This is a genomic window from Tepidiforma sp. (genome assembly GCF_026419595.1).
Classification (GTDB): domain Bacteria; phylum Chloroflexota; class Dehalococcoidia; order Tepidiformales; family Tepidiformaceae; genus Tepidiforma.
Window position 1 is genome coordinate 1 of record NZ_JANZZD010000007.1, and the last position, 55,348, is coordinate 55,348.

At 70.4% G+C, this 55,348-nt stretch carries 54 protein-coding genes, 3 tRNA genes and 1 other RNA gene (1 of these 58 cut by a window edge); 16 read left to right on the forward strand and 42 right to left on the reverse strand.

Translation table 11 applies throughout. The features are described 5' to 3' along the window. A partial coding sequence (gene eis, locus N2041_RS05365) for a sterol carrier protein domain-containing protein (protein ID WP_297676584.1) occupies positions 1 to 762 on the forward strand: 762 nt, incomplete at its 5' end. A gap of 17 nt (positions 763 to 779) precedes the next feature. Here eis and N2041_RS05370 read toward each other — a convergent pair. The 6 genes from N2041_RS05370 to typA form a co-directional block, all read right to left on the reverse strand. Beyond that, the gene (locus N2041_RS05370) at positions 780 to 1,364 is read right to left on the reverse strand and encodes a VOC family protein (protein WP_297676586.1); all 585 of its coding nucleotides are present in this window, start codon (positions 1,362 to 1,364) and stop codon (positions 780 to 782) included. A 73-nt stretch (positions 1,365 to 1,437) separates the two neighbouring features. Further along, entirely contained in the window at positions 1,438 to 2,097 is a 660-nt protein-coding gene (locus N2041_RS05375) for a nitroreductase family protein (RefSeq protein ID WP_297676588.1), read from the reverse strand. Positions 2,098 to 2,110: 13 nt separating this feature from the next. After that, entirely contained in the window at positions 2,111 to 3,277 is a 1,167-nt protein-coding gene (locus N2041_RS05380; protein WP_297676589.1) for an acyl-CoA dehydrogenase family protein, read from the reverse strand. Positions 3,278 to 3,335: 58 nt separating this feature from the next. Then, a complete protein-coding gene (locus N2041_RS05385; protein ID WP_297676591.1) occupies positions 3,336 to 3,485 on the reverse strand; it encodes a hypothetical protein in 150 nt (49 codons plus the stop codon). A gap of 66 nt (positions 3,486 to 3,551) precedes the next feature. After that, positions 3,552 to 4,619, reverse strand: coding sequence for an alanine racemase (locus N2041_RS05390; RefSeq protein ID WP_297676593.1), 1,068 nt, complete (start codon positions 4,617 to 4,619; stop codon positions 3,552 to 3,554). A gap of 42 nt (positions 4,620 to 4,661) precedes the next feature. Beyond that, positions 4,662 to 6,515, reverse strand: a complete 1,854-nt coding sequence (typA, locus tag N2041_RS05395; RefSeq protein ID WP_297676595.1) for a translational GTPase TypA — start codon at positions 6,513 to 6,515, stop codon at positions 4,662 to 4,664. A 198-nt stretch (positions 6,516 to 6,713) separates the two neighbouring features. Between typA and N2041_RS05400 the strand changes: the two genes are divergently transcribed. Beyond that, entirely contained in the window at positions 6,714 to 7,328 is a 615-nt protein-coding gene (locus tag N2041_RS05400) for an ATP-dependent Clp protease proteolytic subunit (RefSeq protein ID WP_367187689.1), read from the forward strand. A gap of 88 nt (positions 7,329 to 7,416) precedes the next feature. Here the strand turns inward: N2041_RS05400 and sucC are convergent, their stop codons facing one another. The 7 genes from sucC to greA form a co-directional block, all read right to left on the reverse strand. After that, positions 7,417 to 8,676 carry an ADP-forming succinate--CoA ligase subunit beta gene (sucC, locus tag N2041_RS05405; protein ID WP_297676600.1) on the reverse strand — a complete coding sequence of 420 codons (1,260 nt, stop codon included), beginning with the start codon at positions 8,674 to 8,676 and terminating at the stop codon, positions 7,417 to 7,419. A gap of 47 nt (positions 8,677 to 8,723) precedes the next feature. Then, positions 8,724 to 9,431, reverse strand: coding sequence for a protein phosphatase 2C domain-containing protein (locus N2041_RS05410; protein ID WP_297676602.1), 708 nt, complete (start codon positions 9,429 to 9,431; stop codon positions 8,724 to 8,726). A gap of 76 nt (positions 9,432 to 9,507) precedes the next feature. Next, positions 9,508 to 10,062: a hypothetical protein gene (locus N2041_RS05415; RefSeq protein WP_297676604.1), complete on the reverse strand. Its 555-nt coding sequence runs from the start codon at positions 10,060 to 10,062 to the stop codon at positions 9,508 to 9,510. A gap of 140 nt (positions 10,063 to 10,202) precedes the next feature. Next, on the reverse strand, positions 10,203 to 11,489 hold the full coding sequence (serS, locus tag N2041_RS05420) for a serine--tRNA ligase (protein WP_297676606.1): 1,287 nt from the start codon (positions 11,487 to 11,489) through the stop codon (positions 10,203 to 10,205). Further along, complete coding sequence (locus N2041_RS05425) at positions 11,483 to 11,998, reverse strand: NUDIX domain-containing protein (RefSeq protein WP_297676608.1); 516 nt, start codon at positions 11,996 to 11,998, stop codon at positions 11,483 to 11,485. Before N2041_RS05425 ends, serS begins: the two co-directional genes overlap by 7 nt. After that, complete coding sequence (gene lysS, locus N2041_RS05430; RefSeq protein WP_297676610.1) at positions 11,999 to 13,468, reverse strand: lysine--tRNA ligase; 1,470 nt, start codon at positions 13,466 to 13,468, stop codon at positions 11,999 to 12,001. A gap of 80 nt (positions 13,469 to 13,548) precedes the next feature. After that, on the reverse strand, positions 13,549 to 14,016 hold the full coding sequence (gene greA, locus N2041_RS05435; protein ID WP_270056440.1) for a transcription elongation factor GreA: 468 nt from the start codon (positions 14,014 to 14,016) through the stop codon (positions 13,549 to 13,551). A gap of 118 nt (positions 14,017 to 14,134) precedes the next feature. Here greA and N2041_RS05440 point away from each other — a divergent pair, with 118 nt between their 5' ends. From N2041_RS05440 to N2041_RS05465, 6 genes are all read left to right on the forward strand, one after another. Beyond that, complete coding sequence (locus tag N2041_RS05440) at positions 14,135 to 15,355, forward strand: trypsin-like peptidase domain-containing protein (protein ID WP_297676615.1); 1,221 nt, start codon at positions 14,135 to 14,137, stop codon at positions 15,353 to 15,355. Positions 15,356 to 15,388: 33 nt separating this feature from the next. Further along, complete coding sequence (locus N2041_RS05445; protein ID WP_297676617.1) at positions 15,389 to 17,092, forward strand: glycosyl hydrolase family 18 protein; 1,704 nt, start codon at positions 15,389 to 15,391, stop codon at positions 17,090 to 17,092. After that, positions 17,092 to 17,652 carry a 16S rRNA (guanine(966)-N(2))-methyltransferase RsmD gene (gene rsmD / locus N2041_RS05450; RefSeq protein WP_297676619.1) on the forward strand — a complete coding sequence of 187 codons (561 nt, stop codon included), beginning with the start codon at positions 17,092 to 17,094 and terminating at the stop codon, positions 17,650 to 17,652. Before N2041_RS05445 ends, rsmD begins: the two co-directional genes overlap by 1 nt. Next, positions 17,649 to 18,131 (forward strand): pantetheine-phosphate adenylyltransferase, encoded by a 483-nt coding sequence (coaD, locus tag N2041_RS05455; RefSeq protein ID WP_297676621.1) that lies wholly within the window; start codon positions 17,649 to 17,651, stop codon positions 18,129 to 18,131. Before rsmD ends, coaD begins: the two co-directional genes overlap by 4 nt. A gap of 3 nt (positions 18,132 to 18,134) precedes the next feature. Continuing rightward, a complete protein-coding gene (locus N2041_RS05460; protein ID WP_297676623.1) occupies positions 18,135 to 18,671 on the forward strand; it encodes a hypothetical protein in 537 nt (178 codons plus the stop codon). A gap of 111 nt (positions 18,672 to 18,782) precedes the next feature. Beyond that, positions 18,783 to 19,037: a hypothetical protein gene (locus tag N2041_RS05465; protein WP_297676625.1), complete on the forward strand. Its 255-nt coding sequence runs from the start codon at positions 18,783 to 18,785 to the stop codon at positions 19,035 to 19,037. Positions 19,038 to 19,141: 104 nt separating this feature from the next. Here N2041_RS05465 and N2041_RS05470 read toward each other — a convergent pair whose 3' ends face one another. The 15 genes from N2041_RS05470 to N2041_RS05540 form a co-directional block, all read right to left on the reverse strand. Then, positions 19,142 to 19,801, reverse strand: coding sequence for a polymer-forming cytoskeletal protein (locus N2041_RS05470; RefSeq protein WP_297676627.1), 660 nt, complete (start codon positions 19,799 to 19,801; stop codon positions 19,142 to 19,144). A 138-nt stretch (positions 19,802 to 19,939) separates the two neighbouring features. Then, the gene (gene leuS / locus N2041_RS05475; RefSeq protein ID WP_297676629.1) at positions 19,940 to 22,384 is read right to left on the reverse strand and encodes a leucine--tRNA ligase; all 2,445 of its coding nucleotides are present in this window, start codon (positions 22,382 to 22,384) and stop codon (positions 19,940 to 19,942) included. 202 nt (positions 22,385 to 22,586) lie between these two features. Continuing rightward, positions 22,587 to 23,144, reverse strand: a complete 558-nt coding sequence (locus N2041_RS05480) for a hydrolase (protein ID WP_297676631.1) — start codon at positions 23,142 to 23,144, stop codon at positions 22,587 to 22,589. A gap of 31 nt (positions 23,145 to 23,175) precedes the next feature. Then, positions 23,176 to 24,813 (reverse strand): alpha-amylase family glycosyl hydrolase, encoded by a 1,638-nt coding sequence (locus N2041_RS05485; RefSeq protein WP_297676633.1) that lies wholly within the window; start codon positions 24,811 to 24,813, stop codon positions 23,176 to 23,178. 1 nt (position 24,814) lies between these two features. Beyond that, positions 24,815 to 25,165 (reverse strand): hypothetical protein, encoded by a 351-nt coding sequence (locus tag N2041_RS05490; RefSeq protein ID WP_297676634.1) that lies wholly within the window; start codon positions 25,163 to 25,165, stop codon positions 24,815 to 24,817. An 18-nt stretch (positions 25,166 to 25,183) separates the two neighbouring features. Beyond that, positions 25,184 to 26,422: an argininosuccinate synthase gene (locus N2041_RS05495; RefSeq protein WP_297676635.1), complete on the reverse strand. Its 1,239-nt coding sequence runs from the start codon at positions 26,420 to 26,422 to the stop codon at positions 25,184 to 25,186. 71 nt (positions 26,423 to 26,493) lie between these two features. Next, positions 26,494 to 26,850 (reverse strand): SdpI family protein, encoded by a 357-nt coding sequence (locus N2041_RS05500; RefSeq protein WP_297676636.1) that lies wholly within the window; start codon positions 26,848 to 26,850, stop codon positions 26,494 to 26,496. Between the two features lie 9 nt (positions 26,851 to 26,859). Continuing rightward, positions 26,860 to 28,062: an acetylornithine transaminase gene (locus N2041_RS05505; RefSeq protein ID WP_297676637.1), complete on the reverse strand. Its 1,203-nt coding sequence runs from the start codon at positions 28,060 to 28,062 to the stop codon at positions 26,860 to 26,862. Between the two features lie 52 nt (positions 28,063 to 28,114). Then, positions 28,115 to 30,223, reverse strand: a complete 2,109-nt coding sequence (gene ppk1, locus N2041_RS05510) for a polyphosphate kinase 1 (RefSeq protein WP_297676638.1) — start codon at positions 30,221 to 30,223, stop codon at positions 28,115 to 28,117. 57 nt (positions 30,224 to 30,280) lie between these two features. Further along, the gene (gene argB / locus N2041_RS05515; RefSeq protein WP_297676639.1) at positions 30,281 to 31,048 is read right to left on the reverse strand and encodes an acetylglutamate kinase; all 768 of its coding nucleotides are present in this window, start codon (positions 31,046 to 31,048) and stop codon (positions 30,281 to 30,283) included. Continuing rightward, positions 31,045 to 32,238: a bifunctional glutamate N-acetyltransferase/amino-acid acetyltransferase ArgJ gene (argJ, locus tag N2041_RS05520; RefSeq protein ID WP_297676640.1), complete on the reverse strand. Its 1,194-nt coding sequence runs from the start codon at positions 32,236 to 32,238 to the stop codon at positions 31,045 to 31,047. Before argJ ends, argB begins: the two co-directional genes overlap by 4 nt. Further along, complete coding sequence (gene argC / locus N2041_RS05525; RefSeq protein ID WP_297676641.1) at positions 32,238 to 33,269, reverse strand: N-acetyl-gamma-glutamyl-phosphate reductase; 1,032 nt, start codon at positions 33,267 to 33,269, stop codon at positions 32,238 to 32,240. Before argC ends, argJ begins: the two co-directional genes overlap by 1 nt. Positions 33,270 to 33,279: 10 nt before the next feature. Then, the gene (locus N2041_RS05530) at positions 33,280 to 34,299 is read right to left on the reverse strand and encodes a zinc-dependent alcohol dehydrogenase family protein (RefSeq protein WP_297676642.1); all 1,020 of its coding nucleotides are present in this window, start codon (positions 34,297 to 34,299) and stop codon (positions 33,280 to 33,282) included. 2 nt (positions 34,300 to 34,301) lie between these two features. Then, on the reverse strand, positions 34,302 to 35,252 hold the full coding sequence (locus N2041_RS05535; protein WP_297676643.1) for a dihydroorotate dehydrogenase: 951 nt from the start codon (positions 35,250 to 35,252) through the stop codon (positions 34,302 to 34,304). 77 nt (positions 35,253 to 35,329) lie between these two features. Then, positions 35,330 to 35,551, reverse strand: a complete 222-nt coding sequence (locus tag N2041_RS05540) for a hypothetical protein (protein ID WP_297676644.1) — start codon at positions 35,549 to 35,551, stop codon at positions 35,330 to 35,332. Positions 35,552 to 35,777: 226 nt separating this feature from the next. On the opposite strand from N2041_RS05540, the gene N2041_RS05545 reads away from it, so the two are divergent. Both N2041_RS05545 and N2041_RS05550 read left to right on the forward strand, forming a co-directional pair. Next, positions 35,778 to 36,845, forward strand: a complete 1,068-nt coding sequence (locus tag N2041_RS05545; protein WP_297676646.1) for an Mrp/NBP35 family ATP-binding protein — start codon at positions 35,778 to 35,780, stop codon at positions 36,843 to 36,845. Positions 36,846 to 36,857: 12 nt separating this feature from the next. Continuing rightward, positions 36,858 to 37,970, forward strand: coding sequence for an NYN domain-containing protein (locus N2041_RS05550; protein WP_297676648.1), 1,113 nt, complete (start codon positions 36,858 to 36,860; stop codon positions 37,968 to 37,970). 11 nt (positions 37,971 to 37,981) lie between these two features. Here N2041_RS05550 and N2041_RS05555 read toward each other — a convergent pair whose 3' ends face one another. Together N2041_RS05555 and N2041_RS05560 are read right to left on the reverse strand one after the other, a co-directional pair. Continuing rightward, entirely contained in the window at positions 37,982 to 38,392 is a 411-nt protein-coding gene (locus tag N2041_RS05555; protein ID WP_297676650.1) for an OB-fold domain-containing protein, read from the reverse strand. Between the two features lie 2 nt (positions 38,393 to 38,394). Next, on the reverse strand, positions 38,395 to 39,588 hold the full coding sequence (locus N2041_RS05560; RefSeq protein ID WP_297676652.1) for a hypothetical protein: 1,194 nt from the start codon (positions 39,586 to 39,588) through the stop codon (positions 38,395 to 38,397). Between the two features lie 116 nt (positions 39,589 to 39,704). Between N2041_RS05560 and N2041_RS05565 the strand changes: the two genes are divergently transcribed. Both N2041_RS05565 and rph read left to right on the forward strand, forming a co-directional pair. After that, positions 39,705 to 42,032, forward strand: coding sequence for a ComEC/Rec2 family competence protein (locus N2041_RS05565; protein WP_297676655.1), 2,328 nt, complete (start codon positions 39,705 to 39,707; stop codon positions 42,030 to 42,032). Positions 42,033 to 42,098: 66 nt separating this feature from the next. Next, entirely contained in the window at positions 42,099 to 42,824 is a 726-nt protein-coding gene (rph, locus tag N2041_RS05570; protein WP_297676657.1) for a ribonuclease PH, read from the forward strand. Here the strand turns inward: rph and N2041_RS05575 are convergent. Beyond that, the gene (locus tag N2041_RS05575) at positions 42,821 to 43,150 is read right to left on the reverse strand and encodes an HIT domain-containing protein (protein WP_297676660.1); all 330 of its coding nucleotides are present in this window, start codon (positions 43,148 to 43,150) and stop codon (positions 42,821 to 42,823) included. The genes rph and N2041_RS05575 overlap by 4 nt on opposite strands. 67 nt (positions 43,151 to 43,217) lie before the next feature. Here N2041_RS05575 and N2041_RS05580 point away from each other — a divergent pair, with 67 nt between their 5' ends. Then, a complete protein-coding gene (locus N2041_RS05580) occupies positions 43,218 to 44,504 on the forward strand; it encodes a DUF1015 domain-containing protein (protein ID WP_297676662.1) in 1,287 nt (428 codons plus the stop codon). Between the two features lie 9 nt (positions 44,505 to 44,513). Here the strand turns inward: N2041_RS05580 and N2041_RS05585 are convergent, their stop codons facing one another. Genes N2041_RS05585 through N2041_RS05595 form a run of 3 tightly spaced genes read right to left on the reverse strand, consistent with a single transcriptional unit; the run spans position 44,514 to position 48,344 of the window. Then, positions 44,514 to 45,215 carry a response regulator transcription factor gene (locus N2041_RS05585; RefSeq protein ID WP_297676665.1) on the reverse strand — a complete coding sequence of 234 codons (702 nt, stop codon included), beginning with the start codon at positions 45,213 to 45,215 and terminating at the stop codon, positions 44,514 to 44,516. Next, a complete protein-coding gene (locus tag N2041_RS05590) occupies positions 45,205 to 46,953 on the reverse strand; it encodes an ATP-binding protein (protein ID WP_297676666.1) in 1,749 nt (582 codons plus the stop codon). Before N2041_RS05590 ends, N2041_RS05585 begins: the two co-directional genes overlap by 11 nt. Next, positions 46,953 to 48,344 (reverse strand): aspartate ammonia-lyase, encoded by a 1,392-nt coding sequence (locus N2041_RS05595; RefSeq protein ID WP_297676668.1) that lies wholly within the window; start codon positions 48,342 to 48,344, stop codon positions 46,953 to 46,955. The genes N2041_RS05590 and N2041_RS05595 overlap by 1 nt, the downstream gene beginning before the upstream one ends. Positions 48,345 to 48,433: 89 nt before the next feature. On the opposite strand from N2041_RS05595, the gene N2041_RS05600 reads away from it, so the two are divergent. From N2041_RS05600 to N2041_RS05610, 3 genes are all read left to right on the forward strand, one after another. Then, positions 48,434 to 48,510, forward strand: a tRNA-Val gene (locus N2041_RS05600). Between the two features lie 59 nt (positions 48,511 to 48,569). Then, positions 48,570 to 48,656: transfer RNA gene (locus N2041_RS05605), tRNA-Leu, on the forward strand. 13 nt (positions 48,657 to 48,669) lie between these two features. Beyond that, positions 48,670 to 48,745 (forward strand) — tRNA-Arg (locus tag N2041_RS05610). A 94-nt stretch (positions 48,746 to 48,839) separates the two neighbouring features. Here N2041_RS05610 and N2041_RS05615 read toward each other — a convergent pair. The 8 genes from N2041_RS05615 to N2041_RS05650 form a co-directional block, all read right to left on the reverse strand. Then, entirely contained in the window at positions 48,840 to 50,108 is a 1,269-nt protein-coding gene (locus N2041_RS05615; RefSeq protein ID WP_297676670.1) for a hypothetical protein, read from the reverse strand. 30 nt (positions 50,109 to 50,138) lie between these two features. Further along, positions 50,139 to 50,831, reverse strand: a complete 693-nt coding sequence (locus N2041_RS05620) for a CehA/McbA family metallohydrolase (protein ID WP_297676672.1) — start codon at positions 50,829 to 50,831, stop codon at positions 50,139 to 50,141. A 71-nt stretch (positions 50,832 to 50,902) separates the two neighbouring features. Further along, complete coding sequence (locus N2041_RS05625; RefSeq protein WP_297676674.1) at positions 50,903 to 51,322, reverse strand: hypothetical protein; 420 nt, start codon at positions 51,320 to 51,322, stop codon at positions 50,903 to 50,905. Beyond that, positions 51,319 to 52,191 (reverse strand): hypothetical protein, encoded by an 873-nt coding sequence (locus N2041_RS05630; RefSeq protein WP_297676676.1) that lies wholly within the window; start codon positions 52,189 to 52,191, stop codon positions 51,319 to 51,321. The genes N2041_RS05625 and N2041_RS05630 overlap by 4 nt, the downstream gene beginning before the upstream one ends. Continuing rightward, positions 52,184 to 53,017 carry a 16S rRNA (adenine(1518)-N(6)/adenine(1519)-N(6))-dimethyltransferase RsmA gene (gene rsmA / locus N2041_RS05635; protein ID WP_297676678.1) on the reverse strand — a complete coding sequence of 278 codons (834 nt, stop codon included), beginning with the start codon at positions 53,015 to 53,017 and terminating at the stop codon, positions 52,184 to 52,186. The genes N2041_RS05630 and rsmA overlap by 8 nt, the downstream gene beginning before the upstream one ends. A 28-nt stretch (positions 53,018 to 53,045) precedes the next feature. Continuing rightward, positions 53,046 to 54,509 carry a ubiquitin-like domain-containing protein gene (locus N2041_RS05640; RefSeq protein WP_297676680.1) on the reverse strand — a complete coding sequence of 488 codons (1,464 nt, stop codon included), beginning with the start codon at positions 54,507 to 54,509 and terminating at the stop codon, positions 53,046 to 53,048. Positions 54,510 to 54,575: 66 nt separating this feature from the next. After that, an RNA gene (ffs, locus tag N2041_RS05645) (signal recognition particle sRNA large type) lies at positions 54,576 to 54,838 on the reverse strand. A 55-nt stretch (positions 54,839 to 54,893) separates the two neighbouring features. After that, on the reverse strand, positions 54,894 to 55,348 hold the 3' portion of the coding sequence (locus N2041_RS05650) for a biotin/lipoyl-containing protein (protein WP_297676682.1). It continues 64 nt past the right edge of the window; only the last 455 of its 519 coding nucleotides appear in the window; its start codon lies beyond the right edge, outside the window — the gene reads right to left on this strand; its stop codon occupies positions 54,894 to 54,896.

The window sequence follows — 55,348 nt, forward strand, 5'->3', positions numbered from 1 at the left end:
ATCGAGCTCCTCACCCCCGAAGCGGCGTACCCCGTCATCAAGCCCCTGTTCATCGCGTGGGCGACGCCCCGGAACCTCGTCATCCACCGGTCGGCGGAGCTGTGGCGCGTGTCGACCTTCCGGCCGCCGAAGAAGGGCCTCCCGGTGCACGTCGCGGTCTACCGCGACACCGACGGGCAGCCGCAGGGGTATGCGGTCTACTCGGCGCAGGGGGTGGAGCACCGGCCGGACGAAGGTGAGCAGGAGCTCCGGGTGGCCGAGTTCGTGGCCCTCACGCCGGGGGCCTGGGCGGCGCTGTGGGAGTTCCTGCGGGCGCACGACCTCGCGCGGCGGATCGAGTGGAAGGGCGTGCCGCCGGACGACCCGGCCCCGGAGCTCCTCCTCGAGCCGCGCGTGCTGAACCGGCAAACGCAGGACGCGATCTGGATGCGGGTGGTCGATGCGGCCAGCGCGCTGGCGGCGCGGCCGTACGGTGCCGAGGGCCGGCTGGCGATTGGCATCGTCGCCGACCCGGAGTGTCCATGGAACGAAGGCACGTGGCAGCTCGAATCCTCCGGCAGCCATGCCGAGGCGCGGCGGTTCGACGGCAAACCAGACCTCACGATGCCGCCGGCGGTGCTCGCCTCGCTCCTGGCCGGTCATCGGAGCGCGACGTTCCACGCGCGGGCGGGCCGGCTCGAAGCAGCCGACGATCGCGCGCTGCGCCTCGCCGATGCGATGTTCCGGACCGAGTACGAACCGTTCTGTCCAAACGGGTTCTGAAGTCCGGAGCCGGGCGGTCAGCTGCCGCCGGTGCCGACGAGGCCGAGGTAGCGGTCGCGGTCGACCGCACGCGCCGGCTTGTGCTTCACGTCGTCGGGGCCCATCGCGCGGAGCCAGCAGGCGAACTCGAGCAGGATGCCGTCGGGGTCCTGGAAGTAGAAGGAGCGGATAAAGGTCCCTTCATGCACTTCGCGCGAGACCTGCCGGGGGCTGTCGTCGTGGTTCAGGATCGGTGTGACGGCGATGCCCTTGGCTTTGATCTTTTCGTAGTACTCGTCGAACTTCTCCGGCGGGACATCGAAGGCGACGTGGTTCATCGAGCCGTGGGCGGTGGCGAGCTCGCCTTCGCCGGGCATACCGGCCGGGGCGGCGATGCCGGGCGCGGCCTCCGGCGCGTTCGGGAACCAGAAGAAGGCGAGCGAGTCGCCATTGCCGATGTCGAAGAAGAAGTGCTGGCCCATGTTGTTGGGCAGCTCGATGGTCTTGATGAGGGGCATGCCGAGGACGTTCGAGTAGAAGTCGACCGTGCGCTCCATATCGCGGCAGACGAGCGCGAGGTGGTTGATGCCGCGGAATTCGAATTCGGTGTTCTTGCGTTCCATGCTGCCTCCCTGCCGCCGGTCCCGGACGGCGTTCCAAAATTTTAGCGCAGCAGGTCAAGCGGCGGCGCCGCGCTCACTCGATGTCGGCGCGGCGGCTACCGAAGCGGTCCCAGTGGGTCACCGCGGAGAGCGGCTTCCGCGGGGCGACGCCGAACCGGCCGCGCGGGCGGCCCATCGGGACGAGTGCCGCCAGCTCGTACCGGTCGGGGATGGCGAGCAGGGCGCGAACCTCATCCTGGTAGATGCGGATGACGGTCGTCAGCGTCGTGCCGATGCCGAGCGCGCGGGCAGCGAGCATGAAGTTCTGGACCGCCGGGTAGACGGAGGCCCACGGCGTACCGACATCGAGCGGGCCTTCGGCATCGTGGAGGGTCATGCTGATGTTCGGCATGAGGAAGAGGACGATGACGGGCGCTTCGTGGAGGTGCTCGGCGAGGTAGCGGGCCGAGGCGACGGTTCGGCGGTGGCGCTCTGCCTCGGCGTCGTCGCGGAAGGGCGGCGTGGCGGCGAGCATGGCCGGTTCGTACCGGTCGTAGGCGCGGCGGTAGATGTCGCCGAGGCTGCGGCGGAGCGCTTCATCGCGGACGACGAGGAACTGCCAGGGCTGGATGTTGCCGCCGCTCGGCGCCTGGCGCGCGGCCCGGAGGCAGGTCAGCACCTCCTCGTCCGTGATCGGCTCGTCCGTGAACCGCCGGATGGCGCGGAGCGTCAAGATGCCGTCGATCAGGTCCACGGGGCCTCCCTGCTCAGAGCATGAACGTATCGGTCGGCAGGCCGAGCATGATGCGGCCGACGACCTCGTAGGTCGGCAGGCCGACCATGACGTGCTGTGTGAGGGTGTGGATGTCGCGGAAGTGGCGCTGGAGGGGGCTCGCTTCGTAGATGCTCGTGCCGCCGCCGAGGTCGTAGCAGATATCGACCGCGCGGGTGCAGCTCCGCGCTGCGTGGGTGGCGGCGAGCCGGAGCCCGGCCCGGTCATCGAGCGAGAGCACCTCGCCGCGCTCTGCTGCGGCCCAGGCGCTGCCGATCGCGTCAGCAAGGAGCGCCCGGCTGCTCCGGAGCAGGGCTTCGGCCTCGGCGATGCCGGCCTGCGCCGCCGCGCGCTCGGCGAGGACGCGGCGGCTGCCAGTCGGGGTTTTTGCCCCGGCAAGGCTGACGAGTTCGTCGATCGCCGCACGCGCGATGCCGAGGCCGACCGCCGCGACGCCGAGCGCCAGCAGCCCGTACATCGGGAAGCGGTAGAGCGGGCCTTCGGGCCAGGGCTGGACGCCGCCGATGCCGGCGGTGTGGCGCTCCGGCACGAACAGGTCCGCGACTTCGTAATCGTGGCTGCCGGTGCCGCGGAGACCCGAGACGTGCCAGGTATCGTGGATGACGTAGTCGCCGGCGCGGAAGAACGCCATGCGGAGGTGCGGGTGGCCGCCGGGAAGGGTCTCCGGCGCTCCGCTTTCGTCGACGACGGTGACGCCGCCGAGGAGCCAGGTGCAGTGGGGCGAACCGCTGCCGTAGGCCCAGCGGCCCGTTACCCGGTAGCCGCCTTCGACCCGCCGGGCAGTCCCCCGCGGCATGAGCATGCCGCCGGTGATCGAGCCGGGGTCGCCGTGGATCTCCCGCGCGCCCTCCGGCGGGAGGAGGGCCGCGGTAATGCCGGTGGTGGCGGCGATCATCAGGCACCAGCCGGCTGCGCCGTCGCCAGCGGCGACGGTTTCGATCGCCCCGACGAGGGCAGCGACGGTGGCCTCGGCGCCGCCGAGTTCGCGCGGCACGAGCATCCGGAACAGGCCGGCGTCGCGCAGGGCGGCGACGACCGGGGGAGCGAGCCTCCGGTCCCGCTCGGATTCGTCGGCGTGGCGGCGGGCGAGCGGCGCTATCTCCCGCGCCGCATCGATGAGCGATGACGTGGCGGCCGGCATGGCAGCAACCTCCTGCAGGCCGCGAAGCGTAGGCGCCGCGGTGGCGCTTCGCAAGATATCAGGCGGCCTTCTTCGAACCGAACGGCCAGGGGAAGCGGCGCTTCTTCTCGTTCCGTTCTTCGGCGGGGCCGGCGAAGCCCCGGCCGCAGCCCTGGCAGTAGGCGTAGACGTTCAGGTTTTCGCGGCCGCACCACGGGCACTTCCGCATCGTTCTCCCCCTCGGCGAATCCCGGACGAGCGCCGGGAACCTTCGTGTGCGGGGATTGTACCCCGCTCAGCGGAAGCGGCGCGCCGCGAGGATGGGCCAGGTATCGATGATTTCGCCACCGCGCCGGACGTAGTACACGTCGTGCAGGTTCAGCGTGGTGTCGCCGTGGCTCGGGATGAGCTCGATGCGGTCGCCCGGCGCGAGCGCGGAGACACCGTCGCCGACGATGATGGCGTGTTCTTCGCTCAGCCGGGCGGCGCGGAGCCTGCCGTCGGGCGAGACGGGCGGACCGAACTCGTTGGTCAGTGACTTCATGCCGCAATCGGCCACGGCGTAGCGTTCTTTGACCGACGTGATGGTGGTCAGCAGCGTCAGCGCGAAACGGAACTGACCGGGGATGAACGGCTCGTTGTGGAGGTCGTTGAAGACGTAGGTGCCGGCCTGGAGTTCGGTGACGAACGGCATGGCAGCGGCGATGGGGACGCTGGCGGTGCCGGAGGTCGAGACGATGGCGGGCGCCAGCCCGGCTTCGGCGAGCGCCTCCACGTGCCCCCGAACGGTGTCCAGCGCCTGGCGGATGAGCGCCTCCCGCGGCCCGGCTTCGGGCTGGCCGTACATGTGGCCCTCGTAGCCCATGATGCCCCGGTAGTCGATGCCCTCCTCGAGGAGGAGGCGGGCGAGGCGGACGGTCTCCGCCGGGTCGGCGGTGCCGCAGCGGTGCATGCCTGCGTCGACTTCGATCACAGCGGCAGCGCGGACGCCGGCTTCGCGGGCGGCGCGGGCGAGCTCGCGGACGTTGAACTCCGATTCGACAGCGATGGTGATATCGACGCCACGGCGCAGGAGCGCGGTGAGGCGTGCGAGCTTTGGTGCGCCGACGACCTGGTTGGCCATGAGGATCGGACCGAGCCCGGCGTCGGCGAGCACCTCGGCCTCGCCGAGCTTGGCGACGGAGATGCCAATGGCGCCGGCCGCCAACTGCATGCGGGCAACCTGGGGGCACTTCGGTGTCTTGAAATGCGGCCGAAGGCGGACCGGGCTGCCCCCGAGCAGGCGCTGCATGCTGGCGATGTTGTCTTCGACAGCATCGAGGTCGAGCAGGAGGGCCGGGGTATCGATCTCTTCGAGGTGCATGGCGGGGACTGTACGGCGCAGCGGGCGCGGCCGCCAGCCCGGTCAGCCGCTGCGGCCTGCCTCGAGGGCGGCGTACTTCGCCTTGCGGGCTTCCTTCGCCCGGAGCGCCGGGTTGAGCTCGGCTTTGCGGATGCGGATGGCCTTCGGCGTCACCTCGACCATCTCGTCCGGGGCGATGAGGGTGAGCGCCTGTTCGAGGCTGGGCGGCTGCGGCGGGACCAGCTTGACGGCGATGTCGGACGTCGAGCTGCGGATGTTCGTGAGGTGCTTCGCGCGGCAGACGTTCACATCGAGGTCGTTGTCGCGGCTGTGGAGGCCGACGACCATGCCGACGTAGACCTCGTCGCCGGGGCTGATGAAGAGGATGCCGCGCTCCTGGGCGGCGGCGATGCCGTAGGCAAGGGCGGTGCCGGTTTCGCTGGCGACGAGCGCGCCGGAACGGTGCCGGCTGATGTCGCCGGCCCACGGCCGGTAGCCGAGGTACTCGGTGTTCATGATGCCTTCGCCGGCGGTGCCGGTGACGAACGTATCGCGGAAGCCGATGAGGCCCCGGGTCGGGATGTCGAATTCGAACCGGACGCGCCCGTCCTCGCCGGAGTGCATCCCGACCATCTGCGCTTTGCGGCCGGAGAGTGCCTCGATGAGGAAGCCGGTGGCGGACTCCGGCGCTTCGATGTAGAGGCGCTCGAACGGCTCTTCGCGGCCGGCGGGCCCATCGCGGAGGATGACTTCTGGCCGCGTGACGGCGAACTCGAACCCTTCGCGGCGCATCGTCTCGACGAGGATGGCGAGGTGGAGCTCGCCGCGGCCGCTGACGATGAACTGGTCGGGAGAATCGCCTTCTTCGACGCGGAGCGCGATGTTCGTCTCGACTTCGCGGAAGAGGCGCTCGCGAAGCTGACGGCTGGTGACGAACTGGCCTTCGCGCCCGGCGAACGGCGAATCGTTGACGCGGAACGTCATCTTCACGGCCGGCGGCTCGAGCGCGATGGCGGGCAAGGGCTCGGTGACCTCGGGCGCGGCGAGCGTCTCGCCGATGAGGACGTCCTGCACGCCGGTGACGGCGACGATGTCGCCGGCTTCCGCGGACTCGAGCTCGACGCGGTCGAGGCCGCGGAAGCCGAAGACTTGCCCAACGCGGAAGTTCGAGACCGCGCCGTCGTGGGCGAAGCGCTGGATCGCCATGCCCGGCCGGACGGCACCGTCCCGAATCCGTCCGACGGCGATGCGGCCGCGGTAGCTGTCGTAGAGCAGCGTGGTCACCAGCATCCGGAAGGGGGCGGAGGCGTCGCATTCCGGCGGCGGGATGTGGTCGAGAATGGCCCGGAAGAGCGGCCCCATGTCGCCGGAGCGGACATCAGGCGAGGTGCCTGCGTAGCCGTCGCGCGCGCTGGCGTAGATGACCGGGAATTCGAGCTGGTAGTCGTGGGTCGCGAGTTCGAGGAAGAGGTCGGAGGTGAGGTCGAGCACCTCGGCCGGGCGGGCGTTCGGACGGTCGATCTTGTTGATGACGACGACGGGGTGGAGGCCGAGCTCGAGGGCCTTGCGCAGGACGAAGCGGGTCTGGGGCATCGGCCCTTCGGCAGCATCGACCACGAGCAGGCAGCCGTCGGCCATGTTGAGGACGCGCTCCACTTCGCCGCCGAAGTCAGCGTGGCCCGGCGTGTCGATGATGTTGATGCGGACGCCGGCGTGCTCGATGGCGGCGTTCTTCGCCATGATCGTGATGCCCTTCTCGCGCTCGAGCGGGTTCGAATCGAGGATCAGCTCGCCGACCTGCTCGTTCTCCCGGAAGACGCGGGATTGTTTGAGCAGCGCGTCGACGAGGGTCGTCTTCCCGTGGTCGACGTGGGCGATGATGGCGACGTTGCGGATGTCGGCGCGGCGCTCGGGCATAGTTCCAGTGTGCGGGAGCGTTCGAGTCCGGTGAAGCCGAGCCGGGACGCCGCCGCCCCACTTTGCGAAACCGGAGCGCGGGCCGCACACTGGAGGCAGCATGACCGGAGGGCCGCGATGAGCAGCAGCTATGACCTGATCCAGGAACTCGTCGCCGGGAAGCGGCCGGATGCAGACCTCGTCCGGCCAAAGGACATCATGCCGTTCGTCATCGAGAGCGACGGCCGGCGCGAACGGGCCTATGACATCTACTCGCTCCTCCTGAAGGAGCGGATCGTCTTCCTCGGCACGCCGATCGACGCGATGGTGGCGAACCTCGTCGTCGCGCAGCTCCTCTACCTCGCCCGCGAGGACGACGAGAAGGACATCATGATGTACATCAACTGCCCGGGCGGGAGCGTGACGGCGGGGCTGGCGATTTATGACACGATGAACCTGATCCGGCCGAACGTCTCGACGCTGTGCATGGGTCTGGCCGCGAGCATGGGCACGGTCATCCTCTGCTCGGGCGCAAAGGGGAAGCGGTACGCGCTCCCCCACAGCACGATCCACCTGCACCAGGTGCTCGGCGGCGCGCAGGGCCAGGCGCGGGACATCGAAATCCAGGCGCGGGAGACGCTCCGGCTCCAGCGGGTGCTCCGCACGATCATCCAGGAGCGGACGGGCCAGCCGATGGAGAAGATCGAGCACGACACGGACCGCGACTTCTGGCTCGACCCGCCGGCGGCGAAGGAGTACGGACTCATCGACGAAATCCTGGACCGGCCGCCGAAGGGCGAGGGGAGCCCCAACGGCAAGGTGGCCGCGAACTAGCTCCCCCGCCGGTCCGAACGACACCAGGTAAACGAACGCGCCCCCGGAAGTTCCCGGGGGCGCTTCTGTTTCGGTCGAACCGGGCGCGTCAGGCGGCGCCGGCGGCCTCGACGGCCTTTTTCGCCGCTTCGAACAGGCCGTTGGCGCGGATGAGCGGGAGGCCGGATTCCTTGATGAGCTGCTCGCCCTCGGCGAGGTTGGTGCCGACCAGCCGCATGACCACCGGCACGTCGATCTTCATCTGGCGGTGCGCCTCGATGACGCCCTGGGCGATGATGTCGACCCGGGCCATTCCGCCGAAGATGTTGACGAGGATCGCCTTCACAGCGGGGTCTTCGAGGATGACCTTCATGGCGTTGACGACGCGCTGCGGGTCGTTGACGGTGCCGATATCGAGGAAGTTCGCGGGTTCGCCGCCGGCGAGCTTGATGGTATCCATGGTCGCCATGGCGAGGCCCGCGCCATTGACGATGCAGCCGATGTTGCCGTCGAGCTTGATGAAGTTCGCGACACCGAGCTGCTGCGCCTTCACCTCGAGCGGGTCCTCCTCATCGAGGTCGCGCAGGGCGGCGAGCTCCTTCTGGCGAAAGAGCGCGTTGTCGTCGATGTTCAGCTTGGCATCGACGGCCACGACACGGCCGTCGGCAGTGAGCGCGAGCGGGTTGATTTCGACGAGACTGGCGTCGGTCGCCATGAGGGTTCGGTAGAGGCCTTCGACGACCTTGCCGAACTGGTCGGCCTGGTCGCCGCTGAAGCCGAGCCGGGCAGCCAGCGTACGGCCGATGTAGGGCGAGTAGCCGGCGGCCGCCGGGACGGGCATGCGGACGATCGCCTCGGGGTTGTTGTGGGCGACGACTTCGATCTCCTGGCCGCCCTCGGCGGACGCCATGATGAGGGGACATCCCTGCATGCCGTCGATGATGGCGGCGAGGTAGTACTCCTTGGCGATGTCGGTCTGTTCGGCCACGAGGACGTTCTTGACGAGCTTGCCTTCGGGGCCGGTCTGGATGGAGACGAGGTGCTTGCCGAGGATGGCGGCGGCGGCCTGCTCGGCCTCTTCGGCGGTATCAGCGAGGCGGACGCCGCCGACGCGGTCGCCGCGAACCTTGCCGGAGTAGTTCTCCGGGTCGCTGATGAGCTTCTGGTACATGTCGGCGGTTTCGGACTGCGCGACGAGGCGGCCCTTGCCGCGGCCGCCGGCATGAATCTGCGCCTTCACCACGACCTTGCCGCCGAGTTCCTCGGCAATCTTGCGCGCCTCGGCCGGGGTCGCGGCGACGCGGCCCGCGGTGACCGGCACGCCGTTCTTCGCGAGCAGGTCGCGCGCCTGGTACTCATGAAGTTTCATGGGGTGCTCCGGTAGGGATTGCGGAGGAAGCGTACCGCCTCGGGCCGCTAGCCGATAGCGCGGCGGGCGAGGACGACGGTGATGTTGTCGGGGCCGCCAGCATCGTTCGCGAGGCCGACGAGGAGGGACGCGGCGCGCTCGAGGTCCGGCGAGCGCAGGGCCTCGGCCAGCGCGTCGGCCGGGACGAGGTGGTAGAGCCCGTCGGTCGCGAGCAACACGGCCTCCGGGACGGGCAGGTCGCCGGCGTCCGGTTCGAGCTCGCCGGCCATGCCGAGGCAGCGGGTGAGGACGTTCGCCAGGCCGGGGTGGCCGCCCGGCTCGGCGGCGAGGTTGTGGTCGCGGGTGACTTGCCGGAAGCCGTCTGCATGGAGGACGTAGAGGCGGGAATCGCCGACGTGAACCCAGCGGAGGGCCGCAGATTCGAGGAGCGCGGCGGTCAGCGTGGTCCCGGCCCCGGGGGTGCCGAGGCGGGCGGCGGCGTCCCGGAGCCGGCGATTCAACGCAGCCACGCCAGCCACGAGGTCGCTTGCCTCTCCCGGGCGGTCGATGAGCCAGCGGGCGAGGTCGTCGACGGCGTAGCGCGCGGCCCAGGCGCCGTTGGGGTGGCCGCCCATGCCATCCGCGACAGCGAGCAGCAGGCCGGCGGAGGTCTCCCGCACCAGCCAGGCATCCTGGTTTTCAGCCCGGCGTCTGCCGATATCGGTCGCAGCGGCCCAGCGCCAGCCGCGCCACGTGCCCCCGGCGAGTTCGCTCATGCCCGACTACGATACTGCCCCGGGCGAGCGTACGCCCGGGGCAGCGGAGCCTTCGCGAAGGCGCGAGACCGGGAGATTACTGGCGGCGCGAGGCGGCCCAGCCCATGCCGGCGAAACCGAGCGAGGCGAGGCCGGCCATCGCCACGATCCACCAGGCGCTCGGCGCGTCCGCATGGGCCCGGGACGTGCCGGCGACGGGAGGGCGCGGGGTCGGCGTCGCGGCCGGCGGCTGGGTCGCGGCGGGGGTCGGGGTGGCGCTCGTCAGCGCGAGGTCGAGCTGGACGAGCTCGTAGTTCCGCCACGAGCCGGTTTGCGGCGCGGCCCGGCCGCCGACCACGAAGGTGACCTGGGCGCCCGGGGTGCCGCAGCCAGCCTGGGTGGCCGCGCCGGCGACGTCGATGACGTAGCGGGCCTGGCCGCCCTGCAGGAACACCGTCGCCACGCCGCAGCTGGTGCTGCCGACGCGCGCCTCGATCGGTGTGCCGGCGGGCGCCGGCTGCCCGTCGATGGTGACGCTGCCGGCGAACCGGGACGGCGGCTCGGGCGGCGACTGGGCGAACGCGGTATCGGCCGCGAACGTGCTGCCTGCGAGGAGCGCGGCCACAACTGCCGCGCCGGCGAGTCGTTTCAACGGATGCATGCTGCTCCCTCCATCCGGTCGCTGGTTTCGTTGACTCCAACGAGTATGCCGGCCGGGAATGTTCCGGGGGATGGTTTCGTGGCAGCGCTGTGTAATCTGCGTGTGAAACGTGCAGTTGGGTAAAGGCCGGGTCAACCGGCCGGGGCGGGATGGACCGCGGGGATCAGGTCGGTGCGCAGGTAGGGCTGGAGCACGCGGGGCACGGCGATGCTGCCGTCCGGCTGCTGGTAGTTCTCCATCACGGCGATGACGGTGCGCGGCAGGGCGAGGCCAGAGGCGTTGAGCATGTGGGGGTGCCGCGGCGCGGCTTCCTGCGCCGGGCGGTAGCGGATGTTGGCGCGGCGCGCCTGGAAATCGAGGCAGTTGGAGGCGGAGCTGACCTCGAGCCATTCGCCCTGGCCAGGCGCCCACACCTCGAGGTCGAACGTGCGCGAGGCGTTGAAGCCGAGGTCGCCGCTGCAGAGCGCGACCACGCGGTGGGGGAGCTCGAGCGCGGCCGCGATGTGCTTCGCGCGGCTGACGAGCAGGTCCAGCTCGGCGGCGCTCTGCTCCGGCTCGCAGTAGACGAACATCTCGACCTTCTCGAACTGGTGGCCGCGCTTGATGCCGCGCACGTCGCGTCCGGCGCTCATCTTCTCGCGGCGGAAGCAGGGCGTGTGCGCGACGAACCGCTGCGGGAGCTGCCCCGGCGGGATGATCTCGTCCCGGTGGTAGTTGACGAGCGCCACCTCGGCCGTCGGGATGAAGTAGAAGTCTTCCTCGGCGTCGCGGTAGAGGTTGTCGCGGAACTTGGGCAGCTGGCCGGAGGCGAGCAGCGACGCTTCGGAGAGCATGTAGGGCACGTAGGCCTCGGTGAAGCCGGCCGCGGTATGCTCATCGAGCATGAACTGGATGAGGGCGCGCTGGAGCCGGGCGAGCGGCCCCTTCAACACGTAGAAGCGCGAGCCGGCCATCCGCGCGCCGCGTTCGATATCGAGGCCGTCGACGATCGTCCCGAGCTCCCAGTGAGGACGGGGAACGAAATCGAAGGCGCGGGGCTCGCCGATGCTCTCGACGACGACGTTCGAGGTCTCGTCCGGGCCGCGCGGGACGGCCTCGTCGACGATGTTCGGGACTTCGTAGAGCCGCTGCTGGAGTTCGTCTTCGACGGCGCGGAGCTTCGTTTCGAGGCGCTGGATTTCATCGCCGACGAGCCGCATCTCGGCGATGCGGAGTTCGCGCTCGGAAGGGTCCTTCGCTGCGCCGATGGCTTTGCTCGCCGCGTTGCGCTTCGCCCGCAGGGATTCGACCTGCTGGAGGAGCTGGCGGCGCTGCTCGTCGAGCTGGAGGATGCGGTCGATATTGACGTCGGCGTTGCGCAGGAGCATGTCGCGGCGAACGCGCTCGGCGTTTTCGCGAATGAACTGGATACTCAGCATCCGGTCGAGCTCCCCCGGGCCGCGGCTGCCTCGATGGCGCGGAGGCCGAGGAGGCGGACGTCCTCGGCAACGTGCACGAGCGTACCATCGGGTGCCGGGAGCGCAACCGAAGCGGCGATCTCGTCGTAGGCGACCCAGCGGTGAGGGCCGTGGGGGATCGGGGCGGTGAAATCGACCTCGACGAGGGCCCGCGTGAAGTAGACGTGGTCGATGTGCTGGTGGAAGGGCTGGTCGGGCCGGACGATGTCTTCGATGAGGATGACCGCCGGGGGCGGGAGAACGAGCGGGCGCTCGACCCGGAGCAGGCCGGGCGGCGGGATGACGTCGACCTCGAGCCCGGCTTCTTCGCGGGCCTCACGGATGGCGCCCTGCACCGGGTCCTCGTTCGGTTCGAGGTGGCCTCCGGGCGGCAGCCACATCCGCAGGCCGCGGTGCCAGAGCAGGAGCGTGCGCTCGCCCGCGACGATGTAGGCGGTGGCCGTGTGGTGGCGCTCGACCGGGCCGGCCATTCAGTCCTCGATGGAGCGGACCGGCGGGAAGAGGATGACCTCGCGGATGGAGGACTGGCCGGTCAGCAGCATGACGAGGCGGTCGATGCCCATCCCGAAGCCGCCGGTGGGCGGCATCCCGTGCTCGAGCGCGAAGAGGAAGTCTTCGTCGACGAGCTCCACTTCGTCGTCGCCGGCCGCCTTGAGGGCGAGCTGCTGCTCGAAGCGCTGGCGCTGGTCGAGCGGGTCGTTGAGCTCGGTGTAGGCGTTGCCGCATTCGAAGCCGGCGATGAAGCATTCGAACCGTTCGACGAGCCGGGGATTCCCGGGCTTCCGCTTCGCGAGCGGCGACAGCTCGACCGGGTAGTCGAGGAGGAAGGTCGGCTGGATGAGGTTCGGTTCGACGTAGTGGGACATGGCTTCGTCGGCGAGCTTGCCATAGCCCATCTGGTCGGTCACCGGGAGGCCGCGGCGGCGCAGCTCGGCGCGGAGGCTGTCGGCGTCGGTGAAGACATCGAGGTCGGGGCCGCCGTGCGCTTTCAGCGCCTCGAAGAACGTCATGCGGCGCCACGGCGGCGCGAGGTCGATCTCCTGGCCGCGGAAGGTGATGGTCGTCGTGCCGAGGACCTGCCGCGCCACGGTGCTGATCATCTCCTCGGTCATCGCGGCGACGTCGTTGTAGTCGGCGTAGGCCTGGTACGACTCCAGCATCGTGAACTCGGGGTTGTGCTTGAAGCTCATCCCTTCGTTGCGGAAGTTGCGGCCGATCTCGTAGACGCGTTCGAAGCCGCCGACGAGCAGGCGCTTCAGGAAGAGCTCGAGGCTGATGCGCAGGACGCGGGGCTCATCGAGCGCGTTGAAGTGCGTCACGAACGGGCGGGCTGCGGCGCCGCCTTCGGTCACCTGCAGAATCGGGGTTTCGACCTCCATGAAGCCGCGGTCGTCGAGGAAGCGGCGGATCGCCGCGACGGTCTTGCTGCGGATTTCGAAGACGCGCCGGGTCTCCTCGTTCGCCATGAGGTCGAGGTAGCGGCGGCGCTGGCGAAGGTCGGGGTCGGCGAGACCGTGGTACTTCTCGGGCGGCGCGTGGAGCGCCTTGGCGAGCATCGTCCAGGAGCTGGCGGCGACGGTCGGCTGGCCGGTGCGGGTGCGGATGGGTACACCGGTGAAGCCGACGAAGTCGCCGAGGTCGACCAGCCGGAGCAGGTCGTAGCCTTCGGTGGCGTTCGCGCGGAGGAGCACCTGCAGTCGGCCGGCGCCGTCGAGGATATCGATGAACGTGGCTTTCCCCATGTCGCGGCGGGCCATGACGCGGCCAGCGACGCGGACTTCTACCCCTTCGGCTTCGCTCGCTTCGGGCGGGAGCGCTTCGACGATGGCGATGACCTCGCGGGAGGTGTGGGTACGCTCCCAGCGGGGCGGGTAGGGGTCGATGCCGAGCCGGCGCAGCTCTTCGAGCTTCGCGATGCGCTGCGCGACGAGTTCATCCACGAGCGGCTCCTCCACGGAAACGGGCCGCCGGGGGCGGCCCGTCACGAGCTGCGCTTTCGATTGTGCGCGCGGGGTGCGGCTCAGTCGATCTTGAGGACTTTGAGCTTGATGACGCCCTTCGGCACGTTGACGGAAACGACGTCGCCGACGGCTTTGCCCAGGAGGGCCGTGCCGACCGGCGAATCGTTCGAGATTTTGCCGTTGAGGGGGTCGGCCTCGGGGCCGCCGACGATGCGGTAGGTGCGGACCGTGCCGTCCTGGTCGACTTCGACGGTGGAGCCAACCATCACGCGGCCGGCGCTGTGGGCGGCTTCTTCGTCGATGATCTTGGCGCGGCGGAGGATGTCCTCGATCTCGAGGATGCGGCCTTCGACACGGCCCTGCTCGAGCTTGGCGTCGTCGTACTCGGCGTCGGCCTGGCTGGTGCCCTGCTCCTGGGCGTTGTGGATCATTTCCGCCACTTCGCGCCGCCGAATCCGCAGCTGCTCGAGCTCCTGCTCGAGCTTTGCTTTTCCTTCACGGGTGAGCGGAACGGGCTTTTCCATCATGTCGTACCCTACGGTTGCCGCGCGACAACAAATGAACTGAGGCCGCGCGTTGCCTCAGTTCCGCCGAAAGTATACCGACGGCGGAGAAGGCGCGGCAATCGCCGCGACGGGGAGACGCATGACGAGTGAATCCGGGGAGCCGGGACCGGGCGGGCGCGTCTGGCGGCCGCCGCCGGGCGATGACGGGCTCGCGGCGCGCGGTGAGACGGCTCCTGCCGAGCCGGCGGCCGCCCCGCCCGCCGCACCGGCGCCGCCCTCGAGCCGCCGCGGCCCCGGCTGGCTCGCGCTCGCACTCGCGGTCGTCGCGGCGGCGCTCGGCGGCGGCATCGCCGGCGGGCTGCTCGTGCTCCGGTTCGGGGACGAGGGCGAAGGCGCGGGCCAGCCGGGCGGGTCCGCGGGGGCCGTGGTCGAGGTCGACATCACCTCGGCGGTAACGGATGCCGTCCAGAAGGCGCGCCCGGCGGTGGTCCGGGTCGAGAGCGCGACGCGGCGGACGTTCGACGTCGGCAGCGGCGTCGTCATCAGCGCGGAGGGGTACATCCTGACGAATGCGCACGTGGTGATGGGCACGGACCAGCTGAAGGTCGTGTTCGCTGACGGCTCCGAGCGCCCGGCCGTGCTCATCGGCCACGATTACCCGTTCAACGACATCGCCGTGCTGCAGGTGGCGCCGGTCGGGCTCACGGTGATGGAGGCAGCCGATTCGGACGCCCTGCAGCCGGGCGAGACCGTCATCGCCATCGGCAACCCGCTGGGCGAGCTGTACGGGTCGGTGACGGTCGGCGTGGTCAGCGGGCTGAACCGGTCGCGGCTGCTCGACGGCGTCCGGCACGACGACATCATCCAGACCGACGCGGCGGTGAACAGCGGCAACAGCGGCGGGGCGCTGGTCAACCTCGCCGGCCAGCTGGTCGGCATCCCGACGACCATCCTGCGGCAATCGGGGACCGGTCAGCCGGTCGAAGGCGTGGCGTTCGCGATTCCTTCGAACCGCGCGCTCGAGATCGCGAACCGCATCATCGCGGCGCGGGGCCCCATAGCGCGGCCGTCGCTCGAACTGGAGCACATCGACCTGAATGAGGAGGTCGCCGCGCGGCTGCCGGCGCTGGCCGTCAGCTCCGGGGCCGTCGTGCTGACGATCGTGCAGGGCGGGGCGGCGGCACAGGCGGGCATCCGGGCCGGGGACGTCATCGTCCAGTTCGGCGATGACGTCATCGACGCCCGCACGCCGCTCCTGAACGCGCTGGCGGGGCATCAGCCGGGCGAGACGGTCAAAGTTGTCCTCAATCGGAATGGCCGGATAATCGAGGCCGAGGTTCGCCTTGCGAAACGGTCATAGGCATCCCAACGCCCCCGGGGAGTGGCTTCGCCGATGATGCGGGGAGGCGGGCGCCTGCCGTGGGGGGCCGGCGGAGCGAGCCAGCCGCTCGGGGGGCGGGGCGGCCAGCGGCCGCTCGGGCGCATCATCGGGCTCGGGGCGATCCTCGTCGGCATCGCGCTCCTCGGCTGGTTCGCCTTCGGGCGCATCTGCGGCAGCGACAGCTGTGTCGACGTCTACTGCCCGTCGGACCGGGACATCGCAGCGCCGGAAGGCTACGAGTTCGCCTCGCGCATCTTCGAGCTGAACCCCAAGGCGACTGCGGTCCAGCCCGGGTTCGACCTGCAGGTCCAGGCGGCGCTCCTGAAACCCGCGGCCGATGGGCGGATGCTCAGCTTCTTCCGGTACGACGAAGGCGCGCAGCGCTGGGAGCCGGTCGCGCCGGCCGTCCCGGATGCGCAGGGCACCGTGGTCACGGGCACGTTCAAGGATGCGCCGCCGGTCATCGCCGTGCTGCGGCGGAACACGCCGGCCGGCGAGGTCGTCGCGTACCTGCCGCACAACGCGAATCTCCACCCGCAAGCCGCGCCGCACGTGACGATCGTGCACCCGATCGACTTCGCGCCTGCGGCCGACGGCGGCGTGGCCGGCGAGCTGAGCCGGACGGTCGCGCGGACGGCGACCTACGAGGTGTACCCCGTCATCGCGGCGAACGCATCGGTGGCAGGGCAGGTCGCGGTGGTCGAGACGCTGCTGGCAGACGCCCGCTCGCGCACGAACCACGTCCAGCAGATCGTCGCGAAGGCGAACGAGGCCGGCGTGAACGGCATCGACATCGCCTACCTCGACCTCCCGGCAACGCAGCGGACGTCGTTCACGCTGTTCATCGGCGAGCTGGCAGGGGCGCTGCACGGGCAGGGGAAGAAGCTGACGGTTACGCTCCCTTCGCCCATCAAGACGCAAAACCGCATCGACGAGGGCGCGTACGACTTCCGGGCGATTGCCGCGCAGGCCGACCTCGTAAAGATCGCGCCGTACCGCGACCAGGCCACCTACCGGCTCGTCATGCCGGAGGTGCTCCGCTACCTCGCGGAGCGGGTGCCGCCTTCGAAGCTCGTGCTGACCGTCTCGCCGTACGCGACGGAGACGGGCGGGGAGACCATCAACCGGCTGACGCTGGTCGACGCGATGAACATCGCCACCCGCATTTCGGTGCGCGCGCAGGCGGATGCCATCACGACCAGCACGCAGGTGGACGTGGCGGGGACGAATATCGACCGCGACGAAGGGCTCACCGGGCTGCGCTGGTACCCGGAAACGGCGACCGTCGCCTTCAGCTACAAGCAGCCGCAGGGCGGCGGCAGCCGGACGATCTACCTCGAGAACGTCTTCAGCATCGGGTTCAAGCTCGAGCTCATTCCGACGTTCAAGCTGGGCGGCGTGGCGATCGAAGACGCTTCGGAGAACGTGCTGCTGGGCGACATCTGGCCGGCGATCATCCCCTTCGTCACGAGCGGTCTGCCGACGCTCCAGCAGCCGAACGCTGAGGACCTGAAGCCGCGCTGGGCCGTCAGCAGCGGGGCCATCGAGGACACCGGCCGCGGGTCGGCGCGATGGTTCACGCCGTCGGAGCCCGGCACGTACAAGGTCACGCTCACGCTGAGCGACGGCGTCGCGCTGTTCGAGAACTCGGTCGACGTGACGGTCCGCGCACGGCCTGCGGCAGGCGCCACACCGTCGCCGACGGCGAGGCCCTGATGGCCGGGCGCGGGGTGCGCGTAGCGGGCGGAGTCGCCCGCGGGGTGCCGCTGGTGGAGCCCCGCGGAGTGCGGCTTCGGCCGACCTCCGGGCTGGTGCGCGAGGCGATTTTCAACATCCTCGGGCGCGCGGTGGAGGATGCGCGCGTGCTCGACCTGTACGCCGGCACGGGCGCGCTCGGCATCGAGGCGCTCAGCCGGGGCGCGGCCCACGCCACGTTCGTCGAAGGCGAAGCCGCCTGCACGGAGGCGATCCTCCAGAGCCTGGCGCGGACCGGTCTCGGCGAGCGCGCGACGGTGCTGCGCGGGCGCATCCCGGCCGCGCTCACGCGGCTCGAAGGGCCGTTCGACCTGATCTTCATGGACCCGCCGTACGACGACCCCGCGAAAGAAGAAGTGCTGGCCGGCCTGGCACCCCTGCTGGCGCCGGGCGGGCGCGTCGTCTTCGAGCATGGAAGCCGGTACAATCCGCCGGTGCGGCCCCGAGGGCTCCAGCTCCTCGAGCGGCGCACCTACGGCGATACCGCCGTCGCGCTGTACAGCCACCTGGAGGGCGAATGAGGATCGCAGTCTACCCGGGCGGATTCGACCCGGTGACGAATGGGCATCTCGACCTGATCGTGCGGATGACGCACCTCTTCGACCGCGTCATCGTGGCCGTCGTGAAGGGCCGCGACAAGGCGACGATGTTCACCTGGGAAGAGCGGATCGCGATGGTGAAGCAGGCGGTCGAGAACATGCCAACGGTCGAGGTCGAAGGGTTCGATGAGATGACCGTCGAATTCGCCAAGCGCAAAGGAGCGGTGGCCATCGTGCGCGGGATCCGGGCAGTGAGCGATTTCGAAGTCGAATTCGACATGGCGATGATGAACCGGAAGATGGCGCCGCACCTCGAATCGGTGTTCCTGATGGCGAACCAGGAGTTCCTCTACATCAGCGCGAGCCGGATCCGGGAGGTTTCGCGCCTGGGCTACGATGTCGCAGACCTGGTGCCGCCGCACGTGCGGACCGCGCTGCGGCGGAAGCTCGGACAGGAGTAACCCTTGAGCCCGGAGGGGGCGCAGCTGGAGTTCCTCGAGCTGATCGACGGGCTCGAACAGCTCGTCCTCGAATCCCGGCGGCTCCCGGTGGGCGGCAACCTGGTGGTCGACCGGAGGCGGCTGCTGGACCTCATCGACCAGCTTCGCCTGGCGATCCCGGCGGACCTGCGGCAGGCTCAGCAGATTCTCGAGGCGCGGACGCAGATCATCGATGATGCCCACCTGAGCGCGCGGAGGACGATGGAGCGCGCCGAGCAGGAGCGCGCGCGGCTCATCGAAGAGCACGCCATCACGCGGGCGGCCGAGGAGCGGGCGCAGCAGCTGCTCATGGACGCGGAGGCGCGGGCGCGCCAGATCGTCGCCGAGGCTGACGCGACTGCGGCGGCGCACCTGAGCGAAGCGGCAGAGGCGACCCGCCAGGAGCTCGAGAACCTCAACCGGTATACGCGCGAAGTGCTGCTGCGGCTGGACCGGCTGCTCACCCAGCTCCAGGGCTCGGTGCGGGAAAACCTCGAACAGCTCGACCGCGAGCAAAACTGAACGACTGCAGCGGCTCCAGCACGTCATTTCCCGCTTTCACGAGGGCGGGATATAGTACGTGCTAAGCAACATCACCCGGGTTTCCTGGAGCACCGCCGGAGGAACATGGACATGGCCGAGTTTTCCGTCATCAAGGATTCGGAAGCTCCGCGGCCTGCACGGCAAACTGGCCGCCTTGCAGCCCGCATGCGCGAGTACGAGAAATACGTGGAGCAAGTTCCGCAGGGAAAAGCGGGAAAACTCGTTCCCGCGCGCGGTGAAACGCCGCGGGCGATCGCGATGCGCATCAGCAGGGCCGCGCGGCGCATCGGCAAGACGGCGAATACGTGGGTCGTGGATGGGGTCGTCTATTTCACTGTCGCCTGAATGGCGCTGTTCACGCTGACGCCGGACCGAACGACACAACGAAGGCGGTTCGTCAATCGACGAACCCCCTTCGTTCGTGTGCGGCGTTCAGCCTGAGTGAGCGCTCAGCGACGCTCGGCAGTCACTGGTTCGGCATCGCTGGAGACGAGTGCGAATGACGGCGCTTCCCGCCGGGCCGGGCGCGGCGCGGGAGACGGTGCATCGGCAGGCGCGGGCTCGGCCGACCGCGCAGCAGGCCGGGTAACGATGTCGGCCGCCTTCTGCGTGGTATCGACGTTGCCGGAGATGGACGCGCCTTCTTCGACGACGAGGATGGGGGCGCGGATGGTGCCGGTGACGACGGCGGTCGCGGCGATGGTGAGGCGGCCGGAGCACACGATGTCGCCCTCGAGACGGCCTTTCACGAGCGCTTCGCGCGCCTGGACGCGCGCGCGGGCGGAAGCATCCTTCTCGAGCGTGAGCGTGCCGCGGCAGATCACTTCGCCGCTGATGGCCCCTTCGATGCGCAGGTCCTGCTCGGTTTCGAAGCGCCCATCGAACGACGAATGCCGGTCGATGACGCTTTCGCTGCGGACCGGGGCCTCGGCGCGCGGTTCATCCGGGCGAGACGGCGCCACGCCCGCGCGGGGCGCGATACCGCGGCTGTAGGCGGCCTCCGGCGCGGATTCGGCGTAGGGGTCATGCTCCGCGGCCGGGCGCTCGCGGTCGTACCGTGCGACGGTCTCCGGATAGGCAGCGTCGCGGGGATTCTTCTTGATTTGCATGGGCCCTCCTGGGGCGGCGCGCGATTGCGGGGTGCGCACAGCCTCCTCGGGGCAACCGTACTGCCCCGGCAACCGAACGTCCACCCGGCAATGTAAATTCCCGGTGATTTTCGAACCTGAACGAAACGCTAAACGACGTCAGACGACGAGGTTCACGAGCTTACCGGGGACGTAGATCACCTTCCGGGGCGCGCGGTCGCCGAGCACGGCGGCGACCCGCTCGAGCCCGCGGGCGCGTTCGAGGACCAGCGCCTCATCGGCGTCGGCGGGCACGGTCACCCGGTCGCGGAGCTTCCCGTTGACCTGGACGGCGATCTCGACCTCCTCGTCGCGGGCGAGCTCGGGGTCGGCCTCGGGCCAGCGCTGCTGGTGAATCGAGTACGGCCCGCCGATGCGCTCCCAGAGCTCTTCGGTGATGTGCGGCGCGAGCGGCGCGGTGAGGAGGAGCGCTGTGCGGATGCCCTCTTCCCAGGCGGCGCGGTCGACGGGGCCGGCATCGCGCGCCCGCTGGAGCGCCGAGGAGTGCTCCATCAGCCGGGAGATCATCGTGTTGAAGCGGAAATGCTCGATGTCCTGCGTGGCAGCGAGGATGGTCTTGTGCGTCGCCCGGCGCAAGTCACGAGCCGCGGGCGAATCGGGCGCTTCGACGAGCTGAACCGGGTCGACGACGAGCGACCAGAGGCGGTGGAGCCAGCGGGAGATACCGGCCATGCCCGTCGGGTTGTACGGGCCGCCCTGGTCCCACGGTCCGACGAACATGAGCTGGCAGCGGAAGCAGTCGGCGCCCCACTGGGCGACCTGCTCATCCGGGGCGACGACGTTGCCGCGGCTCTTCGACATGCGGTTGCCGTCGGGGCCCAGGATGACGCCCTGGTTGAAGAGGCGGAGCATCGGTTCGTCGCCTTCGACGAGCCCGAGGTCGCGCGCGGCCTTCCAGAAGAACCGGGTGTAGAGCAGGTGCATGACCGCGTGCTCGGCGCCGCCGGTGTACTGGTCGACGGGGAGCCATTTGCGGGCCAGCTCCCTGCTGAACGGCGCCGCGTCGTTGTGCGGGTCGATGTACCGCATCTGATACCAGCTGGAACACATGAACGTGTCCATGGTGTCCGTCTCGCGGCGGGCGGGTTTGCCGTCGATGGGACACGGGACGTTCACCCACTCCTCGACCTGCGTGAGCGGCGACTGGCCGGTGGGATCGAACTTCACGTTCTCGGGCAGCAGGACGGGCAGGTCCTTTTCGGGGACAGGCACGATGCCGTGGTCCGGGCAGTGGATCATCGGGATCGGCGCGCCCCAGTAGCGCTGGCGGGAGATCAGCCAGTCCCGCAGGCGGTAGGTGACGGTTGCTTCACCGAACCCGCGCTCGGCGGCGTAGGCGGTCACGCGCTGGATGGCTTCTTCTGCCGGCGTGCCGTCGAAGGGGCCGGAATTGATCATCTTCGTGCCGCGCGTGAAGGCTGCGGTGAGCGGCTTCGTGACGTCGATTTCCGGGTGGTCGAAGACGGGAATGACCGGGAGGCCGTACTTCTGCGCGAATTCGAAGTCGCGCTGGTCGTGCGCGGGGACGGCCATGATGGCGCCGGTGCCATAGGTCACGAGCACGTAGTCGGCGATCCAGATGGGGACGCGGCTGCCGTTGAAGGGGTTGATGGCGTAGGCGCCGGTGAATACGCCCGTCTTTTCGCGCTCGGTGGAGAGGCGCTCGATTTCCGTCTGGCGGCTCGCCTGCACGCGGTACGCGTCGACCGCGTCGCGGCATTCCGGTGTCGTGATGCGTTCGACCAGCGGGTGTTCGGGGGCGAGCACCATGAAGGTCGCGCCGTAAACCGTGTCGGGGCGGGTGGTGAAGACGCGAAGCGGTTCATCGACGCCGGGCACGTCGACGCGGAACTGGAGCGTCGCGCCCTCGGAGCGGCCGATCCAGTTGGTCTGCATCACCTTGATGCGCTCGGGCCAGTCGATGCCGTCGAAGCGGAGGAGTTCTTCGGCGTAGGCGGTGATGCGGAAGAACCACTGGGTCAGAAAGCGGCGTTCGACGATATCGTCGGAGCGCTCACAGCGGCCGTCGATGACCTGTTCGTTCGCGAGGACGGTCTGGCAGCCGGGGCACCAGTTGGCTGCGGCTTCCGCGCGATAGGCGAGCCCCTTCTCGTAGAACTTGAGGAACCACCACTGCGTCCATTTGTAGTATTCGGGGTCGCTCGTGATGACTTCGCGGTCCCAGTCGAACCCGGCGCCCATCATGCGAAGCTGGCCGCGCATGCGGTCGATGTTGGCGTAGGTCCATGCCTTCGGGTCGATGCCGCGTTTGATGGCGGCGTTTTCGGCCGGGAGGCCGAAAGCATCGAAGCCCATGGGGAAGAGGACGTTGTAGCCCTGCATGCGGCGGTAGCGGGCGGCCGCGTCGCTGGGCGCCATGGCGTACCAGTGGCCGGTGTGGAGGTCGCCCGAAGGGTAGGGGAACATGGTGAGCGCGTACCACTTGGGACGCGGGTCGTCGTCCGGGGCGTGGTAGAGGCGGTCGGCGAGCCAGCGCTCGCGCCACTTGGCTTCGATCACGGCGGGGTCGTAGCGGTCGGGCATGGACTGCTCCAGGGGGTAGCTCGGTCTTCGCTGCGGAGAGGATTCGGGAAGGCCCCGCCGGCTAGTGGCCGCGGGGCCGAAGAAGGGTCGCCCGTGCCGTCGGGGTCGGCATGATGCCGCTCATGATACCGGCGGGCCATCGGGAGCGTCATCGCACCGGGCGCGAGTCGTCCAGCGGCGAACCTGGGCCGCTCCCGACGAGTTAGCCGGGATAGTGGGCAACGAGAAGCGTTTCGAAGTTGCGCTCGCGGGAGCAAACGGGGCAGGTGAGGTACCACGCGTACATGGCGGCCGGCGGGCGGCCGTACCGCTCGCGGGCCTCATCGCGGAGCCGCCGGGCGGCCTTCGCCAGCTCGCCCCATGGGGCTTCTACGAGCCGGCTGTAGGCGACGCCGCCGGGGCGAATCACCTCCTTCGAAGCGGGGACCTCGCCCTCGACTTCGAGGAGCAGCGGCCGGCTGAACGTTCCCTCGCCGATGAGGAGCATCGCATCCTCCGGCACCTCGAACCCGAGGGCGCTGGCGCGTTCGAAGAGCGCGGACCGGGCGGCATCGAAGCCGACGGGCACGCCGGCCAGCGCTTTCACTGAGGCGCGCAGGAAGGTGATGTCGGACCAGTCGCTTTCGACGCCGTCCCAGTCGGCCGGGTCGAGCCGCGGGCAATCGCAGGCTTCGACGGGCAGGGACGCGTCGCCGGCGGCCGAAGGGGCTGCCTGCTTCCGGTCGCCGGGAATGAGGATGCGACGGCGCGGTTCGGACATAGCGCGAGGATACCAGAGCCCCGGTTGGGGGTCAGAAGCCGGCGATGACCCACGCGGCACCGAGCGGCGGCAGTTCGACGGCGCCGGCGCTGACTCGCGCGCCGTCGCGGGAGCGGTCGGTGCAGAGCGCGACGCGACCCGCCTCGAACGGCAGTCTCGCCGTCACAGCGTCGGTGGAGGTGTTGATGGCGACGGCCACCGGCGGGGTGTCCGGAGCATGACGCGTCCAGGTGACGGTGCGGTCGTCGCCGGCGAGGTCGGCCAGGGCGCCGAGCCGGAGCGCGGGGAGGTCCTTTCTGAGCCAGATGGCGCGGCGGTAGAGCGAGAGCAGGGAGTCCGGGTCGCCGTCCTGTTCGGCGACGTTCGGCGAAACCGGGCCGAACGGCAGCCACGGTTCGCCGGTGGTGAATCCGCGCCCTGGCGTCGCGTCCCACTGCATCGGCGTCCGCTCAGGGTCGCGGCCGATGGAGCGGAAGCGGGCCGGGTCCTGCTGGCGCTCGGGCGGGATGTCGACGTCGGCCATCCCGATCTCTTCGCCGTAGTAGATGAACGGGGTGTTCCGGAGGCCGAGGAGGAGGAGCGCAGCGGCCCGCGCCCGTTCGGCACCGCGCCCATCATGATTATGTCTCGTCACGAAGCGGGAGCGGTCGTGGTTGTTCAGTGCGAAACATGGCTGGCTGAAGGGCGGCACGGTCGCTTCGGCGTTTGCGATGATGCGGCGCAGTGTCGGCGCCTCCCACGGAGTGATGACGTGGCCCTGCTCGTGGATGAAGTGAAAGTTGAAAGCGAGGTGGAGGCCCGGGGCGTCCTGCGTGCCGTAGAAGCGGGCGATCTCCTCCGGGGTGCCGAAGACCTCGCCAACGGCGACGCGGCCAGGATACTCGTCGAACACCCGCCTGATGCGCTGCACCGCCGCGAACACGTCGGGGTAGTTGTGGTTGTGAATCCAGAGCTGGCTGAAGCGCTCGCGATCGCCGGGCCGCCAGTCGGGGTTGGGCGGGTTATCCGGCAGGTCCGGGTGTTTCAGGATGCGGCCGATGACGTCGATGCGGAAGCCGTCGATGCCGCGTTCGAACCAGAACCTCAGCGTGTCGAGCATCGCCGCTTCGACCTCGGGGTTCCGCCAGTTGAGGTCGGGCTGTTCTTTGAGGAACGAGTGGAGGTAGTACTGGCCGGTCGCCTCGTCGAAGGTCCACGCGGGGCCGCCGAAGACGGACCGCCAGTTGTTGGGCGGCGACCCATCGGGCTTCGGGTCGCGCCAGATATACCAGTCGCGCTTCGGGTTCGCGCGCGAGGAGCGCGATGCGAGGAACCACGGGTGCCGGTCGCTCGTATGGTTCGGCACCCAATCGAGGAGGACGCGGATGCCGCGCTGGTGGCACTCGGCGACCAGCCGGTCCATCGTTTCGAGGGTGCCGAAGTCGGGGTGGACATCGCAGTAGTCGCTGACGTCGTAGCCGAAGTCGGCCATCGGGGAGGGGAAGGTGGGCGAGAGCCAGATGGCATCGACGCCGAGGGACCGGGGCGTCCCATCGTTGAGGTAGTCGAGGCGGCGGATGATGCCTTCGAGGTCGCCGATGCCGTCGCCGTTGGAGTCCTGGAAGCTCCGCGGGTAGACCTGGTAGCAGACGGCCTCGCGCCACCAGTCGCCCGGGGGCGCAGCGGTCATCTCAGGCGGCCGCGGCAGCGCGGACCTCGGCGAGGAGGTCCGGATGTTCATCGAGGAAGCCGTTGGAGACGGTGACGATGGATTCGAACGGCGCGGCGCCGCTCACGACCCGCTTCAGCCAGGCTTCGCCGACGATGCGGGCGAGTTCGTCGCGGGCTTCGGAGGTATCCTCGCGGCCGAGCTCCTGGAGGAGGCGGCGGGCGGCAGGCGCGTTGAGCAGGACGGCGACCTCGCGGGCCTTCCAGCCGGGGACGGTCACGAGGAAGTTCGCCTGGGAGAAGCCGAGGAATTCCGTATCCGGGCTGGGCCCTTCGTAGCTGATGGCGCCGGCGGGTTCGGCAGCAACGGCCATGCGTGGATTCCCCTCTCGTCAGTCGTGCTGCTGCGGCATCGCGATCCGCAGCGCCTCGGGCAGGTCGGCAAGGAGCTGGGTGCGAACCTGCGTCCGCGTCTGGAGGCCCCAGATGTTGATGAAGCCGACGGCAGCCGACTGGTCGTACGTGTCGCCCCGATCATAGGTAGCGAGTCCGCGGTCGTACAGGGAGCGGGGCGCCTTCCGGCCGACGACGACGGCCCGGCCGCGGTGGAGCCTGACGCGGATGGTGCCGGTGACGTGGCGCTGGGTGCTGGCGACGTAGGCGGCGAGATCCTGGTGGTGGGCGCTGAACCAGAGGCCGTTGTAAATCAGCTCGGCGTACTCGGTGGCGATGTACTTCTTCAGCTTCAGCTGCTGCTTCGACAGCGTCATCGCCTCGAGGGCGGCGTGCGCGGTGTGGAGGATGACCGCCGCCGGAGCTTCGTAGATTTCGCGGCTCTTGATGCCGACGAGGCGGTCCTCGATGTGGTCGATGCGGCCGACGCCGTGGAGGCCGCCGAGGTCGTTGAGGCGCTCGACGAGCGGCACGGGGCCCAGCGCCTCACCGTTCAGCCGGACCGGGAGGCCCGCTTCGAAGTCGATTTCGAGGTACTCGGGCGTCGCTGGCGCCTCTTCCGGGTCACGCGTCCATTCGTAGGCTTCGCGCGGCGGTTCGGTCCACGGGTCTTCGAGGACGCCCGCCTCGGCGCTGCGGCCCCAGAGATTTTCGTCGATGCTGAACGGCCCCTTTTCGCCCCACGGGATGTCGACGCCATGCTTGCGGAGGTACGCGATCTGGTAGTCGCGGGGCATCGCGTTTTCGCGGGTCGGGGCGACGATCTTGAGGGACGGGTCCAGCGTCTGGATGCCGACGTCGAAGCGGACCTGGTCGTTGCCTTTGCCGGTGCAGCCGTGGGCGACGGCGACGGCGCCTTCCTCGTGCGCGACATCGACGAGCAGCTTGGCCATGAGCGGCCGGGCGAGCGCGGTCGCGAGCGGGTACTGGTCCTGGTAGACGGCGCCGGCCGCGAGGGCGGGGAAGGCGAAGTAGCGGAGGAAGTCCTCGCGCGCATCGATGACGCGGACTTTGACGGCGCCGGCCGCGAGCCCGCGGGACTCGACCACCGGCTGTTCGCGGCTCTTACCGACGTCGATGTTGAGGGCGATGACCTCGTAGCCCTGTTCGACGGTCAGCCACTTGATGGCGGTGGTGGTATCGAGCCCACCGGAGTAGGCGAGGACGAGCTTCGGCACGCGCGTTTCCTGTCGGGCGAAGGGTGTGGCTCCAGTATGGCCGGGCGGCGGGCAGGCGCAAACCGCGCCGGTCAGTCGCCGAGTTCGCGGCGGGCGGCAGCGACACCGAGGAGCCAGCCAGCGATCGCGATGGCCGAGGTCACTGCCGCCATCGCGATGAGCGCCGCGACGGAGAACGCGAGCGGGAGGCGCCCGGCGACAGCGAAGGGGAGGAGGGCGGCAGCCGCTGCCGCCGCGGCAGCGCCGCCCAGCACGAGGTACGGCCCGCCGTGCCGATGGACGGCGCGCCACCGTTCATCGCTGGAGAGGGTGTAGGGCGTGCGGATGCCGGCGACGTGCTGCCGCGGCAGCTTGCCGGTCAACCCGCGCCAGCCGACCCAGGCGACGACGATGCCGCCGACGAACACGATGAGAAACGCGAACCACATGGATGAGGCCTACTTCGCGCCCGCGCCTTCGACGGCGGCGATGGCGGCTTCCAGGATCTCGGCCGCGCGGTCGACCTCGTCGTCGGAAACGTTGAGCGGGGGCATGAGGCGGACGGCGTTGGGGCGGACGTTGTTCACGAGCAGGCCGCGCCGGCGCGCCTCATCGACGACCTCGGCAGAGCAATCGCGGGCGAGGCCCACGGCGAGGAGCATCCCCCGGCCGCGGACGCCGGTGACGAGCGGGTGGCGGTCTTCGATCGCCTGGAGCCGGTCGATGAGCCGCTGCGACCGCTCCCGGGCGGCCTCGAGAAAGCCCGGTGCCATGACTTCGCGGAGGGTTGCGACGGCCGCGGCGGCCGCGAGGGCGTTGCCGCCGAACGTGCTGCCGTGGTCGCCTTTCACGAAGTGGGCGGCCACGTCGTCGCGGGCGAGGATGGCCCCGATGGGGACGCCGCCGGCGAGGCCTTTTGCGAGCGCCATGATGTCGGGGCGGACGCCGTCGTGCTGGAAGGCGAAGAGAGTGCCGGTGCGGCCGATGCCCGTCTGCACCTCGTCGAAAATGAGGAGGAGGCCCTGGCGGTCGCACCATTCGCGGAGGCCGGCGAGGTAGCCCGGCGCGGGCATGTTGACGCCGCCTTCGCCCTGGATGGGCTCGACCATGACGGCAACGGTCTGGCCGCCCGTGGCCGCTCGAACGGCATCGAGGTCGTTCCATGGGACGATGCGGAAACCGGGCACGAGCGGTTCGAACGGCTCGCGGTAGCGGGCGTTCCCGGTCGCGGAGAGCGAGCCCATGGTGCGGCCATGGAAGCTGTCGGTGGTGGTGATGACTTCGAAGGCGCCGTCGCGAACGTCGCGGCCCCAGCGGCGGGCGAGCTTGATCGCGGCTTCGACGGCTTCCGTGCCGGAGTTGCAGAAGAACGCGCGGTCGAGCCCCGACGCTTCGACGAGAGTTCGCGCGAGCTCGATCATCGGTGTCGAGTAGAAGAGGTTGGACGTGTGGATGACGCGGGCCGCCTGCTCGCTGATGGCGCGGACGACGGCAGGGTGGCTGTGGCCGAGGACGTTGACCGCGACGCCGCCGACGAAGTCGAGGTACTCGTTGCCCTCGGTGTCCCAGGCGCGGGTGCCGGAGCCCCGTTCGATGACGACCGGCTGGCGGCCGTAGTTCTGGAAGAGGTAGCGGTGTTCTTCGGCGATCCAGTCGGTCATCGGGGCCTCCTGCGGGCATGGTACGGCCTGCGGCGGGCCCGGTGAACCGAGCTCAGGAGAAGGGAGCGCGCTGCAGGAGGATGGCCTGGCTGCCGGGGGCATCGACAGCCGGGTCGCGGTGCCACGTGTCGTCGTGAAGCCGCCAGCCCTGGCGCGCGTCGTTCAGCTGCAGCTCGAGGAGGTCCAGCAGCTGCGCACGGTGTTCCGGCGACCGCACGGGCGCGAGCACCTCGATGCGCTCGTCGAGGTTCCGCTTCATGAGGTCGGCGCTGCCGATGAAGAACTCGGGCTCGCCGTCGTTATGGAAATAGTAGATGCGCGCATGCTCGAGGAAGCGGCCGATGATGCTGACGACGCGGACGCTGTCCGAGAGGCCGGGAAGCCCCGGGCGAAGCCGGCAGATGCCACGGATGACGAGGTCGACCTGGACACCGGCCTGCGATGCTTCGTAGAGCAGGCGCGTGCATTCGAAATCTTCGAGCGCGTTCATCTTGAAGATGACGCGGGCGGGCCGGCCGGCGCGGGCGTGCGCGATTTCGCGCCGGATGCGCTCGGTGACGGCGCTGCGCAGGTTCGAGGGGGCGGCGAGGACGACGTCGGTCCGGAACTGTTCGCCGTAGCCGGTGAGGAGATTGAAGATGCGGAGGATGTCGCCGCAGATGCCGGGGTCGGCGGTGAAGAGGCCGAGGTCGGTGTAGACGCGCGCAGTGCGCGAGTTGTAGTTGCCGGTGCCGATGTGGGCGTACATGGTGACGCCGTTCGCTTCCTCGCGGACCACGAGGCAGATTTTCGAGTGGATTTTCAGGTCGGGCTGGCCGTAGGCGACGTGGACGCCGGCGGCCTCCAGCTTCCTCGCCCAGAGGATGTTGTTCGCCTCGTCGAAGCGGGCGGTCAGCTCGACGAGCACGGCGACCTGCTTGCCCCGGCCGGCGGCGTCGATGAGCGCTTCGAGGATCGGCGAGTCGGGCGAGGTGCGGTACATGGTGGCCTTGATGGCGAGCACGGCCGGGTCTTCGGAGGCTTCTTCGACGAACCGGACGACGGTCTGGTCGAAGGATTCGTACGGGTGGTGGACGAGGAGGTCGCGCTCGCGGATGGTCGCGAAGAATTCCGGGGCGTCGCCCGTGCCGGCGAACGCGGTTGGCACCGCCGGGGTGAACGGGGCATCGCGGAGCGGCGCGAGGTCGAGGCTCGCGATCTGGAAGAGGTCGTGCAGGCCGAGGGGGCCGGCCGAACGGTAGACGTCGCGTTCGCTGACCTGGAGCTCTTCGAGCAGGAGCTCCATCCGGGCCGGGGGCAGCTCGCCGGTGATTTCGATCGAGACGGCCTCGGCGAGCCGCCGGCGCCGGAGGGCGCTCTCGATGAGCTCGAGGAGGTCATCGGCCTCTTCGCCGGGCGCGCCCGTCTCGGCGCTGCGGAGCACGCGCAGCTCCTGCCACTCGGTCACCTCCATGCCCGGGAAGAGCATGTCGAAGTGGGCCGCGATGAGGTCTTCGAGGAGGACGAAGCGGAGGTTGCCAGCGTCGACGAAGCGGGGCCGGTTCGGGGGAATCTTGACGCGTGCGAAGCGGTCCTGCCCGGTCGATGGGTGGCGGACGTTGAGGGCGAGCGACAGCGAACCGCCCGAGATGAACGGGAACGGGTGGGCCGGGTCGACGACGAGCGGCGTCAGGACGGGAAAGATGGAGCGTTCGAAGTACTCGCGCAGCCGCTGGCGGGCCGGCTCTTCGAGGTCGTCGAAGCGCACGATCTGGATGCCGTGGGCGGCGAGTTCGGGCAGGAGTTCGGTGCGCCAGACCTCTTCGGCGCGGGCGCGCATCCGGTGGCAGCGGTCGATGACGAGGTCGTACTGCTCGGCGATGGTGAGGCCGTCGACCGTGCGGGTCCGGGCATCGGTCGCGAGCATGCGCTTCAGCCAGCCGACGCGCTTGGCGAAGAACTCGTCGAGGTTGCTGGCGGTTATGGCGAGGAACTTGACGCGTTCGAGGAGCAGGTTGCGGGGGTCGCTCGCCTCGACGAGGACGCGCTGGTTGAATTCGAGCCAGCTGAGCTCACGGTTGAGGTAGAGCGCAGGGTCGTCGAGATCCCACGGCGCCGGGGGCGTTACGGGAGCAGGCTGCGGTGCGGACCCCGGGACCGGCGGAGATTCGGTGCCTTCCATGGTGACTCGCGGTTCCCCAACAGTACCACGGAAGGATAGCCGGAAGTGTTAAGGCCGTCAGGGAGTGACGAGCGTGCCGGCCCCGTCGAGCGCGCGCAGGGCGCCTGGCTGGCGCCCGTCGACGATTTGGGCTTCGACCCCGAGCGACACCGCGTGCAGGCAGGATTCGACCTTCGGGATCATCCCGCCGGAGATGGTGCCATCGGCGATGAGCGCGCGGGCGCGGGCGGCGTCGAGGACGGGGATGCGCTGGCCCGCGGCATCGCGGACGCCGTCGACGTCGGTGAGGTAGACGAGGCGCCGGGCGCCGAGCGCGGCGGCGATGTTCCCGGCGACGACGTCGGCGTTGACGTTGACGAGCTGGTCGGCGGGCTCGCGCGGCACGCAGCCGATGGGGCCGATGACCGGGACGATGCCCGCTGCGAGGAGGGCCTCCACCGGCGCGGAGTTCACGCGGACGGGTTCGCCGACGAAGCCGAGTGACGGATCGGCGAGCCGACATTCGAGCAGGCGGGCATCGGCACCGGAGAGGCCGACCGCGCGCGCCCCGGCGGCATCGATGGCGGCCACGATGCGCTTGTTCACGAGCCCGGCGAAGACGGCCACGACGACCGGGAGGACGCGATCGTCGGTCACGCGGAGGCCGCGTTCGAAACGGGAGGGAATCTGCATCGCTTCGAGCCAGCGGCTCGCTTCGGCGCCGCCGCCGTGGACCACGACGGGCACGTCGCCGGCCGCCGCGAGCGCCGCGATGTCGGCGTAGGTGGTATCGGTCGAGCCGAGCGTGCTCCCGCCGATCTTGATGACGAACGTGCCGGTGCTCACGTGTGGTAGTCCGCGTTGATGGCGACGTACTCGGCCGAGAGGTCGCAGCCCCAGCCGGTGGCCGCCTCGTTCCCGACACCGAGGTGCACGGCAACGGACACATCCGCGCCCCGCATGGCGGCCGACAGCGCGTCCGGGTCGAAGGCCGTCGGCCGGCCGCGTTCGTAGACGCGGGTGCCGCACAGGTCGATTGCGACGGCGGGTTCATCGAGCTGAACGCCGGAACGGCCGACGACGGCCGCGATGCGGCCCCAGTTGGGGTCGGCGCCGTGGATGGCGGACTTCAGCAGGTACGACGTGCTCAAGAGCCGGACGAGGCGGCGGGCCTCGTCGGCGGTGGCGGCGCCGGTCACGGTGAATTCGACGAGCTTCGTCGCGCCTTCGCCGTCGCGGGCGATCGCTTTTGCGAGGTGGATGCAGAGCGCCCGGAGCGCGGCCTCGAACTCGGCCGCGAGGGGATGGGCGGCGGTGATCGGCTCGCCGCCGGCTGCGCCGTTGGCGAAGACGACCGCCGTGTCACTCGGGCTCGTATCGCCGTCGACTGAGACGAGGTTGAACGAGTCGTCGACGGCGCGGCGGAAAACGGTTTCGAGGAAGCCGGGCTCTACCGGCGCATCGGTCGTGAGGAAGGCGAGCATCGTCGCCATGTCCGGGTGGATCATCCCGGAGCCTTTGCAGGCGCCGCCGATGGTATAGGGACCGAACTGCACGGCGCCGGTCTTCGGCCGGGTGTCGGTCGTCATGATGGCGCGGGCGAAGGCCGGACCGCCGGCCGGCGCGAGTTCGATGGCAGGCATGGCGGCGGCCAGCTTCTCCATCGGCAGGAAGTGGCCGATGACGCCCGTGCTGCAGACGAGCATCTCCTCTTCGGGAACGCCGGCGCGGGCGGCAGCGAGGCGGGCGAGTTCGTAGCCGTCGGCCATGCCGCGTTCGCCGGTGCTCGCGTTGGCGACGCCGGCGTTGACGACCACGCCGCGCGCGGGGCGGATGGCGAGCTTCGCCCGGTCGATGTCGACGGCGGCGGCATGGAGCCGGCTGCGGGTAAAGACGGCGGCCGTCGAACAGGGCCGTTCGGAGACGAGGATGGCGAGATCGAGCTTGCCCTCGCCGTAGGTCTTGACGCCTGCATAGGCGGCGCCGGCGAGGAAGCCGCGCGGCGAGGTGACGTGCCCGGCCGGGTCGACCTGCATCAGGGGTACACCGCCGGGAGCTGGAGGCCCGCGGCCTGGTCGAGGCCGAGCATGAGGTTCATGTTCTCGATGGCCTGGCCGGCGGCGCCCTTGCCGAGGTTGTCGAGGACGCTCGCGACGACGAGCATGCCGTTCCGGGCGTCGACGACGGGATGCACGAGACAGCGGTTCGTGCCGAGGGTGTGCTTCGTGTGCGGCGGGGCCGCTGTGACCGACGTGAACGGGGCACCGCGGTAGAACTCGCGGTAAAGGTCGGCGACCTCGGCCTGCGAGATATCGCGGGCGAGCGGCGCGTAGCAGGTGGCGTGGATGCCGCGCGTCATCGGCACGAGATGCGGGACGAAGGTGACACGGGGCTCAGCGCCGCCGCGGAGCGCGCCGAGCTCCTGCGCGATTTCGGGCTGGTGGTTGTGATTGGCGATCTTGTAGGCCGAAACGTCCTCGTTGACCTCGCTGTAGCCGAAGCCGCCGCCGCTTCCGCGCCCGGCGCCGGAGATGCCCGACTTGGCGTCGACCACGATGGAGGGCTCGATGATGCCGGCGTTCACAGCCGGGGCGAGCGCGAGGATGGCGGCAGCCGGGTAGCAGCCGGGGTTCGCGACGAGCCGCGCGGCGGCGATGCGGTCGCGGTTCAGCTCGGGGAGGCCGTAGACCGCCTCCGCGAGGAGGTCGGGCGCGGGGTGGGGCTGGCCGCCGCCCATCCACTGCTCGAACGCGCCCGGCGCCTTCAGCCGGAAGTCCGCTGCGATGTCGATCACCTTCACCCCGGCGCGGACGAACGGGGCGCAGGCCTTCGCGCTCTCGGCCGTCGGGAGCGAGGAGAAGATGACGTCGACGCTCTCCTCGATCGTTTCGGTGATGGGCAGGTCGGCGTAGAGGCCGAGCGAGGGGAAGGCGTCGCCGAGGCGCTGCCCGGCGAGCGAGCGGCCGGTGGCGGCGACGAGCTTCGCGGCCGGGTGGTTCCAGAGGAGGCGGGCGGCCTCCATGCCGGCGTAGCCGGTGACGTTGATGATGCCGACGCGGTAGGTCACGCGGGAATTGTTACGCGCCGGCGCGAACCGGACCAGCGATATCGAGCACGGCGGCGCCGTTCACCCGCCCTTCCTTCAGGGCGAGCAGCGCGTCGTTCGCGGCCTCGAGCGGGTAAAGGTCGTACTCGGTGCGGACCGGGATGCGGGCGGCAAGGTCGAGGAACTCGCGGGCGTCCTGCCGGGTGAAGTTGGCGACGCTGCGAAGGGAACGTTCCCACCAGAGGCGCTCGTAGGGGAACTCCGGCACGCGGTCGAGGTGGATGGCGTTGATGGCAACCGTGCCGCCGCGGTCGACCGCTTCGAGCGCCCGGACGACGACGTCGCCTGCGGGGGCGAAGGTGACCGCGGCGTCGAGGGGGACGGGCACGGGGTCGCTGTAGCTGCCGGCCCAGCGCGCGCCGAGGCGGAGCGCGCGCTCCTGCTCGGCGCGGGAGCGAGTGACGACGTAGACCTCGCAGCCCCAGTGGACGGCGACCTGGATGGCGAGCGACGCCGAGGCGCCGAAGCCGAAGAGGCCGAGCCGGCCGCCGGGCTCGATGCCGCTGACCCGCAGCGACCGGTAGCCGATGACGCCGCCGCAGAGGAGGGGCGCGGCATCGAGGTCGGCGAAGCCAGCGGGGAGCGGGAAGCAGAAGTCGGCGCGGGCGGTGATGAGCTCGGCGTAGCCGCCGTCGCGGTCCCAGCCGGTGAACTCGGCCCGCTCGCAGAGGTTTTCGCGGCCGGCGGCGCAGCGCGGGCAGACACCACACGCCCCGCCGAGCCAGGCCACGCCCGCACGGTCGCCGACCTTCCAGCCGGCCACGCCGTCGCCGATGGCCTCGACCCGGCCGACGACCTGGTGGCCCGGGGTGATCGGGAGGCGGCGCGCGGGAAGGTCGCCTTCGGCGAGCTGGAGGTCGGTCCGGCAGACGCCGCAGGCGGTGACGCGGAGGAGGAGTTCGCCGGGCCCCGGCTGCGGCGGCTCGACGGCGTCGATGCGGAGCGGCGCGCGTTCGGCAGGGGCGGGCTGGTGGAGGCGGGCGGCGCGCATGGTCAGGCGACGGGGGCCGGGCGGGCGCAGCCGATGATGTCGGCGATGCGGGCCACGCCTTCGGCGGCGCACCAGGCTTCGAGACCTTCGACGATGTCGAGGAGGGCGCGCGGGTTCGCGAAGGTGGCCGTTCCGACCTGGACAGCGGACGCGCCGGCCATGAGGAACTCGAGGGCGTCGCGCGCGGTCGCGATGCCGCCGCAGCCGATGACCGGGATGCGCACCGCGCCAGCGACGTCGTAGACGATGCGGAGCGCGATGGGCTTGATGGCCGGGCCGCTCAGGCCGCCGCGCGCGCGGGGAAGGACCGGGCGCCGGCGGTCGACATCGATGGCCATGCCGAGGACGGTGTTGATGGCGCAGATGGCTGCCGCACCTTCCGCCTCGCAGGCTTTCGCGAGGGCGACAGGGTCGGTGACGTTCGGGGTGAGCTTCACGATGACCGGGAGGTCGGTATTGCGGACGGCGGCGCGGGTCGCGCGGGCGGAGGCTTCGACGCTCTGGCCGATCTCCATGCCGCCGGTGTCGACGTTCGGGCAGCTGATGTTCAGCTCGAGGGCGGCGATGCCGGGCACGCCGTCGAGCATGCGCGCCATCTCGCCGAATTCGTCGATGGTGTCGCCGGCGACGTTGACGATGACCGGCGTTTCCCAGCGGGCCCACTGCGGCGCGAGATCGCGGATGCAGGCGTCGATGCCGACGTTCTGGAGGCCGATCGAGTTGAGCATGCCAGCGGGAGTCTCGGCGACGCGGGGCTGGCGGTTGCCGGCCCGTGGCTCCATGGTGACGCCCTTGGAGACGACCGCGCCGAGCCGGCGGATGCCTTCGGGGCCGAAGTGGTGCTCGAATTCGAAGCCCCAGCTGAAGGTGCCGCTCGCCGGCATGACGGGGTTGCGGAGGAGGAGGCCGCGCTTATGGCCGGGGGCGAGGTCGACGGAGAGGTCGGGTATCACGGGGACAGTGTACCGCGGCGAAACGCCGAAGGCCGGGCAAGTCGCCCGGCCCTCGATGCGTGTGCGGACCCCCGGCGTCAGGAATCGCTCGTGCGGCGGCCGCGGTACCGCGACCCGTTCAGGCTGAAGCTGTCGCTGTCCCAGAGGGGGTCTTCGGACGAGTTGCGGAAGTCGCGGACGATGCCGCAGCGCTTGCAGCGGCCGGTGCTGACGGCCCCGTTCGGGGTTTCGATGACCCAGTGGTGGCGGCAGAACGCCTGCCCGGCCTGTGCCGTCGTGGTCGAGGTCGATTCGGTCATGCAATCTCCGTTGCTGTGCTTACCGGTCGGTAATCCAGAGTATACCACCGACCGGGGGCGCGAAACCACGCTACGGCGTCACCCCGAAATGCGCGGTAAACGGGGCGCCGGTTTGGCCCCGCTCGTGAAACCGGGTACGATCGAACTGCAGCTGGCACCGGCCCGGCACGCGGGATGGCCGGACGCCGGGAACGCGCCGCCAGCATCGCAGAAAGGCACCCCGCGGATGAGCCCCGTTCCCACGATCGACCGCGACGCCGTCGTCGCAGCCCTCGAGGGCGTCAAAGACCCCGAACTCCACGCATCCATCGTCCGCCTCGGCATGGTGAAAGACCTCGCGATCGAGGGCGGCAAGGTGGCCCTGACGGTCGAGCTGACCACGCCAGCGTGTCCGCTCCGCGAGACCATCGAACAGGACGTGCGGGCGGCGCTGGCGGCCGTCCCGGGGGTCGAAGACGTGGCGATCACGTGGGGCGCGCAGGTGCGGGCGTCGAACCCGCGCGAAGGGCAGAAGCCGATCCCGGGCGTGCGGAACATCATCGCCGTGGCGTCGAACAAAGGCGGCGTCGGAAAGTCGACCGTGGCCTCGAACATCGCGGTGGCCCTCGCGAAGGCGGGTGCGAGCGTCGGGCTCATCGACGCGGATATCACCGGGCCGAATCTGCCGACGATGTTCGGGCTGCCTCCGGGTCTGCAGGCGGGGTCGAGCGAGGGGCTGAAGCCAGTCGAGCGGTACGGGGTGCGGGTCGTGTCGATCGGGTTCCTGCTGCCGCGGGGCACGCCGGTGGTGTGGCGGGGGCCGATGATCGGGAGCGCGGTGCGGCAGCTCCTGCACGATGTGCCGTGGGGCGATACCGACTATCTCGTGATCGACCTGCCGCCGGGGACGAGCGACGCCTCGATGAGCATGGCGCAGGACGCGCCGATCACCGGCGTCATCATCGTGTCGAGCCCGCAGGCGGTCTCGGTGGAAGACGCGATGAAAGCGGTGGCGATGTTCGAGAAGCTCGGCGTGCCGGTGTTCGGGATGGTCGAGAACCTGAGCTACTTCGTCGCGCCCGACACGGGGAAGCGGTACGACATCTTCGGTCACGGCGGGGCGCAGCAGGCGGCGGACGAGCTGGGTATCGACTTCCTCGGCGAAATCCCGATCGAGCCCGGGGTTCGCGAAGGCGCGGACCGCGGGGTGCCAGTCGTCTACGGCGCGCCGGATTCGGATTCGGCGCGCGCCTTCGACCGGATCGCCCGGAACGTGGCGGCCCGGATCAGTGTGTTGCAAAGGATGGGTGGGTAACCCCAAATCACCATGGCATTGAACATCTTCCCGCGGCGGGAACGTCCCGCCGCACCCGCGGCCGAACCGGCCGCACCGACTCCGCTCCCCGAACCGGCGCCTGAGGCGCTGGACGACCCGAAGCCGCGGCGGCGGCGCTCCTCCCGCAAGCCGGCGGCTGAAGCCACCACCGAAGTCACGCGCACCGAGGCGCCAGCTCCCGCAGCCCCCCCGGCTCCGGCCGAGGCAGCAGCCGAGCCGCCCCCGGCGCCGCGGCGCCGCCGGTCGCGGGTCGCGGCTATCGTCGAAGAGGTGTTGGGCCAGCCGCTGGAATCCGCCGCGCCGGCCGTTGCGGCCGCGCCCGCTCCGCCGCCTCCCCCCGCGCGCCCCGCGGCTGCAGCGAAGCGCGACAGTGTCGATGCGGCGGCGTCATCGAAAGCCGCGGCAGCGACTGCCGAGGCGGCAGCACCCTCGAAGAAGGAGCGGCCGACCCCTGCGCCGGTGCCGGCGGAGAAGCAGCTCAGCCAGCTCGCCCACGAGATTTCGACCCTGACGCGCACCCTCGAGACGCAGGCGGCCCAGCTCGCCCAGCTCGTCCGGGTGCAGGAGGACCTGGCGCGCCGGGTGGCCCACACGCCGGGGGCCGCGCCGGCTCCCGCGCCGCGCATCGGCGTGTTCGTCGACGCTGCGAACATCGAACTCGCGCTCGACCGGCTGAAGCACCGCGTGAACTGGCGGAAGTTGCTGGACTACCTCTCGGAGGGGCGCCAGCTCGTCCGGGCGGTGGCCTATTCGCCGGTGCACGAAGACCCGGGCGTGAGCCTCGAGACGCAGCGGTTCGCCGAGCCGTTCCTCGACAACGGGTTCCGCGTGGTCACGAAGCCGTTCAAGCGGTTCTCGGACGGGACCATCAAGGCGAACGTCGACATCGAAATGGCGCTCGACATCATGGAGATGCTCGACCGCCTCGACGTCGTCGTGCTGGTCTCCGGCGACGGTGATTTCGAGCGGCTCGTCGAGGTCGTCCAGGCCAAAGGCGTCCGGGTCGAAGTGGTGTCGGTCGGCAGCAGCACGGCCTCGAACCTGCGGCACGCCGCCGACCGCTTCATCGACATCCAGTCGATTCTTCAGAAGGTCCGGGCCTGAGCCTCCCCGGCTCAGGCCGGTTCGAACACCGGGATGGAGATGCCCGTCGACTGGTCGAGCCAGGCGACTTTCACCCGCTGGCCGATGTAGATGTCTTTCGTGGGGTCCTGCACCCCGACGATGTTCGTCAGGATGCGGAATCCCTCATCGAGGTCGACGTAAGCGACAGCGTACGGGCCGAGTTCGGCGAACGCCGGGTGGCGGTTCAGGCGGACGACGCTGAACGTGTAGACCGTGCCGAGGCCCTTCGACTCGCGCCACTCGAGGTTCGAGGAGCCGTTTTTCGGGTTGTGGCGGCGCGGAAAGAAGACGACGTCGCCGCTGTCGCGGTCGACCTGGTAGAGGAGGCGGTGCTCTTTCGTCGCCTCCCAGTAGGGCTGGGTGTCGGGCTCGGGGAAGCGGGGCTGCGGTCGGTCTGGCATGGTCAATCCCTCGCGAGGACGATGGTGCCGCCGGTGTGGCTGGTGGCGAGCATGCCGCCGTTGCCGTGGGCGACGGCGAGACGGGCATCGGGCACCTGCGACGTCGATTCGCCGCGGAGCTGGCGGGTGGCTTCGATGAGGAGGAAGATGCCGCGCATGCCGGGGTGGTTCGAGCTGAGGCCGCCGCCGTCGGTATTGAGCGCGGGCTTCAGGGGGCTATCGAAGCGGAGGCGCTGCTCGGAGACGAAGGCGCCGCCTTCGCCCTTCTTGCAGAAGCCGAGGTCTTCGAGCATCACGAGCACGGTAATCGTGAACGAGTCGTAGATCATCGCGACGTCGATCTCGTCGGGGCGAACGTCAGCCTCGGCCCAGGCGCGGGGCGCGGACTGTGCAGCAGCGCTCACCGTGATGTCTGACCCGTTCTCCGAGTAGCTGGTGGCTTCGCCCGAGCCGATGATCCAGACGGGCTTCTTGCGGCAGTCGCGGGCCACCTCCGGAGCGGCGATGACGACGGCACCGCCGCCGTCGGAGACCATGCAGCAGTCGAGGAGGTGGAGCGGGTCGGCGATCATCCGCGAATTGAGGACGTCCTCGACGGTGATCTCGCGGATGTCCTGGAATTCGAGGTCGGTCATCGCCTGGACCGCTTGCGGGTTGCGCATCGCGTGGGCGCGGGTTGCGACGGCGATGCGCGCGAGCTGTTCGCTCGTGGTGCCGTACTGGTGCATGTGCCGCCGGGCGACCATCGCGTAGTTCGAGATAAGCGTCATACCGTAGGGGTCGGTCATGTTCGAGAGCGGGCTCGGCGCGCCGGCCCCGCCCCCGCCCATCGTGCCGATGCGGCGGGCGTCGCTGTGGGCGGTCGAGCCGTAGGTGAGGAGCGCAACCTTGCAGCGGCCGGCGGCGATGTCGCGCTTCGCGTGGGCGGCATGGAACTCGTAGGAGCTGCCGCCGACCGCGGTGGTGTCGATGACGTTCGGCCGGAAGCCGAAGTACTCGGCGAGGCTGAGGCCGGCCATCCCGGCGCCGTCCTGGGCGTCGTAGAGGCCGTCGACGTCCTTCCAGCTGAGGCCGGCGTCTTCGAGGGCGCGCGCGGCGCATTCGGCCTTGATCTGGAGGGGCGTCACGCCGGGTGCTTTCCGTTTGGGGTACTCGTAGATCCCGACGATGGCGGCATCGCGCCGCTGGGTGGGCATGCAGCTGCTCCTGTCTGCGAAATGGTGGGCGGTTCTTGCCGCCGGACTCTACGGAGGGGCTCGCGGGGCGTCAAACGGTGCGCGGGCCGGCCGAAGTTTGTTAGCCTCCGGCGCCGATGCTGCTGATCGGCCTGGGGGTCGCGTGGGTGGCCGGGCTCCTCCCGGTCGGGCTGTGGGGTGCGCCGTGGTGGATGGGCGCGGCGTGGACCGCGGCCGCGGGCGTGCCGGCGGCCCTGCGCGGCATCGTCCGGCCGGGGGTCGTCGGGGTGGCGGTCGCGCTGGCGGTACTGGCCGGCTGGCGGCTCGATGGCGCGCTGCAGCAGGGGCAGCCGCCCATTGCGGCGTACGCGGGCCTCGATGTGGTCCTGACGGGCACCGTCGTGAGCGAGCCAGACCCGGGCGAGCTGACGACCGCATACGACATCCGCGTGGAGCGGCTCGACCTCGGCGACGGGACGGCGTTCGACGATGCCGGGCTCATCCGGGCCTGGGTCCACCAGTACGAACGGTTCCTGCCCGGCGACCGGGTCCGGCTCGAGGGCGAGCTGGAGCAGGCACCGGTCTTCGACGGCTTCGATTACCGGAGCTACCTGGCGGCCCGCGGCATCGGCGCGGTCATGTGGCGTCCCGAGACCGCGCTGCTGGAGCCCGGTGACGCCAGCCCGGCGCGGGAGCTCACCCGGCTCCGCCTGGCCCTCGACAGCGCCCTGCAGCGCTCCCTGCCGGAGCCAGAGGCGTCGCTCGGCGCCGGGATCGCCTTCGGGCGGGACGGCGGGCTCTCGCGCGAGGTGAAGGAGGAGTTCAACCGGAGCGGCCTGCGGCACCTGGTCGCCGTTTCGGGCGCGAACCTCGTGATGGTCGCGGCGCTGACGCTCGCGGTGCTCAGCCGGGCGGTCGGCCGAAACCGGGCGCTGGCCGCCGCAGCGCTCGCGGTTGGCGGGTACGTGGTTCTCGCCGGGTTCGAGCCGAGCGTGGCCCGGGCAGCGGTGATGACTGCGGTGCTGTTCGCCGGGGAGGCCGTCGGCCGGCCGCAGAGCGGGCTGCCCGGGCTGGCGCTGGCGGTCATCGTGCTGACGGCTGCGTGGCCGCGGCTCGCGCTCGATGCCGGCTTCCAGCTGAGCGCCGCAGCGACCGCCGGGCTGCTGACGTTCGGGCCGTGGCTCCGGTGGACCGTCGAGCACGCGCGACGGTGGTGGCCGGCGAGCTGGCTGCCCGGGTGGGTGACGGAGGTGACGGCGCTGTCGCTGGCGGCGACCGCCGCGACGATGCCGATTACGTGGGCGCACTTCGGTGCGGTGTCCCTGGTGGGGCCGCTGGCGAACGTGGTCGTGCAGCCGGTGGTCGCGCTGGCGTTCTGGGCGTCGCTGGCGACGTCGGCTGCCGGGCTCGGCTGGCGGACCGGCGGCGAATTCGCCGGGGTCATCGCGTGGCTGCCGCTCCGGTTCATCCTCGACGCGGCAGCGGCGGGTGCCGCGCCGGCGTGGGCCGCCATCGAACCGGGGCGGCTCGCGCCGGCCGCTGGGGCGGCCCTCATGGCTGGACTCGCGGTGCTGGCCGCCGCGGCGTACCGGTTCCTCCCGGCGCCGGTGCCGGTTTCGGAGGCGGCGCGGCGGCGGGCCGCGCTCGGCAACCAGCTGCTGCTCGGCGGTGCGGCTGCAGCGGTTGCGCTGTTCGTCCTCCCGGGCACGGTGCGGCAGGACCAGGCGCTGACCGTGGACGTGCTCGACATCGGCCAGGGGGACGCGCTGTTGCTGACGACCCCTGGCGGCAAGCAGGTGCTCATCGATACGGGCCCGAGCGGGCTGCGGCTCGCGCGCGAACTCGGGGAGGTCATGCCGCCGTGGGACCGGAAGGTCGACCTGGTCATCGTCAGCCACCCGCAGGAGGACCACATCGGCGGGTTCCCGGCGCTCGCTGAACGCTTCCGCCTCGGCCGGGTCGTCACGAACGGCGACCGGAACGCGACCCGGACAGGGGCGCTGACAGCCCGGGCCCTCGACGGGCGGGAAGTCGTGGCGCGGGCGGGCGACCGGTTCGAGTTCGACGGCGTCGCGTTCCGCATCGTCTGGCCGCCGGACGGTATCCCGGGGGACGAGCTGAACCGCCGGTCGCTGGCGGTGCTCGCGGAATACGGCGGGGTTCGCCTGCTGTTCACCGGCGACCTCGGCGCGGCCGAGCAGCGGGCACTGCTGGAGACGCTCGGGGGCAGCGTCGACGTCCTGAAAGTGCCCCACCACGGTTCGAAGAACAGCGATGCCGCGTTTCTCGGCCTGGCCGCGGGCGGGCTGGCCGTCATCAGCGCCGGCGAAGGGAATCCGTTCGGCCACCCGCACCCGGCGACGCTCGAAGCGCTCGGCGGCGCAACCATCGCCCGGACCGACCGGGACGGGCGCATCAGGATCGAAGTCAAGGAGGGGACCGTCCGGGTCACGACGGAGCGCTGAGCGCTTTGCCCGGGAGCGGCGCCGCGGCTACCCTCGGGAGCGACCCTGGACCGCCCGGAGCCCGAGATGACGACACGCATCGATGGGCGCGCTCCGAACGAGCTGCGCCGCGTTCACCTTGCGACGAACGTGCTGGACTTCGCCGAGGGGAGCTGCCTCGTGGAGTTCGGCAGGACGCGCGTCCTGTGCGCCGCGAGCGTGGAAGACCGGCAGCCGCCGTTCCTGCGGAACACGCAGAGCGGCTGGGTGACGGCGGAATATGCGATGCTGCCGCGCGCGACGCACACGCGAAGCCAGCGCGAGGTCGAGCGGGGCCGGCCCGGCGGCCGGACGCAGGAGATCCAGCGGCTCATCGGGCGGTCACTCCGGGGAGTCGTCGACCTCGAGCTGCTGGGGCCGCGGACGATCACGCTCGACTGCGACGTGCTGCAGGCAGACGGCGGCACGCGAACTGCCTCGATCACTGGCGCGTATGTCGCGCTGAGGCTGGCGGTGCGGAAGCTCGCTGCCGCCGGGCTGGTGAGCGAGGCGTGCATCACGGCCCCGGTGGCGGCGGTCTCGGTCGGCATCGTGCAGGGGGTGCCGATGCTGGACCTCTGCTATGAGGAGGACTCGACGGCGGAGGTCGATTTCAACGTGGTGATGACCGGCGACGACGCGTTCGTCGAAGTGCAGGGCACGGCGGAAGGGAAGCCGTTCAGCCGCGCGGCGATGGACGCGCTCATCGACCTGGCCCGCACGGGCATCCTGCAGCTGTTCGAGAAGCAGCGCGAGGCGCTCGCGGCCAGCTAGCCGACGTAGTGGCCGAGGAACGTGCCGCCGAGGATGTGGAGGTGGCCGTGCTCCTGGCTCTGCATCGCGTCGTAGCCGAAGTTCGAGAGCAGGCGGAAGCCGCCGGGGCAGAGCTGCCGCCCGATCTCGGCGGCGATCGGGGCGACCTTGCCCATGTGGTAGGTCCAGAGTTCGGCCTGGCTGGTGTGCTGCTTCGTCATCGCGAGCAGCATCACGGGAACCCATCGAAGGATATTCTGGATGACGATGATTTCATCGTCCTCATAGATGATGTTCGCGGGCTCTTTGCCCGCGACAATGTTGCAGAAGACGCAGTATGTTGGCATGGGGATTCGGATCTTACCGGTCCGGCGCCCCGCCAAACAAACCACGAGAGCCACGCCGGGAGACCCGATGCCCCAGTTCATGCCGTTCCGCGGGTTGCGCTATACGCAGGCCGCGGGCCCGCTCGATGACCTGCTCGCGCCGCCCTATGACGTCATCACGCCCGCCATGCAGCGGGCGCTGGCGTCGAAAAACCCCTGCAACGCCGTGCATCTCGAACTGGCGGAGGGCGGCGAGGAGCGGTACGGCAGGGTGGCCGGCCTCGTGCGCGACTGGCAGGAGCGCGGCCTGCTCGCGCGGGACGAGCGGCCCATGCTGTACGTCTACGAGCAGGAATTCATCGAAGGCGGCCACGTGTACCGGCGGCGGGGCGTGATGGCAGCAGTCGAGGCCCAGCCGTGGGAAACCGGGGCGGTGAAGCCTCACGAGTACACCATGTCGGGGCCGAAGGAGGACCGGCTGCGGCTGCTGCAGGCCACGGGCGTGCAGTTCAGCCCGGTCTTCTGCATCGCGCGGGACCGGGCCGGCCAGCTGCGCGACTTCATCGAGCGGTCGGCCGCCGCAACGCCGCCGACGGTCACCGCGACGAGCTTCGAAGGCGACCATCACCGCTTCTGGGCGGTCGAGGCCGGGCCGTACGAGATGCGCCAGCTCGCGCCGCTGCTCGCGGAGTCGTTCTACATCGCGGACGGCCACCACCGGTACGAGACGGCCGTGAACTACCGGAACTGGCGGCTCGAACAGGGGCCGCTGCCGCCGGACCACCCGGCGCGGTTCACCATGGCCGCCATCGTCGCGAGCGAAGACCCCGGGCTGGTCATCCGTCCGATTCACCGGCTGGTGCCGCGCCCGGCACCGGCAGACTGGCGGCAGCGGTTGGGAGACGCGTTCGAGGTCGAGCACGTGAAGCTCCCGGCCGGCGCCGCGGAGTCGCGGGAGGCGCTCCTCGAGGTGCTGGAGACGGCGGACGCCGTGGCGCTCGAACTCGAACCGCGGCAGGTCCACGCGCTGCGGCGAGTGCCAGGGAAGCCGCTCGCCGGGAGCGTGCCGCCCGGGCATTCGGACGCGTGGCTCGGTATCGGGCCCAACGTCCTGCGCTACGGCGTGCTCGAACCGCTCTGGGGCATTTCGGACGACGACCTGCGGGCGGGCGCGATCGAGTACTCGCACGACCTCGACGAGGTGTTCGCGTTCCTCGACGCGCGGCCGGGGAATTCGGCCGCGTTCCTCCTGAACCCCGTGCGCATCGAGGACGTCATGAAGCTCGCCGACCAGGGGGAGCGGATGCCGCAGAAGTCGACGTTCTTCCACCCGAAGCTGGGGACAGGGCTGGTCTTCTACCCGCTGGAGCCCTGAGCGCGCGGGTCAGCTTTCGGCGCCGCCGTCGGTCGACAGCATGTAGCCGATCCCGGGCAGCGTCTTGATGATGCGCGGCTCGGCGGGCGCGTCTTCGATCTTCGCCCGGAGCCGTGAGACCCAAACGCGGAGGTACTGGAGGTCGTCGCGGTACTCCGGGCCCCAGACCTTCGAGAGGAGCTCGGGCGCGAGGATGACCTTGTCCGGGTTGGCTGCGAGGTGCTGAAGCAGCAGCCACTCGGTGCGGGTGAGCGAGACCTGCTCGCCGTTCTTGTGGACGAGCCGGCGGTTGAGGTCGATTTCGACGTTGCCGGCGCGAACGACCCGGTCGACCTCCGCGGCGACGGCGCGGCGGAGGACGGCGCGGATGCGGGCCCCGAGCTCGTCCGGGTTGAACGGCTTCACCACGTAGTCGTCGGCCCCGAGTTCGAGCCCGCGGACTTTATCGCTGTCCTTGTCCTTCGCGGTGACGAGGATGATGGGGACGTTGGAGCGCTCGCGGAGCCGGCGCATGACTTCGAGGCCGGAGATGCCGGGCATCATGATGTCGAGGACGATGGCGTCGGGGCGCTGCTCTTCGGCGAGGCGGAGCGCCTCCTCGCCGTCGGCTGCCGTGATGACGCGGAAGCCCTGCGCGGTGAGTTCGAGCTTCATGAGGCGCAGGACGCCGGCCTCGTCGTCGACCACCAGCAGCAGGGGTTCAGCGCTCATCGTCGTCTCCCGGGTCGGCGAAGGCGGGAAGCCAGAAGGTGACGGCGAGCCCGCCCTCCTGCCGAAGTTCGGCGCGTATCGTACCGCCCATTCCCTCGATGAGCCTGCGGCAGACAGCGAGGCCGAGACCTGCGCCCGGGGCGAGGCCCGCGGTGCGCGACGAGCGGTAGAAGCGTTCGAAGATGCGGTCGATGTCCTCCGGGGGGACGCCGGGCCCGCGGTCGAGGACGCTCACGGTGCCGCCGGAAGCGTCCCCGGCGACGACGACTTCGATGGTCGTCCCGGGCGGGGAGTACTTGGCGGCGTTCTGGATGAGGTTGCGGAGCACGTGCTCGAGGTAGCCGGGGTCGCCGGCGACCGGCGGGGGCGAGGTTTCGACGCGCACGTCGACGGTGCAGCCGTTCCCGGGGTCGAGGCCGGCCACGAGCCGGGGGATGAGCCGCTGGAGGAGAACGGGTTCGACCGGGACGTCGCGGTCGAGCTCGGCGCGGGAGAGCGCGAGCAGGTTTTCGAGCATGCGGGAGAGGCGCTCCGCTTCGCGCTCGACGTCAGCGAGAATGCCGTCGGCGACGTCGGGGTCGAGTTCGGCCCGGCGGGTGCGGAGGACGTGGGCGCCGCCGTGGATGACGGTGATCGGGGTGCGGAGCTCGTGGGAGATGAAGCCGAGGAACTCGTCCTTGGCGTCGTTGGCGCGGCGGGCTTCGTCGTACAGGCGGGCATGGTCGATGGCGATGGCGGCGCGGGCGCCGACCTGCCGTGCGAGTTCGACGTCGCGGCCATCGAAGTGGCGCGAGCCGCCGACCCTGAGGAACGTCATCGCGCCGAAAAGGCCGTCGCGGGATTCGATGGGGGCGACGATGATGGAGCGCGCCTCCACGCGCCGGGCGATCTCTGCGAGGGCCGGCGTTCCCGAGAGGCGCCGGAGCATCTCGTCGCTGATGACCGGGACGAACCACGCGCTGCCGCCGCGCACGGCGTTGGCGATGGCCGCCCGGAGCTCCTGCGCGGCGCCGGCGGCCTCGAAGGCCTCGACCGCCTCCGCGAGCCTCGCGTCGGCGCTCGCCCGGGCGACCCGGCGCAGCTTGCCGTCCTCGAGCAAGTCGACGAAGCAGGCATCGGCAAACCGGGGGACCACGAGCCCGGCGAGGGCCGTCATCGTGCGCTGGAGGTCGAGGGACTGGTTGAGGGCGACACCGGCGTCGGCGAGGAGCTGGAGCGCCTCATTCGCGCGGAGGAGCTCGTGCTCCTTGGCAAGGGCGCCGGCGTAGAGGTCGGAAATTTCAGCTTCGCGCTCGATGAGGCGGCGGAGCAGCCGGCGCATCCGGCCGCCGAAGACGGCGATGACGCCGCCTTCGACGACGAACGCCGCGAGGACGACGAGGTCGGCCGAATCGAACTCGAAAGCGCCGGGCTTGCCAACGAAGTAGAGGTTCGCGATGACCGCTGAGGCAGCGGTCGCGGCGAGGGCGGGCCCGGTGCCCGCGAGAAAGGCCGTCGCGACGGACGCGCCGAGGAAGATGACGAACGTGGGCGTGAGACCCTCGAAGATGAGTCCGAGCAAGGCGCGGGCCCCGGTCGCCCCGGCGACGAGGATGGCCGCGATGAGGTAGCCGCGGAGCCAGCCGGCGGTGTCGTCCTCTGCCAGCCAACGCAGGAGTCCGCGGAGGCGGAGCGGGGCGCCGGGCAGGAGAGAGGGGTCGCCCGCGGAGCCGGCCGCCGGGCTGCTGCGGGCGGTCATCAGTCGCCCGTCATGCGGCGGAAGTCGAACAGGCGGTCGAGGGCGCGGTCATCGAGGCCGAGTTCGCGGCGGGCGGCCTCCCGGATGGTGATGCCTTCGGCGAGGGCGAGCTTCACGAGTTCGGCGGTGCGGTCGTAGCCGATATCGAGCGCGAGCGGCGTCGCGATGGCGAGGCCCTGCTCGACGAGCTGCGGGCCGCGCTCCGTGGCCCGGATGCCCGCGACGCACTTTTCGGCGAAGACGGCTGCGGCGCTGCCGAGCAGGTCGACGGATTCGAGCAGCGCCGCGCCGGCCACGGGGAGCATGGTGTTCAGTTCGAAGAAGCCCCACTGGCCGGCCATCCCGATGGTCGCGTCGTTGCCGACGACCCGGGCGGCCACCTGGACGACGGCCTCCGGAATGACCGGGTTCACCTTGCCGGGCATGATGCTGCTCCCCGGCTGGAGGGCCGGGAGCTCGATTTCGGCGAGCCCGGCCCGGGGGCCGCTCGCCATCAGGCGGAGGTCGTTGGCGATTTTCACGAGGGCCACGGCAGCGGCGCGGAGGTGGCCGCTCGCTTCGACCATGGCATCGATGGACGACTGGGCCTGGAAGTGGTTGGTCGTCTCGGTGAGCTGGACGCGGGCGACCTCGGAGACGTAGGCGAGCACCCGGCCGGCGAATTCGGGGTGGGTGTTGAGGCCGGTGCCGACGGCGGTCCCGCCGAGTGCGACTTCGCGCAGGGCTTCGCCGGCGGCCGTGACCCGGCGGCGGGCGCGCTCGACCTGCCCCGCGTAGCCGCGGAACTCCTGGCCGAGCCGGACCGGCACGGCATCCATCAGGTGGGTGCGGCCGGTCTTGATGACGCCGTCGAACTCGGCAGACTTCGCCTGGAGCGCCGATTCGAGCCGGTAGAGGCCGGGCAGGAGGCGCTCGCGGATGCGGCGGACGGCCGCCAGGTGGATGGCGGTCGGGACGACGTCGTTCGAGGACTGGCCGCGGTTGACGTGGTCGTTGGGATGGACCGGCCGGTAGACGCCGCGGGGGCCGCCGCCGAGGAGTTCGTTCGCGCGGTTGGCGATGACCTCATTCACGTTCATGTTGCTCGAGGTGCCGGAGCCGGTCTGGTAGATGTCGACCGGGAACTGGTCGTCCCAGCGGCCTTCGGCGACCTCGGTGGCGGCGGTCATGATGGCCTCGGCGAGCGGCGCGTCGAGGAGACCGAGCTGGCGGTTGGCGCGGGCGGCGCCGGCTTTGAGGAGGGCGAGCGCATGGATGATGGGCAGCGGGAAGGGGCGGCCGGAGATGGGAAAGTTGGCGATGGCGCGGGCGGTATCGATGCCGTAGAGGGCATCGGCGGGCACCGGGAATTCGCCGAGGGCGTCGCGCTCGATGCGGGTGGCGTCGGCCATGGTGACACTCTAGCAGGCTGACCGAGGAGGTTGGAGAGGCCGCCGGCGGGTTGAACGGGGGATGGCGCGGGCATAGACTGGGGCATGGCGGGTGGTTAGCTCAGATGGTTAGAGCGCGTCGTTCACACCGACGAGGCCACTGGTTCGAGTCCAGTACCGCCCACCAGCCGAATCGTCGGTCCATCGGTTGAACGGGGTGCCCGTCCGGCCGATAATCGAAGCAGTGCCGAAGTGGCGGAATGGCAGACGCGCTACGTTCAGGGCGTAGTGCCCCCTGTGGGCGTGTGAGTTCAAATCTCACCTTCGGCACCAGCGACTGTTTCGTGCGCCCGTAGCTCAGGGGATAGAGTGTTGGGTTGCGGACCCAAAGGTCGGAGGTTCGAATCCTCCCGGGCGTACCATCTTGACTTTCGACACGTGTCGCCGACACGCCGCCAGCCGCCGAACCGGGCGGCTTTTTCGTTCGTTGGCGAGCGGCGGGAGGTACGGGCCGGGTCAGGGCGCGGGGCGCGCGGCCTCGGCCTGCTCCTCGCGCGACGGCTCTTCGGCGGCAGGCAGTTCGCGGCCCCGCATGATGGTGACCGCATCCCGGACGGTCCGAGGGAGGGCGCGCCAGTTCCAGGCGAGCAGCGCGATGCAGAGGGCGGTGTAGGCGAGTCCGTAGAGCACGCGCGCGTGTTCGTTCGTGATGAAGAGCTGCGTCGCGAAGAGTGCGAATAGCCCCGCCGCCTCGACGCGCGACATCCGCAGGTTGGCGAATACGGCGATGGCGAACGCGCTCTGCGCGGCGGTCAGGAAGATTTCGTCGCGCTGGCGACTATCGAGCGGCAGGCCGAGCGTCCAGCCGAATTCGCCGGCGGAGACGAGGAAGGCGATCGGCAGCGTGCCGATGAGGAGTGTCCACTGGTTCACCTTCGATGAGATGAGGACGCCCATGCCGGCGGCGGCGCGGCCCCGCCAGGCGAGGAGGCAGGCCACCAGTACCTCCGGCGACTCCGATGCGAGGGGCGCGAGCCACTGGATGAGGAAGAACTCGCTGATACCGAAGCGCTCGCCGATATGGACGAGCGAGTCAGCGAACGGCTCGGCGGAGGCGAAGATGGCGACAGCGCTGTAAACGAGCAGGACCACGACGACGAGTCGGCGGGGCGCGTTTTGCAGCGCGCCGATCGCCTTCGCGGGCCCGACGAGTTCGACCTCCTCGGTTTCGACCCGCGAGGTGAAGAACATGTACATCAGGAAGAGCGAGACGAGGACGATGGTGTCGATGACCGTGATGTGACTGCGGAGCGGGATGAAGATGACGTAGGCCGTGGCGACGGCAAGGAACGTCAGCTCGAGGCTGCGCTCGCGGTCGACGATGAGTTCGCGGATGCGGGTGCGGTAGAAGAAGAGGAAGAAGACGAGCGGCCAGCCGATGCCGATGAGGAGGCGGTTGCCGCCGGTCATGTTCGCGACGGCGAGGCCGCGCTCGGCCTCCGCCGGGTCGGCGCCGGCCTTCCACGCGAGGATGAAGTCGACCGCGTATTCGGGCAGGACCGCGATGATGGCGATGATGGCGAGCGCGAGGCCCTGGGAGATGTCCATCTCGGCGGTTTCGGCGCCCCAGGAGAGGAGGAACGCAGCGGCGAGGATGGCGATGCCGAAGGTGAGCGCGGCGGCGATGGCCGGCGGGTGGTAACCGGCGAAGCGGAAGGCGATGCCCGGCGCGCAGGCGAGCGCCGCAGCGCCGATGGTGAGCCAGGCGCGCGTGTCAGTCCGCACGGGGCAGGGCTCCCGGGCGGCTGGCGCGGTTCATTCGTAGAAGGGGATGGGCTCGGCGGTCTCCCAGTAGTTCTCGAGCTTCCCTTCGGGGAGACCGCGGCCCGGGTAGAACCGGCCTTTGTGGAGCTGGTCGACCATGTGCTCCTGGCTCAGGAGCTCTTCTTCGAAGACGGCGGTGAAGTAGCCGATGCCCTGGGTGCTGTGCGCATCGGAGCCGCCGGTGCCCGGCTTCCCGAGGACCTTCGCGACCTGCAGGGCGAAGTAGTTTTCACGCGGGGTGTTGCAGCCGTTCAGGACCTCGATGGCGTCGACGAGCTGGAAGACGGGGAGCTTCGCGGCTTCCTCGGGGGTGAGGCGGAACGGCTCCTTGCCTTCGCGCTTGAAGTGAACGGGGTCGAAGAAATGGCGGAACGGGTGGGCGACGATGAGGAAGGCGCCCTGTTCGTCCGCGATTTCGCGGAGCTTCTCGAGGCGGCGGATGCCCGGCGCGTAGCCTTTGAGCCCGACGGTGAGGATGTGCCCCATGTCGGTGGAGACTTCCATGCCGTTCGAGACGAAGATGCCCTCGTGCTTCTTGCGGAAGGGGTTGAGGTCCCAGGGCTCCCACATGCGGTCGTGCTCGGTGATGTTCACGCCGGTGAGGCCGACGCGGCGCGCTTCGGCGATGAGGTCATCGGGGTCGAGCATGGAGTCCGAGGCGCCCCGGGTGGTATGCAGATGCATGTCAATGATGGTGCCCGGCAAACGGCGCCCTCCGCAGGTTCGTTCGGATTTTCACGAGTGCGGCGAGTATATCACCGCTCCCCGAGCAGGGGCATCGCCCAGCCGAAGAGGCCGACGAAGACGAGCGACATCCCGAGCCAGATCCACCAGAGCCGGCGGGAGATGAGCCAGAGGATGGGCACGGGAAGCCAGGCGATGGCGGCCATGAGGAGGAGCCACGGGCCGCTGGGCGCGCCGAGGGCGGGGGTCATCTCTGCAAAGCCGCCGAGGATGTAGGCGGAGGCGAGCACCAGCCCGGCCATGGACCAGAGGACGCCGGTGCCGATCGAGATGGGGACGGCGAGGAGCCAGCCCGGCACCTCGGGGTCGAAGACTTTCTGGACGAACCGCTGGGAGCCGGGCTGCACGGCGATGTAGGTGAGCGCAAAGGTCGAGATGATCGCCATGGCGTTGCCCATTGCCCAGCCGGCGAGGATGGTGTAGACGTTCACGGCGTCTGCGCCGCGCGGGTGAGGATGACGTCGAGGCCGGCTGACCGCGCCCGTTCGGCGAGCGGAGCGCCTTCGCCGGGCGGCCCGGCCCAGAACCAGGTCGGGCCGGCGCCGGTGAGGACGACGGGCTGGCCGATCGCCGCCTCGACCCGGGCGCGATGGGCCGCGAGGCCGGGAAAGACGCGCAGGGCTGCTGCTTCGAGCGCGTTGGCGCCGAGGAGGTCCAGCGAGGTGAGACGGCCGGCCGCGAGGAGGTCGAGGACCCGCGGGACAACGCGCGGAGCTTGCGGCAGCGCGGCGTAGGCTGCGAACACTGCGGCCGTCTTGCGGGGCGGCGAGGGGTCGCCGGCCGGCGGGGGGAAGAGCAGGACGTCGACGGTGAACGCCGCCGGGAGGGGCTCGAGCATTTCGCCGCGTCCCCGGCCGCGGGCCAGGCCGCCGACGAGGAAGAAGGGGACGTCACTCCCGAGCTCCAGCGCGAGACTGGGGAGGTGCGGCGCGATCCCGGGCCACAGGACGGCGGCCATGCGGAGGACCGCGGCGGCATCGGAGGAACCGCCGGCGAGGCCGCCGGCGGGGGGGATCATCTTGCGGAGTACGACGCGGTGCGCCGCCGCAGCGCCGGCGGCCGCGGCTGCGAGCTCGATCGCGCGCCAGGCGAGGTTCGAGGCGTCGGCCGGGGTGCCGGCCGCGTACGGACCGGCGACCTCAATGCCCGGCTCCGCGCCCGGCAGGAGTTCGACGTCATCCGCGAGGTCGAGCTCGAGGAAGATGGTGTCGAGGTCGTGGTAGCCGTCGGGGCGGCGCCCGAGGACATCGAGCGCGAGGTTGACCTTGGCGGGGGCGCGCGCGCGCAGCCGCTCAGGCAAGGGCGAGCACCTCAGCGGCGGCCTGCTGGAGGGCGCGCCATTCGGAGAGGTCCAGCGTCTCCGGGCGACGCGCGGGGTCGATGCCGGCGCGGAGCAGCGCCTCCCGGGCGCCGCCGGGCGGGAGCCAGGTGCCGCGGGCCAGGCTGTTGTGGATCTGCTTGCGGGGGTTGCGGTAGACGCGGCTGACGAACTCGAAGAAGCCGGGGATATCGGCTGCCGGGATCGCCGGCTCCGGGAGGAGCGTCAGCCGGATGACCGTCGACCAGACCGCGGGCGGCGGGTCGAATGCTTCGGGGGGCACGTCGAAGAGGATTTCGGGCTCAGCGTACACCCGGATGGAGACGGTCAGGAGTGACCACGCGCCCGGCGGGGCCGCCATCTCGCGCGCAACCTCGCGCTGGACCATGACGACGAGCTCCGCGGGCTTCCGGGGAGATTCGAGCGCGTTACGGACGATGGGGTTGGCGGCGAAGTAGGGCAGGTTGCCGACGATCGAGAAGAGACGGTCCGCGGGGACGATCTCCCCGTACTCGGCGGTGCGGGCGTCGGCTTCGACGATGCGGAGGCGCGGGTGGCGGCGGAAGCGGTTGCGGAGGTGGCCGACGAGCCGGGGCTCGATTTCGAGCGCGACGACCTCATGGCCGGCTTCGAGGAGCGCGGCGGTCAGCTGGCCGGTCCCGGCGCCGATTTCGACGACGAGGCCGCGTTCGGGCACGCGGAGCGCTCCCGTGATGTCGGCGAGCACGCCCGAATCGCGCAGGAAATGCTGGCCGAGCGCCTTGCGCGGGCGCGGGCCAGGAAGACGCTCCGATTTCTCGGGGGGCATAGTTCCATCGTAGGGGCGGCCGGAAGGGTCAGTCGAGGATGTAGATATCGACGTTGCCGGTGCGCCAGGGGTTGGGCCCGGCGGACTCCGGGAAACCGAGGTCGACCTTCCAGCCTTTGATGCCGCCGCCGACATCGGCGGCGACGCAGAGGCCGTAGCCGGGGACGACGAACCGGGTGCCGAGCGGGATGTAGTCGGGGTCGACGGCGCAGATGCCGCGGTCGACGATGACGCCGGTGGCGGTCCGGCCGTAGGCCGGGTGCTCGCGCGACCAGGGTCCATGGCTCGCGTTGTACCAGGTGGCCCAGACGGTGACCTTTTTGCGGTACGGCCCGGTGTATTCGGGGCTGGCGAGGATGAGGCCGGAGCCGCCGGTTTCGAGCGTGCCGATGACCTGGCGGGCCGGCAGCGGGGAGCGGATGACGGTGCGCGCGACGGCCTCGCGCCGTTCGAGGATGCCGTTCCGGTAGGTCGATTCGTAAACGACGCGCACCTCGCCGGGCTGGCCGGGGGTGAGCCGCACCTGGCCTTTCGGCAGGGCCGGGTCTTCCTCGACGAGCACGGGGGGAGGGAGCGGCTCGGCGACTTCCTCGCGCGTGGTGCGCAGGGTGGCGACGACGAGCGTCGCGCCGGCGGCGAGGAAGTCGCCGGGTTCGTGCGAAAGGTCGATGACCTGCGCATCGCCGAGGTCGAGGAGGGCGAGCACCTCGCCGGCGGTCGCGGCGCGGGTGTAGAGCGCGTGGGTCTGGCCATCGAGGACGACGTTGATGGTCCGGGCGGGCGCGAGCCGGACGGCCATGCCGGCATCGAGCTTCGTCGCGAGGGCCGGCTCGACGAGGTCGGCTTCGCGGACGACGAGGCCGAGGTCGGCGATGAGCTCCTCGACGGTCGCGGCCGGCGACTGGACTTCGAGACGGAGGGCATCGATGTAGACCACGAAGCGGCGGGCGCGCTCGACGGTCACGACCGGGGCCGGCGACTGGGCCGCTGCGGCGGAACCGTCGGCGATGCGGAATCCGGCGAGCGGCGCGGCAGGCGATGCGACGACGCCGTTGAGCCGGACACGGTCGCGCGGGCCGAGCGCGACGCCCGCCTCGGCAAGCGCGCCCCCGACGGTCGAGGCAGTGGTCACGAGCGCCAGCTCGCGGCCATCGACGGTGATCGTGACGGAGCGGGAGGCCTGGATGCCGATGCCCGAGAGGCCGGCGGTCTCGAAGACGCGGGTGCGCTGGTTCGGCTGCGCGAGGCCGGGGAGGACGGCGAGTTCGCCCGGGAAGACGGTGTGGTAGAGGCGGGCACCGCTCTCAGAAACGACGAGCGTGTCGCGGGACGGGAAGGCGACCACGCCGAGCACGGTGATGGCAGCAACGGCGAGGACGGCGGCGGCGTGGTTCCGGCCGCGAAAGATGCGGGCCCGGGCGCGGCGGACGAATTGCCGGCGTTCGTGGCGCAGCCGTGACGGAAGGTACGGCCGGGGCAGGGCCTGCGTCACACGCACTCCTCGTGGATTGACGCGAGCCCGTGCGGGTCCGGGCCGGTCGAAAACTGGAGAAGGTGGCCGTGCACCTGCTGTCGAACTGGATCCCGGGCTTGCTCTGCAACAGCCGGCTCAGGCCCGGTTGACTGCGGCACCCGAGGCAGACCCCTTATGGCTGCTTCCTTCCGGACCTGACCAGGTTCGGAGCGCCTCGCCGCGCAGGACCAGACCCTCGGCGCCGACTGAAGAGGACAGTCCCCGAAAGCGCAGCCCTCGAGCAGGAATTCGACCCCGCTATAGCGGATTGCGGGTTCAGGGCACCGCTAGCTCCCCGTCTAGCACAGCCACCCTTACCCTAGCGCCGGGCGCGCCGGGGGGTCAATAGGCCGACTGCCGCCGCTAGCCGAGGTGGAGCGCGACGAGGAGGTCGCCGGCGTTGACGCGCTGACCGCCGGTCACCGCGACCTGTTCGACGACACCAGCGGCGGGCGAGCGGAGTTCGTTGTTCATCTTCATCGATTCGATGACGAGCAGGACATCGCCCGGGGCCACGCGGTCGCCTGCCTTGCAGCGCACTTCGACGATAGAGCCGGTCATCGGGGCCGTGATGCGGCGGAGGCCGGTCTGCACCTGCTGGGCCGCGAGTTTGGCCGCCTGCGGGCGCCAGCGTTCGACGTTGAAGTCGAAGGCGTGCCGGCCGATGGTGGCCCGTGCGCCGCCGCGCCGGCGTTCGAGGTAAATCTCGACGGGGCGGTGTTCGAGCATGAGCAGGTAGAGCTGGGAGTCGCCGACGCGCTGGAGCTCGACGCGGGTCCACTCCTGCTGGCCTTCGCGGCGGACGCGGATGCCCTCAT

What these genes read in the sequence shown, in the direction of transcription:
- N2041_RS05370 (WP_297676586.1), bottom strand. Translation starts at nt 1,364, where the DNA reads ATGGAACGCAAGAACACCGAATTCGAATTCCGCGGCATCAACCACCTC.
- N2041_RS05380 (WP_297676589.1), bottom strand. Translation starts at nt 3,277, where the DNA reads ATGCCGGCCGCCACGTCATCGCTCATCGATGCGGCGCGGGAGATAGCG.
- N2041_RS05385 (WP_297676591.1), bottom strand. Translation starts at nt 3,485, where the DNA reads ATGCGGAAGTGCCCGTGGTGCGGCCGCGAAAACCTGAACGTCTACGCC.
- N2041_RS05390 (WP_297676593.1), bottom strand. Translation starts at nt 4,619, where the DNA reads ATGCACCTCGAAGAGATCGATACCCCGGCCCTCCTGCTCGACCTCGAT.
- typA (WP_297676595.1), bottom strand. Translation starts at nt 6,515, where the DNA reads ATGCCCGAGCGCCGCGCCGACATCCGCAACGTCGCCATCATCGCCCAC.
- N2041_RS05400 (WP_367187689.1), top strand. Translation starts at nt 6,714, where the DNA reads ATGCCGTTCGTCATCGAGAGCGACGGCCGGCGCGAACGGGCCTATGAC.
- sucC (WP_297676600.1), bottom strand. Translation starts at nt 8,676, where the DNA reads ATGAAACTTCATGAGTACCAGGCGCGCGACCTGCTCGCGAAGAACGGC.
- N2041_RS05410 (WP_297676602.1), bottom strand. Translation starts at nt 9,431, where the DNA reads ATGAGCGAACTCGCCGGGGGCACGTGGCGCGGCTGGCGCTGGGCCGCT.
- serS (WP_297676606.1), bottom strand. Translation starts at nt 11,489, where the DNA reads ATGCTGAGTATCCAGTTCATTCGCGAAAACGCCGAGCGCGTTCGCCGC.
- N2041_RS05425 (WP_297676608.1), bottom strand. Translation starts at nt 11,998, where the DNA reads ATGGCCGGCCCGGTCGAGCGCCACCACACGGCCACCGCCTACATCGTC.
- greA (WP_270056440.1), bottom strand. Translation starts at nt 14,016, where the DNA reads ATGATGGAAAAGCCCGTTCCGCTCACCCGTGAAGGAAAAGCAAAGCTC.
- N2041_RS05440 (WP_297676615.1), top strand. Translation starts at nt 14,135, where the DNA reads ATGACGAGTGAATCCGGGGAGCCGGGACCGGGCGGGCGCGTCTGGCGG.
- N2041_RS05445 (WP_297676617.1), top strand. Translation starts at nt 15,389, where the DNA reads ATGATGCGGGGAGGCGGGCGCCTGCCGTGGGGGGCCGGCGGAGCGAGC.
- rsmD (WP_297676619.1), top strand. Translation starts at nt 17,092, where the DNA reads ATGGCCGGGCGCGGGGTGCGCGTAGCGGGCGGAGTCGCCCGCGGGGTG.
- coaD (WP_297676621.1), top strand. Translation starts at nt 17,649, where the DNA reads ATGAGGATCGCAGTCTACCCGGGCGGATTCGACCCGGTGACGAATGGG.
- N2041_RS05465 (WP_297676625.1), top strand. Translation starts at nt 18,783, where the DNA reads ATGGCCGAGTTTTCCGTCATCAAGGATTCGGAAGCTCCGCGGCCTGCA.
- N2041_RS05470 (WP_297676627.1), bottom strand. Translation starts at nt 19,801, where the DNA reads ATGCAAATCAAGAAGAATCCCCGCGACGCTGCCTATCCGGAGACCGTC.
- leuS (WP_297676629.1), bottom strand. Translation starts at nt 22,384, where the DNA reads ATGCCCGACCGCTACGACCCCGCCGTGATCGAAGCCAAGTGGCGCGAG.
- N2041_RS05480 (WP_297676631.1), bottom strand. Translation starts at nt 23,144, where the DNA reads ATGTCCGAACCGCGCCGTCGCATCCTCATTCCCGGCGACCGGAAGCAG.
- N2041_RS05485 (WP_297676633.1), bottom strand. Translation starts at nt 24,813, where the DNA reads ATGACCGCTGCGCCCCCGGGCGACTGGTGGCGCGAGGCCGTCTGCTAC.
- N2041_RS05490 (WP_297676634.1), bottom strand. Translation starts at nt 25,165, where the DNA reads ATGGCCGTTGCTGCCGAACCCGCCGGCGCCATCAGCTACGAAGGGCCC.
- N2041_RS05500 (WP_297676636.1), bottom strand. Translation starts at nt 26,850, where the DNA reads ATGTGGTTCGCGTTTCTCATCGTGTTCGTCGGCGGCATCGTCGTCGCC.
- N2041_RS05505 (WP_297676637.1), bottom strand. Translation starts at nt 28,062, where the DNA reads ATGACCGACTGGATCGCCGAAGAACACCGCTACCTCTTCCAGAACTAC.
- ppk1 (WP_297676638.1), bottom strand. Translation starts at nt 30,223, where the DNA reads ATGGAAGGCACCGAATCTCCGCCGGTCCCGGGGTCCGCACCGCAGCCT.
- argJ (WP_297676640.1), bottom strand. Translation starts at nt 32,238, where the DNA reads ATGCAGGTCGACCCGGCCGGGCACGTCACCTCGCCGCGCGGCTTCCTC.
- N2041_RS05530 (WP_297676642.1), bottom strand. Translation starts at nt 34,299, where the DNA reads ATGCGCGCCGCCCGCCTCCACCAGCCCGCCCCTGCCGAACGCGCGCCG.
- N2041_RS05540 (WP_297676644.1), bottom strand. Translation starts at nt 35,551, where the DNA reads ATGACCGAATCGACCTCGACCACGACGGCACAGGCCGGGCAGGCGTTC.
- N2041_RS05545 (WP_297676646.1), top strand. Translation starts at nt 35,778, where the DNA reads ATGAGCCCCGTTCCCACGATCGACCGCGACGCCGTCGTCGCAGCCCTC.
- N2041_RS05550 (WP_297676648.1), top strand. Translation starts at nt 36,858, where the DNA reads ATGGCATTGAACATCTTCCCGCGGCGGGAACGTCCCGCCGCACCCGCG.
- N2041_RS05555 (WP_297676650.1), bottom strand. Translation starts at nt 38,392, where the DNA reads ATGCCAGACCGACCGCAGCCCCGCTTCCCCGAGCCCGACACCCAGCCC.
- N2041_RS05560 (WP_297676652.1), bottom strand. Translation starts at nt 39,588, where the DNA reads ATGCCCACCCAGCGGCGCGATGCCGCCATCGTCGGGATCTACGAGTAC.
- N2041_RS05565 (WP_297676655.1), top strand. Translation starts at nt 39,705, where the DNA reads ATGCTGCTGATCGGCCTGGGGGTCGCGTGGGTGGCCGGGCTCCTCCCG.
- rph (WP_297676657.1), top strand. Translation starts at nt 42,099, where the DNA reads ATGACGACACGCATCGATGGGCGCGCTCCGAACGAGCTGCGCCGCGTT.
- N2041_RS05575 (WP_297676660.1), bottom strand. Translation starts at nt 43,150, where the DNA reads ATGCCAACATACTGCGTCTTCTGCAACATTGTCGCGGGCAAAGAGCCC.
- N2041_RS05580 (WP_297676662.1), top strand. Translation starts at nt 43,218, where the DNA reads ATGCCCCAGTTCATGCCGTTCCGCGGGTTGCGCTATACGCAGGCCGCG.
- N2041_RS05585 (WP_297676665.1), bottom strand. Translation starts at nt 45,215, where the DNA reads ATGAGCGCTGAACCCCTGCTGCTGGTGGTCGACGACGAGGCCGGCGTC.
- N2041_RS05590 (WP_297676666.1), bottom strand. Translation starts at nt 46,953, where the DNA reads ATGACCGCCCGCAGCAGCCCGGCGGCCGGCTCCGCGGGCGACCCCTCT.
- N2041_RS05595 (WP_297676668.1), bottom strand. Translation starts at nt 48,344, where the DNA reads ATGGCCGACGCCACCCGCATCGAGCGCGACGCCCTCGGCGAATTCCCG.
- N2041_RS05620 (WP_297676672.1), bottom strand. Translation starts at nt 50,831, where the DNA reads ATGCATCTGCATACCACCCGGGGCGCCTCGGACTCCATGCTCGACCCC.
- rsmA (WP_297676678.1), bottom strand. Translation starts at nt 53,017, where the DNA reads ATGCCCCCCGAGAAATCGGAGCGTCTTCCTGGCCCGCGCCCGCGCAAG.